General features: G+C 52.5%; 54 protein-coding genes (2 of these 54 cut by a window edge). 19 read left to right on the top strand and 35 right to left on the bottom strand.

Features of this window, described 5'->3' with window-relative positions; all coding sequences use genetic code 11:
* A protein-coding gene (locus LC073_RS02665) for a M20/M25/M40 family metallo-hydrolase (RefSeq protein ID WP_226643102.1) crosses the window boundary here: on the bottom strand, positions 1-1051 show its 5' portion. The gene continues 512 nt to the left of window position 1, outside the view; the window shows 1051 of its 1563 coding nt (coding positions 1-1051); the start codon lies at positions 1049-1051; its stop codon lies beyond the left edge, outside the window.
* A gap of 676 nt (positions 1052-1727) precedes the next feature.
* On the opposite strand from LC073_RS02665, the gene LC073_RS02660 reads away from it, so the two are divergent.
* Complete coding sequence (locus tag LC073_RS02660; RefSeq protein WP_226643100.1) at positions 1728-2354, top strand: DUF2799 domain-containing protein; 627 nt, start codon at positions 1728-1730, stop codon at positions 2352-2354.
* Positions 2355-2609: 255 nt separating this feature from the next.
* Here the strand turns inward: LC073_RS02660 and arfB are convergent, their stop codons facing one another.
* Positions 2610-3017: an alternative ribosome rescue aminoacyl-tRNA hydrolase ArfB gene (gene arfB / locus LC073_RS02655; RefSeq protein WP_226643097.1), complete on the bottom strand. Its 408-nt coding sequence runs from the start codon at positions 3015-3017 to the stop codon at positions 2610-2612.
* 436 nt (positions 3018-3453) lie between these two features.
* Between arfB and LC073_RS02650 the strand changes: the two genes are divergently transcribed.
* The 3 genes from LC073_RS02650 to LC073_RS02640 all read left to right on the top strand — a co-directional run bounded on the left by LC073_RS02650 (position 3454) and on the right by LC073_RS02640 (position 6964).
* Positions 3454-5811, top strand: coding sequence for an autotransporter outer membrane beta-barrel domain-containing protein (locus tag LC073_RS02650; protein ID WP_226643095.1), 2358 nt, complete (start codon positions 3454-3456; stop codon positions 5809-5811).
* 130 nt (positions 5812-5941) lie between these two features.
* Entirely contained in the window at positions 5942-6460 is a 519-nt protein-coding gene (locus tag LC073_RS02645; protein ID WP_226643093.1) for a GNAT family N-acetyltransferase, read from the top strand.
* 213 nt (positions 6461-6673) lie between these two features.
* The gene (locus LC073_RS02640) at positions 6674-6964 is read left to right on the top strand and encodes a DUF1540 domain-containing protein (RefSeq protein ID WP_226643092.1); all 291 of its coding nucleotides are present in this window, start codon (positions 6674-6676) and stop codon (positions 6962-6964) included.
* An 82-nt stretch (positions 6965-7046) separates the two neighbouring features.
* Here the strand turns inward: LC073_RS02640 and LC073_RS02635 are convergent, their stop codons facing one another.
* The 14 genes from LC073_RS02635 to LC073_RS02570 form a co-directional block, all read right to left on the bottom strand.
* Positions 7047-8762 (bottom strand): AMP-binding protein, encoded by a 1716-nt coding sequence (locus tag LC073_RS02635; protein ID WP_226643090.1) that lies wholly within the window; start codon positions 8760-8762, stop codon positions 7047-7049.
* 943 nt (positions 8763-9705) lie between these two features.
* On the bottom strand, positions 9706-10689 hold the full coding sequence (lipA, locus tag LC073_RS02630; protein WP_226643088.1) for a lipoyl synthase: 984 nt from the start codon (positions 10687-10689) through the stop codon (positions 9706-9708).
* Positions 10682-11383, bottom strand: a complete 702-nt coding sequence (gene lipB / locus LC073_RS02625) for a lipoyl(octanoyl) transferase LipB (RefSeq protein WP_226643087.1) — start codon at positions 11381-11383, stop codon at positions 10682-10684. Before lipB ends, lipA begins: the two co-directional genes overlap by 8 nt.
* Positions 11383-11664, bottom strand: coding sequence for a YbeD family protein (locus LC073_RS02620; protein WP_226643086.1), 282 nt, complete (start codon positions 11662-11664; stop codon positions 11383-11385). Before LC073_RS02620 ends, lipB begins: the two co-directional genes overlap by 1 nt.
* A 179-nt stretch (positions 11665-11843) precedes the next feature.
* Positions 11844-12989, bottom strand: a complete 1146-nt coding sequence (locus LC073_RS02615) for a D-alanyl-D-alanine carboxypeptidase family protein (RefSeq protein WP_226643085.1) — start codon at positions 12987-12989, stop codon at positions 11844-11846.
* Positions 12990-13366: 377 nt separating this feature from the next.
* Positions 13367-14233: a septal ring lytic transglycosylase RlpA family protein gene (locus LC073_RS21775; RefSeq protein ID WP_319004701.1), complete on the bottom strand. Its 867-nt coding sequence runs from the start codon at positions 14231-14233 to the stop codon at positions 13367-13369.
* A 148-nt stretch (positions 14234-14381) separates the two neighbouring features.
* Complete coding sequence (mltB, locus tag LC073_RS02605) at positions 14382-15392, bottom strand: lytic murein transglycosylase B (RefSeq protein ID WP_226643084.1); 1011 nt, start codon at positions 15390-15392, stop codon at positions 14382-14384.
* Positions 15393-15435: 43 nt separating this feature from the next.
* A complete protein-coding gene (rodA, locus tag LC073_RS02600) occupies positions 15436-16581 on the bottom strand; it encodes a rod shape-determining protein RodA (RefSeq protein ID WP_226643083.1) in 1146 nt (381 codons plus the stop codon).
* A complete protein-coding gene (gene mrdA / locus LC073_RS02595) occupies positions 16574-18466 on the bottom strand; it encodes a penicillin-binding protein 2 (RefSeq protein WP_226643081.1) in 1893 nt (630 codons plus the stop codon). The genes rodA and mrdA overlap by 8 nt, the downstream gene beginning before the upstream one ends.
* Positions 18467-18588: 122 nt before the next feature.
* A complete protein-coding gene (gene rlmH / locus LC073_RS02590; RefSeq protein WP_226643079.1) occupies positions 18589-19065 on the bottom strand; it encodes a 23S rRNA (pseudouridine(1915)-N(3))-methyltransferase RlmH in 477 nt (158 codons plus the stop codon).
* Between the two features lie 5 nt (positions 19066-19070).
* The gene (gene rsfS, locus LC073_RS02585; RefSeq protein WP_226643077.1) at positions 19071-19448 is read right to left on the bottom strand and encodes a ribosome silencing factor; all 378 of its coding nucleotides are present in this window, start codon (positions 19446-19448) and stop codon (positions 19071-19073) included.
* Positions 19448-20134 carry a nicotinate-nucleotide adenylyltransferase gene (nadD, locus tag LC073_RS02580; protein WP_226643070.1) on the bottom strand — a complete coding sequence of 229 codons (687 nt, stop codon included), beginning with the start codon at positions 20132-20134 and terminating at the stop codon, positions 19448-19450. Before nadD ends, rsfS begins: the two co-directional genes overlap by 1 nt.
* Before the next feature lie 34 nt (positions 20135-20168).
* Positions 20169-21464 carry a glutamate-5-semialdehyde dehydrogenase gene (locus tag LC073_RS02575; protein ID WP_226643068.1) on the bottom strand — a complete coding sequence of 432 codons (1296 nt, stop codon included), beginning with the start codon at positions 21462-21464 and terminating at the stop codon, positions 20169-20171.
* Between the two features lie 90 nt (positions 21465-21554).
* Positions 21555-22160, bottom strand: coding sequence for an LON peptidase substrate-binding domain-containing protein (locus tag LC073_RS02570; RefSeq protein WP_226643066.1), 606 nt, complete (start codon positions 22158-22160; stop codon positions 21555-21557).
* 165 nt (positions 22161-22325) lie between these two features.
* On the opposite strand from LC073_RS02570, the gene LC073_RS02565 reads away from it, so the two are divergent.
* Positions 22326-22607 (top strand): peptidylprolyl isomerase, encoded by a 282-nt coding sequence (locus LC073_RS02565; RefSeq protein ID WP_152454689.1) that lies wholly within the window; start codon positions 22326-22328, stop codon positions 22605-22607.
* 79 nt (positions 22608-22686) lie between these two features.
* Here LC073_RS02565 and LC073_RS02560 read toward each other — a convergent pair whose 3' ends face one another.
* The 4 genes from LC073_RS02560 to mpl all read right to left on the bottom strand — a co-directional run bounded on the left by LC073_RS02560 (position 22687) and on the right by mpl (position 27746).
* Complete coding sequence (locus tag LC073_RS02560) at positions 22687-25269, bottom strand: efflux RND transporter permease subunit (RefSeq protein ID WP_226643064.1); 2583 nt, start codon at positions 25267-25269, stop codon at positions 22687-22689.
* A gap of 118 nt (positions 25270-25387) precedes the next feature.
* Positions 25388-25663, bottom strand: coding sequence for a SelT/SelW/SelH family protein (locus LC073_RS02555; RefSeq protein WP_226643062.1), 276 nt, complete (start codon positions 25661-25663; stop codon positions 25388-25390).
* A 20-nt stretch (positions 25664-25683) separates the two neighbouring features.
* Positions 25684-26304 carry a flavin prenyltransferase UbiX gene (locus LC073_RS02550; RefSeq protein WP_226643060.1) on the bottom strand — a complete coding sequence of 207 codons (621 nt, stop codon included), beginning with the start codon at positions 26302-26304 and terminating at the stop codon, positions 25684-25686.
* Positions 26305-26357: 53 nt separating this feature from the next.
* A complete protein-coding gene (gene mpl / locus LC073_RS02545) occupies positions 26358-27746 on the bottom strand; it encodes a UDP-N-acetylmuramate:L-alanyl-gamma-D-glutamyl-meso-diaminopimelate ligase (protein ID WP_226643058.1) in 1389 nt (462 codons plus the stop codon).
* A 281-nt stretch (positions 27747-28027) separates the two neighbouring features.
* Here mpl and LC073_RS02540 point away from each other — a divergent pair, with 281 nt between their 5' ends.
* Positions 28028-29290 carry a 6-phosphofructokinase gene (locus LC073_RS02540; RefSeq protein WP_226643056.1) on the top strand — a complete coding sequence of 421 codons (1263 nt, stop codon included), beginning with the start codon at positions 28028-28030 and terminating at the stop codon, positions 29288-29290.
* An 86-nt stretch (positions 29291-29376) separates the two neighbouring features.
* Here LC073_RS02540 and LC073_RS02535 read toward each other — a convergent pair whose 3' ends face one another.
* From LC073_RS02535 to LC073_RS02525, 3 genes are all read right to left on the bottom strand, one after another.
* Complete coding sequence (locus tag LC073_RS02535) at positions 29377-29733, bottom strand: VOC family protein (RefSeq protein WP_226643054.1); 357 nt, start codon at positions 29731-29733, stop codon at positions 29377-29379.
* A gap of 38 nt (positions 29734-29771) precedes the next feature.
* Positions 29772-30143, bottom strand: a complete 372-nt coding sequence (locus LC073_RS02530; protein ID WP_226643052.1) for a hypothetical protein — start codon at positions 30141-30143, stop codon at positions 29772-29774.
* A gap of 258 nt (positions 30144-30401) precedes the next feature.
* On the bottom strand, positions 30402-33260 hold the full coding sequence (locus tag LC073_RS02525; protein ID WP_226643050.1) for an ExeM/NucH family extracellular endonuclease: 2859 nt from the start codon (positions 33258-33260) through the stop codon (positions 30402-30404).
* Positions 33261-33955: 695 nt separating this feature from the next.
* Here LC073_RS02525 and LC073_RS02520 point away from each other — a divergent pair.
* Positions 33956-34480: a GNAT family N-acetyltransferase gene (locus LC073_RS02520; RefSeq protein ID WP_226643048.1), complete on the top strand. Its 525-nt coding sequence runs from the start codon at positions 33956-33958 to the stop codon at positions 34478-34480.
* Here the strand turns inward: LC073_RS02520 and LC073_RS02515 are convergent.
* A complete protein-coding gene (locus tag LC073_RS02515) occupies positions 34473-35072 on the bottom strand; it encodes a pyridoxamine 5'-phosphate oxidase family protein (RefSeq protein WP_226643046.1) in 600 nt (199 codons plus the stop codon). The genes LC073_RS02520 and LC073_RS02515 overlap by 8 nt on opposite strands.
* Positions 35073-35175: 103 nt before the next feature.
* Here LC073_RS02515 and LC073_RS02510 point away from each other — a divergent pair, with 103 nt between their 5' ends.
* Together LC073_RS02510 and LC073_RS02505 are read left to right on the top strand one after the other, a co-directional pair.
* Positions 35176-36639 (top strand): PLP-dependent aminotransferase family protein, encoded by a 1464-nt coding sequence (locus tag LC073_RS02510; protein ID WP_226643043.1) that lies wholly within the window; start codon positions 35176-35178, stop codon positions 36637-36639.
* A gap of 273 nt (positions 36640-36912) precedes the next feature.
* Positions 36913-38298, top strand: coding sequence for a hypothetical protein (locus LC073_RS02505; protein WP_226643041.1), 1386 nt, complete (start codon positions 36913-36915; stop codon positions 38296-38298).
* A 263-nt stretch (positions 38299-38561) separates the two neighbouring features.
* On the opposite strand, the gene LC073_RS02500 is transcribed toward LC073_RS02505, so the two are convergent.
* The 7 genes from LC073_RS02500 to LC073_RS02470 form a co-directional block, all read right to left on the bottom strand.
* A complete protein-coding gene (locus LC073_RS02500) occupies positions 38562-38765 on the bottom strand; it encodes a hypothetical protein (protein ID WP_226643039.1) in 204 nt (67 codons plus the stop codon).
* Between the two features lie 159 nt (positions 38766-38924).
* On the bottom strand, positions 38925-39089 hold the full coding sequence (locus tag LC073_RS02495; RefSeq protein ID WP_226643037.1) for a hypothetical protein: 165 nt from the start codon (positions 39087-39089) through the stop codon (positions 38925-38927).
* 135 nt (positions 39090-39224) lie between these two features.
* Positions 39225-39815 (bottom strand): peptide-methionine (S)-S-oxide reductase MsrA, encoded by a 591-nt coding sequence (gene msrA, locus LC073_RS02490; RefSeq protein ID WP_226643035.1) that lies wholly within the window; start codon positions 39813-39815, stop codon positions 39225-39227.
* 63 nt (positions 39816-39878) lie between these two features.
* Positions 39879-41063: an iron-containing alcohol dehydrogenase gene (locus LC073_RS02485; RefSeq protein WP_226643033.1), complete on the bottom strand. Its 1185-nt coding sequence runs from the start codon at positions 41061-41063 to the stop codon at positions 39879-39881.
* 231 nt (positions 41064-41294) lie between these two features.
* Positions 41295-41759, bottom strand: a complete 465-nt coding sequence (locus tag LC073_RS02480) for a hypothetical protein (protein ID WP_226643031.1) — start codon at positions 41757-41759, stop codon at positions 41295-41297.
* A 24-nt stretch (positions 41760-41783) separates the two neighbouring features.
* Positions 41784-43172 (bottom strand): aldehyde dehydrogenase family protein, encoded by a 1389-nt coding sequence (locus LC073_RS02475; RefSeq protein ID WP_226643029.1) that lies wholly within the window; start codon positions 43170-43172, stop codon positions 41784-41786.
* A gap of 85 nt (positions 43173-43257) precedes the next feature.
* Positions 43258-44631 (bottom strand): glutamine synthetase family protein, encoded by a 1374-nt coding sequence (locus tag LC073_RS02470; RefSeq protein ID WP_226643027.1) that lies wholly within the window; start codon positions 44629-44631, stop codon positions 43258-43260.
* Between the two features lie 163 nt (positions 44632-44794).
* Between LC073_RS02470 and ppa the strand changes: the two genes are divergently transcribed.
* A complete protein-coding gene (gene ppa / locus LC073_RS02465) occupies positions 44795-45331 on the top strand; it encodes an inorganic diphosphatase (RefSeq protein ID WP_226643025.1) in 537 nt (178 codons plus the stop codon).
* Between the two features lie 120 nt (positions 45332-45451).
* Here the strand turns inward: ppa and LC073_RS02460 are convergent, their stop codons facing one another.
* The 3 genes from LC073_RS02460 to LC073_RS02450 all read right to left on the bottom strand — a co-directional run bounded on the left by LC073_RS02460 (position 45452) and on the right by LC073_RS02450 (position 47707).
* Complete coding sequence (locus LC073_RS02460) at positions 45452-45955, bottom strand: hypothetical protein (RefSeq protein ID WP_226643023.1); 504 nt, start codon at positions 45953-45955, stop codon at positions 45452-45454.
* 51 nt (positions 45956-46006) lie between these two features.
* The gene (gene cysE / locus LC073_RS02455) at positions 46007-46831 is read right to left on the bottom strand and encodes a serine O-acetyltransferase (protein WP_226643021.1); all 825 of its coding nucleotides are present in this window, start codon (positions 46829-46831) and stop codon (positions 46007-46009) included.
* A 159-nt stretch (positions 46832-46990) separates the two neighbouring features.
* On the bottom strand, positions 46991-47707 hold the full coding sequence (locus tag LC073_RS02450) for a M15 family metallopeptidase (RefSeq protein WP_226643019.1): 717 nt from the start codon (positions 47705-47707) through the stop codon (positions 46991-46993).
* A 246-nt stretch (positions 47708-47953) separates the two neighbouring features.
* On the opposite strand from LC073_RS02450, the gene LC073_RS02445 reads away from it, so the two are divergent.
* The 4 genes from LC073_RS02445 (at position 47954) to LC073_RS02430 (ending at position 50962) form a co-directional block, all read left to right on the top strand.
* A complete protein-coding gene (locus LC073_RS02445) occupies positions 47954-48238 on the top strand; it encodes a TfoX/Sxy family protein (RefSeq protein WP_152454716.1) in 285 nt (94 codons plus the stop codon).
* Between the two features lie 216 nt (positions 48239-48454).
* Entirely contained in the window at positions 48455-49339 is an 885-nt protein-coding gene (gene htpX / locus LC073_RS02440) for a protease HtpX (RefSeq protein ID WP_226643017.1), read from the top strand.
* A 125-nt stretch (positions 49340-49464) separates the two neighbouring features.
* Positions 49465-50520, top strand: coding sequence for a S1C family serine protease (locus LC073_RS02435; protein ID WP_226643015.1), 1056 nt, complete (start codon positions 49465-49467; stop codon positions 50518-50520).
* Between the two features lie 97 nt (positions 50521-50617).
* Complete coding sequence (locus LC073_RS02430) at positions 50618-50962, top strand: Rieske (2Fe-2S) protein (protein WP_226643013.1); 345 nt, start codon at positions 50618-50620, stop codon at positions 50960-50962.
* 48 nt (positions 50963-51010) lie between these two features.
* Here LC073_RS02430 and sfsA read toward each other — a convergent pair whose 3' ends face one another.
* Positions 51011-51709 (bottom strand): DNA/RNA nuclease SfsA, encoded by a 699-nt coding sequence (gene sfsA / locus LC073_RS02425; protein ID WP_226643011.1) that lies wholly within the window; start codon positions 51707-51709, stop codon positions 51011-51013.
* Between the two features lie 255 nt (positions 51710-51964).
* On the opposite strand from sfsA, the gene dksA reads away from it, so the two are divergent.
* The 5 genes from dksA to LC073_RS02400 all read left to right on the top strand — a co-directional run.
* A complete protein-coding gene (gene dksA / locus LC073_RS02420) occupies positions 51965-52402 on the top strand; it encodes an RNA polymerase-binding protein DksA (RefSeq protein ID WP_152454721.1) in 438 nt (145 codons plus the stop codon).
* 78 nt (positions 52403-52480) lie between these two features.
* Positions 52481-53362 carry a tRNA glutamyl-Q(34) synthetase GluQRS gene (gene gluQRS, locus LC073_RS02415; RefSeq protein WP_226643009.1) on the top strand — a complete coding sequence of 294 codons (882 nt, stop codon included), beginning with the start codon at positions 52481-52483 and terminating at the stop codon, positions 53360-53362.
* A gap of 89 nt (positions 53363-53451) precedes the next feature.
* Positions 53452-53628 (top strand): hypothetical protein, encoded by a 177-nt coding sequence (locus LC073_RS02410; protein WP_226643008.1) that lies wholly within the window; start codon positions 53452-53454, stop codon positions 53626-53628.
* Entirely contained in the window at positions 53618-56578 is a 2961-nt protein-coding gene (locus tag LC073_RS02405; protein ID WP_226643006.1) for an ATP-binding protein, read from the top strand. The genes LC073_RS02410 and LC073_RS02405 overlap by 11 nt, the downstream gene beginning before the upstream one ends.
* 127 nt (positions 56579-56705) lie before the next feature.
* A protein-coding gene (locus LC073_RS02400; protein WP_226643004.1) for a sigma-54-dependent transcriptional regulator crosses the window boundary here: on the top strand, positions 56706-57671 show its 5' portion. 426 nt of this gene lie beyond the right edge of the window; only the first 966 of its 1392 coding nucleotides appear in the window; its start codon is at positions 56706-56708; the stop codon falls past the right edge of the window.

The raw sequence follows: 57671 nt of genomic DNA, 5'->3' as shown, positions 1-57671 counted from the left end.
GGAAGGAGGCCGCAAAGCCCTGGTCATGCCATGAGGCATGATCGGAACATGCATAGCCACAGGTAGTCGTGCCAACACTAAGGTTGCCCTGGTAAGTCTGTACAAGATCTTTCAGGAATGCATTCTGTGAGCTGTTTGTATAATCACCAATAATATAGATATCACTATTGGAGCCATAATAGTTGGTCATATCTAACTGCATAACACCGACCACATTTTTATTTTGGCTCTTATAGTCTGCAGCAATATCATCGGAACCACGTAGGCCAACTTCTTCAGCCGCATACCCCATAAATGCAAGTGTTTTTGCCGGTTTATAACCAGTTGCCACAATGGCATTCACCACATCCGTCAGAGTCGCGATGCCCGAAGCGTCATCATCAGCACCCGGCGCTCTGGTGCCCTCTCCTGTACTCCAGCCAACGGTAGAATCCAGGTGTGCTCCCAACACCACAATTTCATCGGGGTTTGTTTGCCCCTGGATCGTGAGAATAACCGAGGGTTGCGCCCAGCTATGGCTATAGAGCTGCACCGAAGCATCGCTGCGAGAATTCGTCAAGGCCTGCCACTTGTCCCGAATCCACTCGGCCCCATCAACACCAGTAGAAGTGGTGTAATAGCGATTGGTAAAATTGGAAAGGCTGGTAATTGTTGAACGAATATTTGCCTCAGAGATTTCTGCCTGTAGGGCGTTCACAACATCCGCATTATCGATGGTATAGCTGGCAATACTCGATACAGTATTAGCCAGTGGTGAAAGCTGTGCATTTTGTGCCTCAGCGAAAGAATCATGCACCATAAAACCACCACAACGATTGTGGCTGTTATGCATTATCGCAGAAATATCGGATAGATTATCCTCATTTACCTTCAATATGGTTATACCGTTGCGCTCTCCTTGTGCAGCCAGAGGCTCTTTAGCCATTAATGCACTATTTTTTTTCAGAGTTTGATAACCATCACTGCCGATCGTTATCCACAACTCCTCCGCCAAAGTTGTACCGGGTACAGCCAACAACCCTAGTAGCGATGTACAAATCATTTTTTTCATTATCTTCTCCACATTGATTGATTCTCCCTGCGCAAGCCGGTAATTCCCCAAGAAAAACAGGAAGACACCAAAGACTCATGCAAAATCCTTGCACAAACTGCAAGATCAAATACCGGCAATATTAAAAAAACCCATAAAAACCGACCTTAAAGACGCAACCTGACTCAAGAAGATATGCTGCAAGACATATGGATTTATTTTTATTATTTAAATTTTGAAAAGCGCAGTGATTAACGAGCATGAAAATTCAAAAAAAATCAAAAAAATCAGCACCAACCAGCGAATGGTACTTGAACAATTTAGCACCATTCTCAAAAAAACAAATAATAATTTTTAAGACTTAAGAGAAGTTAAAAATCACTGGATAGACAACTATTGCGACTGGAAATGCACAAAGACACAACCTAAGAGAAATAAACTCCAATAAGTAAGTATCAGAGAAGACTCTAGCCCAACAACCATAATAAACACAATTGGAATAGGTGAACTTTACTTACCCCACGGAGCACCCTAGATTCTCCCTCCACATTCATACCTATGTAATCTAGGTACCCGACGGCTACTAAATTGTTTTCTGGCATTAGTTGATACAGATTGGTCTCTTATCGGCTTTCTTCAGCTTGCAGTCAGGTTGATTCCTGTAAACTACTCTTTTTCCCGATCACAGGAAGTAGCAGTGAAGCTAAGATTTGGAACCCTCTCTCTGATCACCCTTATCCTCTTGAGCGCCGGGTGCGCCACCATGAGTGAAGATGAGTGTCATATGGCTGACTGGCAGGCACTGGGTTATGAAGACGGGGCCGAGGGAAGAGAGCTGAGTTACATGGGTAAGCGGCGTGAATCTTGCGCAAAGTATGGTGTTCAGCTCAATGCCAGCACCTATCGTATTGGGCGGGATGAGGGCCTGGAACTATTTTGCACGGAGCTACGCGGCTTCTCTGAAGGGCGCTCAGGGGAAAACTACGCCGGCGTCTGCCCAGCAGGCCTGGAAGGGCTCTTCTTGAAGGGCTATGGAACTGGCAGGGATCTTTTTGTTGCCAAAAGTGCAGTGGAAGAAATAGAGGCGGCTATTCATGATCGGGAACTTGAGCGCGAGCATCTATTAGATGATATGACTGAATTAGGTGCCCTGCTGGTGGGCGATGAAGCAACTCGTGATGAGCGAGTTACAATGCTGGCCGACATTGCACGTTTTAAAGTACGCCACACCGAATTAGAGTTAGAGATTGACGACCTGAGGTTCGAGCTGACGCAAAGGCGTATGGAGTACCAACATTTGCTGGCTAGCTCCCCCTATCCTTAATAAAAAACTGTATACAAGTGGGTGGAAGCAACGAGTATCTAGTCTCCAAGCACTCTGTGAATATTTCCCGGCTCACCTGAAACGGGGGCCAAGTATCACAGAGTTTTGAGTACACTATCTACCCTTCTTTCCCTCATCATATAAATAATCGATGTACAGCCGTATATGAGTGATTTATCAATTCACAATGCTTGCGAAAGCGCTTTTTCACATCACAAATTGATACCGACTCCCTGATACAAATTTTCTTCCGATTTAGTCCCTCACCTTTCCTCGCATGGCCTTTACTAGCGAACGACGATTTTTACTTTGCAACCGCCGCTCCTTTGATCCACGGCTGGGCTTTGTCGCTATACGCGGCTTATGCACTCTAGACACCTGTTCAATCAACTGTTGCAAGCGCTCCAAGGCATCCGTTCGATTCTTCTCTTGAGTGCGGAAACGCTGCGCTTTAATAATCACAATGCCATCGGTAGAAACTCTCTGGTCCCGCAATTGGAGCAGTCGGGATTTTATTTCCTCGGGAAGTGAAGAGTTTTTGATATCAAAGCGCAAGTGAATCGCACTGGAGACTTTATTTACATTCTGGCCACCCGCCCCCTGAGCTCTGACAGCACTAATCTGCACATCAGCCGGATCGACCTTTAACCGGGCATTTAACATATTTTCAGATCCAAGATTCAGTCAATAACTACCAAGGAGAATACCCATATTTTACCGAAACTCTCGATTCGCTGGAGGGGAATACCTTGCGGTACTCGGGTACCTGTCACTCAAGTAAAAACACTTGCCCTCCCTCGAAATAAGTCGCACCATGCAGCGAGCAATTAAAGAGCAGTAGCGCATTTACCTAAAAACCATCATTCAGTACTATTGCGCCACTTTGTAGCGTGCCTCAAGGCCATCTCAACACAGAGGTGACCAAGCAGCCAGCCACTTTACCCGTGACTTATTTTATTGTTCGGGTCAATCCGCTAGTATTGCCGAGTTTCCTTGAGGTACAGGAACAAAAACAATAAAAGATGCACGCCCAGTTGTTTCCTCTGGATTCCTCCCGATGTCTCCGCGGGTGTGCGATTACCGCGACTAGGAGAAAACCATGCCCAACGCCAAACGCAGCCTTGCGGCGGCTATTGCACTTGCATCCCTCACCAGCGTTTCTGCAATTGCAGAAGAATCGGCCTTCAGCCAGGTTATTGCTTTTGGTGACAGCCTCACCGACGTAGGCAACTACGATGTATTCACTAATGGTGGCGATGCAAACGATATCGCTATTAATATCCTGTCTCAAAATTTGGGACTGGGTTCTTTAACAGCATCCTGTGCTGGTATGCAATCTTCTCTTTGCCTTCCCAGTATTAATCCAGAACTGATGACTGACCCCGCTAAGCTTGAAGCAGATGTTTCACTGCAGGTTATGGACGGAGTCAACAAAGCAGGGTCCGTTTGGGCTGTTGGTGGCCACAAAGCTGCTGACGTACTGATGAATATTATTGGTACCGAAAGCTACATGGCTTTTCTTCAAGCTAATGGCTTAGATGCTGATGTCAACCGACATAACCTTCTTAACGCTTTTATGCCAAAAGTAGGTGCCGATGGAAAACCGGCCTACCCAGACATGCAATTGGCTAACCTACTAAAACAGAAGTTAACAGAAGCTGGGACCTACGCTGCTATGGCAAAAGCAGCGGCTGCACAAGGTGATTTCGCCACCGCTGCAGGATATCAACAACAAGCATTAGATGCCAAAGTTGAAGCTGATCAAGCTCTGGAAGATTTAGGCACCTATGGCAACCCACACCCTCTGGGTAGAGGTTACTTGGAAACCACTTTTGGAGCCGCCGATGCTAACGCCCTTTACTGGGTAAATGGTGGCGGCAACGATCTGCTCACAGGCTTCAAGAAAGTCTCTTCTGGCGATATGACCATGGAAGAGGCCACCACAGAAATTGGCATCGCCACAGCAATGATGGCAACGGCAGCTGGCGCACTCTCTGGTGCCGGTGCCAACTATATATTGGTATCTAATGTTCCCGATATCAGCAAAACCCCTGCTGTTTATGCAGCCGTTTATAAGGAAGTTTTCACTGAGCTGACCCAAGCAGTTGCTGCGGGCCAGATGACCCAGGAGCAAGCCGATGCAGCTTTGCCTGCCGCTATCGATGAAGTACTAATAGAGGCCAGCAAAGCCTCTGAAGCCTTTAACGCCAGCCTGCTAGCCCAAGCTAAAGATATCGACGGCGTGCTGATGGTGGATCAAGCTGGCCTGCTGAAAGTCGCTCTGAATAATGCCGGCCAATTGGGCCTGTCTGCCGAATTTGATCAAAGCCAATTCTGCTATGACGGCAGTGGCGGTGAATGCATCGAGCATCCTGTCTACGGCATTAGCCAGGACACTGCAGACGCTTCCAAGCTCATCTTCAACGATACCGTACACCCCACCCAGGTTGGCCAGCAGGTTCTTGCCGACTACTACACCGCTATTGTGAATGCCGCCCAAGTGGCCGGCCAGCTTCCGGACATTGGCGCCCAAGCTGCCCGCACTCATATCAACACGTTGGATGAAAATCTGGTTGGTGTTCGCTACAGCCAGGCTCAAACTGCGGTGTTCGCTGGCAGCGTTTTCGGTGATATCGACTACGACAACAGCTTTGCTGCGGATATGAGCGGCGATAGTAACGCCAACCTGATCGGTATGACCTACGCTCTGCGTGACAACCTGGAACTGGGCTTCGCGGTTAGCCGCTCCGACATCGATGTGGACAATGCCCGTTCCGATATCGAGTCCACCTCCACCAACTACAGCCTGTTTGGCCGCTTCCATCACGATGTTTTCTTCGTGGAAGGTAGCATGACTCTGACCGATGTAGACTACGACCAGGTAAACCGCGCTCTGACCCTTGGCAACAGTTTTGCTTCCGAGCTGGAAGGTGATACCTCCGGTGAAAACACCACTCTGAGTCTGACTGTAGGTGCCAATCTGTTCAGCGAATCCAGCTACCAGCTTGGTCCCTTCATCGGTGTAACCCGAGCTACCATGGAAGTTGACGGCTATACCGAGAAGGCTATCGAAGGCTTCACATATACCGATACCCAAGGCAATGAGTTTGACCCTCTGGGTATGAACTATGGCGACCAGGAGCGCGACTACAACACACTGCGCTTTGGGGCCTTCGCCAACAAGAGCTGGAACACCGTCAATGCTTACGCCCAGGTTTGGTATGAAGATACCAACGGAACTGACGACGACACCCTTGAGGTCGGCGTTAAGTCCATGGCTGGCAACTTGAATGCTATGCCTAGCTACTCCAGCGTCGATCAGGGCCTCTTTGATGACGGCATGGGTCTCATTGCCGGTATTCGCTGGCAGGCGGCTGATTCCCTCGCTTTGAGTGCTAATGTGACCTCACGCCCATCGGCTGAGCAAGCATCCGTCAATGTGACCTACCGTTTCTAATCCGGCTAGTGCTTCACAGCGTGCCCCCGAAAGGGGGCACAACTTCCCAGATACTTTTCCCTGTACCCTCCCGATACCCTAGCCAAACATAGCTCTCATAGGCAAAATAAACGCCTCCAGATCTCTCTGCATGACAAAATTCATGTTCCAACTAAATACGCCTAATTTAATACTACGTGAACTCTGCGAAGACGATGCTGAATTTATCCTTCAGCTTCTGAATGATGCCGATTTTTTGCGAAACATTGGCGATCGAAGAGTGCGCAACCTGAAGCAAGCACGCCAATATATCCAAAGTGGCCCCATGGCGATGTACCGAGAGCATCAATTCGGCCTTTATAAAGTCTCACTTCCAGACGGTACCAGCGTTGGCACCTGTGGATTGATCAAACGGGTAGGACTCGAAGATGTGGATATTGGCTTTGCTTTCCTGCCAGAGTATCGGGGAAGAGGGTATGCACAGGAAGCCGCGCGAGCGATTATGGTTTATGCCCGCGAGCAACTGGCACTGAAACGCATCGTTGCTATAGCGCGCCCTGATAATACCGCCTCGGTAAAACTTCTGGAAAAAATAGGCTTAAAAGCGGAGGGAAGAATTACCCTGCCGGGAGAAACCATTGAGTTGTTATTAATGGCCTGGGAAGCCTGAGATATCAGTAACTAGTAAAACCTATAAAAAAACTTATTTATAGTTTCAAAGGTAATTTAACCCATCCACCACACTAACAACAGTAAGAGCTAGTATTTTTTATCACCATACTGGCTTATACCAATACAAAATACCTTATAAAATCTATGGTTTCTCATTGACAGAGGGTGGGGCTGAACTAGTCTCCAACTTACTAACCAGGAGAAGACAGCCATGATTATCGCGACAGATATGCCTGAAGTGAGCAGATGTGCCGCAACTCAATGCGCATACAATGCCAACGACGCCTGCCATGCAAGAGCTATTACCATTGGTGAAGGCGCGGACCCAGATTGCGACACTTTCTTCACTAATTCCAAACACACCCGCAGTTCCCGCACCGCCGGTGTCGGAGCCTGTAAAATGGAAGACTGCAAGTTTAATGATGACTTCGAGTGCTCGGCAGACCGCATAGAGGTCGGACGTAATGGCAACTCAACAAATTGCCTGAGCTATACCCACTGAGCAGACTTAAATAGTAAACCTCAATAAAAAAGCCCGATAGTAGCTTACTATTGGGCTTTTTAACTTTAGAAATTAAGCCGTCTTAATCGACTGCCTGCAGATCTGGCTGAATTTTTTGCGAAGCTTGAACATCTCGAGACTCCCAAACCACTCCCTTGGTATCAGCATATTGCTTAAACAATGGTTGATAATGGGATTCCAGCACTTTTCGCTTAATTTTAAGGGTCGGAGTCAGGAATTCATTGAGTGGGGTCCACTCCTCTTTACAGATAAAGATTGCCCGAATGCGCTCATGGTGTGGCAGGCGTTCATTAACTGATTCGAGCACACGCCGAAGCTGTTCATTGACGTCAGCTCTCGGCAGCTTTTCTGCAGACTCTGATAAAGTTGCCAGCATCACCGGCTGATCCATACCGTGCCCCAGCACACAAAGTTGTGCCAGAAGGGTCTCATTACCGAAATGTCCTTCCAACAAGCTGGGCTGGATAAACTTACCTTTACTGGTTTTAAAGGTTTCTGAGATACGGCCGGTAATATGTAGCAGACCCTTCTCATCGATAAAACCTGAATCCCCTGTGTGGTAATAACCATCACGAATGGCTTCAGCGGTTTTCTCCGGCTCTAAATAGTAGCCTTTCATCAGAGAGCCACTCTTGAAGAGAATTTCGCCCTCATCAGAAATTTTTACCTCGCAGCCATGATAAGGCTTGCCTACAGTGCCTGGTACCGGGTCCTCGCCTGGCATAACAAAGCAGCCATAAATAAAGTTTTCCGTCATCCCATAGCCATCGGCTATCTGCATGCCCATACGCTCATACCAGCGCAGCAACTCAATGGAAATAGGCGAGGCCCCACTTACTAGCATTCGTGCCTGATCCAATCCGAGCCCGGCACGCACCTTATTTTTCAACCAGCTATTCAGACCAGGGATACGCAGCAGTACATTTTGCAGTGCAGGTGGAATCTTCTCATCGATCCCCTCCTTAAACTTGGTCCACAGCCTGGGAACCGAGAAAAACATAGTCGGTTTGGTACGCTGCAAGTCTTCCAGGAATGTATCCAAGGATTCAGGGAAATGTACCGGCGTACCCGAGTAGAGGCAGTGGAATTCCACTAGGATTCGCTCTGCGGCATGGGCCAACGGTAAATAAGAGAACACACGGTCGCTCTCATTAAAGCCATAACCACGGATCATATTAGGCACAACAAACACCACCGACGACCAAGTGTGCATCACACCCTTGGGGTTACCGGTAGTGCCAGAGGTGTACATAATGGTGAAGAGGTCATCTTCAGAAAAAACAGGACTCTCTTCATAACGCTCGCTGGAGGCGATAACGGCTTCCAACTCTTCATTACAATGAATTTCACAGCGCTGTATCGCTACAGAAGGTAGGGTGTCCGCGACCTCCTGCAGGGCCACATTGTTATCAGTCGCTCCACAAAATAGCAGTTTCGACTCGGAGTGTTGCAAAACATAAGACATGGAAGAGGCGGATTGCCCCGGGTACAAAGGTACGCTGACCATACCGGCGAGCATGATACCCACATCGACAATAATCCAGTCAGCACAGTTCTTACCGTGAATTGCAATACGGTCACCTGGCTCGAAACGGCTACGCAGGTAACCAGCGATACGCCTGGCCCTGTCCATTACTTCACGCCAGGTATAGTCCTGCCACTGCCGACACTGCATCTGGCGAAGGAATACTGTTTCCGGCTCTTCGGACTCTCTCTTATAGAGAAGCTCCAATGGCTGCAGGCCCTTCACCTTCTCGTATCGCTCTTCCGGGGTCATCGCTTTCTCTCTCATTATTGTGTTTATTGTGGTCTTATGCTGAACAGCGCTGAAAGGACCTGCACCCAGGTACTAGCAACGGCTGAATTCCAGCTAGCCGGCTCATTAAAACGAAAAACCAAATCATCATTTTAGGGCGCTCTGATCAGCTTCTATATTCAAGATAGAGTCGATACGGAAATAAAGGTTTGCATCGGCTTATCGTAATTATTCGGCCTAAAGTTACTGAATATGCCCCTCCAGTGCAATTCCAAAACTACAGCACAACAAATACTAGCCACGTAGAAGTGTAGACTACCTAGTCTATTGACAAGATAAGTTATATTAATCCGTCATTTCAATAAAAAAGGGGAAAAACTATCTACCGAATCCTGATTGAAAGGTATAAGCAGAATCTGGGTGAATTTAAGGTATAGCTAACTACCAATGTTTTGAAAAATGAAGACTGTTTTTATCCAAAAACATTCACGTTCATTAGAAACCTCCTCAATACCACCTAATTATTTCACCAAGCCTCTCTGTAAAATCCTTCAAATTACGAAAAATCTCCTTTTCAGCCTAAAGATTTAGACATACCTCCAAAAAGACAAAGGGAAAACATAGTTTTTCTTAAGATTGATTAAGATAGGGATATCTGCTCAAGAACATAGAGGCATGCCTTTACCTCACAACCTTCACAGAGAGCCTCTTTATTTTTTTACCCAAAAAAAACAAGTAGAAAATTATGGGTAGATAAACCAAAAAATAATTTGAAAAATTTCTCAGACATTCTCAAAAGCAAAAAAGTTTTTACTTGAAGCAAAGATAATTATAAAAACCTTCAATAGGAAAAAACTGTAGGCAATGGAATTAGGAAAGATAATACGGAGGAGACAATTAGATAAACATATGAGAATTCATAAAAAAAGGGGAAAGCGCGATGCCCTCCCCTTTAATTTAACTCTTAACTTACCTTCTCTCCATGAGCCTGCTTATCCGCATGGTAAGAGGAACGCACCAGCGGGCCGCAAGCGGCGTGCTTGAATCCGATTTGCTCGGCGTATCGACGGTATTCTTCAAATTCATCGGGATGGACATAGCGCTGCACTGGTAAATGTTCTTTACTCGGCTGTAGATACTGGCCAATGGTGAGCATGTCGATATCGTGCTCGCGCATATCGTCCATTACCTGGAAAATTTCTTCCTTCTCCTCACCCAGGCCTACCATCAAACCAGACTTAGTCAGCACATCCGGGCGGCGTTTTTTGTATTCCTGCAACAGCTTAAGGGACCAGTTGTAATTGGCACCGGGGCGGGACTCGCGGTACAAGCGCGGCACGGTTTCCAAATTATGGTTGAAAACATCCGGTGCCTGCTGCTCGAGGATATCCAGAGCTATGTCCATACGTCCGCGGAAATCCGGAGTCAGGATTTCCACTTGTAGGTTCGGGGAAAGCTGGCGTGCTTCGCGAATACATTCGGCAAAATGCTGGGCACCACCATCGCGCAGGTCATCTCGGTCCACCGAAGTAATAACCACGTAACGCAAGCTCATAGCGGCAATGGCCTCAGCCAGGTTCTTGGGCTCTTCCGGGTCCAGAGGGTTCGGCTTACCGTGGCCAACATCACAGAAGGGGCAGCGGCGTGTACAGATTTCCCCCATGATCATAAAGGTGGCAGTACCACCACTAAAGCATTCACCCAGATTCGGACAGCTGGCTTCTTCACATACGGTAGAGAGCTTTTGTGAGCGCAAAATACTCTTGATACGATCCACTTCTTTTGAGGCAGGCACCTTTACCCGAATCCAATCTGGTTTGCGCAATACAGTGTCACTGGCAATCACCTTGACCGGAATACGCTCTACTTTTTCGCCATCACGCAGTTTCTCTCCCTGCTGTAGGCGGCGGGTGCGCTTTACCGGCACCAGATCGGGTTTATCAGCCATTACTCAATTCCTGCTGTTCCGCGCTCAGTTGCGCCAATACGTTTTCTTCTAACGGCTGCCACTCCGCCGGGGACAGCTCCAAAGTGAGCAGTAACTCACGCACAAAATTTTCCGCTACCTGTTGCCAAGTGGGAGCCTGTGGCAACAACTCGGCCATCTGCACCATTTGCATGCCGGCATAACCGCAGGGGTTAATTCGGAGGAAGGGGGCCAGGTCCATATCGATATTGATGGCAATACCGTGAAAACTACAGCCTCGACGTACGCGCAGACCAATGGAGGCAATTTTGTTGCCACTGCGAGGCCCCTCTAACAAGTAAACCCCTGGCGCATCGGCGCGGGGAGCAGCTGCGATGCCAAAGGCTGACAACATCGCTACGGTGGCCTTTTCCAGGGCAGTCACCAGATCGCGCACGCCAATTTTGGCGCGGCGTAAATCCAATAGCGGGTAGACAACCAGCTGGCCGGGGCCGTGATAGGTTACCTGACCACCGCGGTCCACCTGTACCACTGGAATATCGCCGGTATTCAGCAGATGCTCCGCCTTGCCGGCCTGCCCCTGGGTAAATACCGGTTGATGCTCTACACACCAAACTTCATCCGCACTGTTTTCATCGCGAAGATCGGTGTATCGAGACATAGCGCGCCAGACGGTCTCGTAATCCCGCCGGGCAAGATTGCGAACAATGGTCATTAAAGCACCATATGCACCGCGGGATGTACTTTCAGTTCCTCAAAGAGAGCTTTGAGCTGATCCTCACCGGTTGCGAGGATAAAGAAAGTCACAGAAGTAAATTTGCCGGTACTGCTTTCACGCAGGGTAATGCGCTCTTCATCCAGGCCAGGGGCGTGGCGGCGCATGACTTCCAGCACGAACTGGTGCGCTTCATCATTAGCGTCACGCACCACTTTGACCATATAGTCTTCACAAGGGAATTCTATCTTCGGGGGTTTCTGGTTGGGATCTTGACTCATACCACTCTCCGGGACCGGCCTATAGACATTGAGAAAAGCTTAGGTGCAGCAGCCAGGCGGCGATTATACAGCGAGCGCAGAGCAGTGGACAGGGAATGGCGGAGGAACTGGTCAGAGATGTGGGCGAGCCGGCCAAGGGGGCACTATTGCCGCCCCTAGCTAGTCAACATTGAGCAAATTTAATTGAAAAAGCCCATAACAAAACGCTTGATGGAATCCCACATGCGCTTAAAGAAGCCTGCGCGTTCAACCTCTTCTGCAGCGACGGCTTTCACATCAGCGACTGTCTCGCCATCAAGAGTCACTACAACCTTACCAACTGGCTGGCCTTTCTCGACCGGGGCTTCCAACTCGCCATCTACGATTAGATCCGCCTTGATATCCTCTTCACCGCCACGAGGAATAGTGACAAAAATATCTTTCTCAACCGCGATGCCTACGCTGGGCTCCTTACCGCCCCAGACACGCTCATTCTGCAGTACTTCACCCTGGCCATATACTTTGTGAGTCTGGTAGTAGCGGAAACCGTAGGCCAGGAGCTTCTGGGTTTCTGAGGCGCGCTTTTCATCACTGTCAGTACCCACCACAATGGCAATCAGGCGCATGCCGCGCTTCATTGCAGAAGCTACCAGGCAGTAACCGGCCTCTTCAGTATGTCCTGTTTTGATACCATCCACGGCGGAATCACGCCACAGTAGACGATTGCGGTTGGGCTGGTTAATACCTGAGTAACTGAAATATTTCTCCGAGTAGATATCGTAGTGCTCGGGGTGGTTGGCGATCAGGGCGCGCGCCAGGATGCCTAAATCACGAGCGGTAGTCAGGTGACCCTCCGCCGGCCAACCGGTGGCATTGACGAAATGAGTATTCTCCATACCCAGAAGCTCAGCCTGCTGGTTCATCACCTCGGCGAAAACTTCTTCACTACCAGAGACGTGCTCAGCCAAGGCAATACTGGCATCGTTGCCAGACTGGATGATAACGCCGCGCATCAGGTCCATCACCGGCACCTGATCTCCGACCTTAACGAACATCTTCGAGCCGCCCTTGCGCCAGGCCTTCTCGGAGATACGTACCTTGTCATCTTCTTTGATGCTGCCTTTGAGCATTTCTTCGGAGACAACATAGGCCGTCATCATTTTAGTTAGGCTGGCGGGGGGTACCTCTTTATCGGCCTCCTGTTCCACCAACACCTGACCGGTATTGGCATCCACAAGCAGGTATGAGGTGGCTGCCAGCTGGGGCGGAGCCGGAATGAGTGATTGCGCCTGGGCCAGGCCCGCACAAAGCAACAAAAAAGAGCAGGCGATAATCCGTGTGATCATGATGAGAGTCTCGTTAATCCTCGTGTTCGTTGGCTGGCTGTTAACCCATTACTTATTTTAAGCGATTAATTCACGGCAAAGGTTTGTCACCAAATACCGCGAGCCAGTAATACATACAAAATACAAGAAAATTCGCGCCAGTGCGCAGTATTTTGTGAACGACCATTTCTATGACCGTTGAGTCCAGCAGCAGTCATTTGCTTCCGGGTAAAGGCCTTGTACCCCATCTAGAATTAAAGACTGGCTATCCAAAACCCTTCAATATCCTGCGAAAACAGCACAGATGTAGAAATTACAGCTGACTATGGATGACAGTAATGCTTCTCCAAAAACTTAAATATTCGCCACTCATTCCGCTCAGTTTTCGAAGCATGGCCTTATTCATACACTACTTGGGGGTCTCCCAGTTGATTCTTTTGCACAGCTTCCCGCGCATTAGCCAGGGCCCGCTGCTGGGAAATCGGCCCTATGCGCACCCGGTAAAACTGCTTGCCACTACGCTCAACCGGACTGACAGAAACAGGATAGTCAATTGCTGCCGCCAAGCGAGCCCGGACTTTCTCAGCCTGGGCTGGATCGCTGTAAGCCCCAACCTGCAGGAAAGTATTTTCCGGTAGGCGGATACTGGCATCCTGTGGCAGGCCGCCACGGACATCACCGGCCAAAAGAGTTTCAGTGACAGGTGGCAGAGTATTGGGGTCCAGCGCTTCCACCTCGACACGGGCAACGCCTTTATTCACATAGCCCAGTTTCTGTGCGGCGGTATAGCTCAGGTCGATAATTCGGCCCTGGACAAAAGGACCGCGGTCATTGATGCGCACAATTATGCTGCGTCCATTATCCAGATTCGTCACCTTGGCATAACTGGGCAAGGGTAGGGTTTTGTGGGCCGCAGACATGGCATACATATTATAAACTTCACCATTGGCAGTGCGCCGCCCGTGAAACTTGGTGCCATACCAGGACGCCTTGCCCCGCTCTTTGTAGCCTTTGACGGCGGTGCGTACGTGATAAGTAACACCGTTGACCCTATAGGGGGTTTTATTGCCGGCTGGTCCAATTGGCTCCCGCACAGGTGTAGGTTCCGGCGCGGCGAGCATATTCACGGGTGCAGCTGGACCGCTATCCTTAACGCTATCGAAATCTCGCTCGTCCTGTTTAGCCGGCTTGATTTGCGGGCCGCCACAAGCGACCAAAAACAAAGCGGCGAGTAGAAAGACTCGCCGTATATTGCGTTGAAACATACCCCCCCAGCGTGCGGCAACTTCAGGCTACCGTCTCCAAGCTGTTGTTATCTATTACTGCTCAGTGAAACAGAAAAATTTTGATTACGTCTATTGCCATTAGTTCCCCAATGCTGGCAAATTTTCTCAAGGATTATTCGTATAATACTCAGCTTTTTCCGCCGCGCGCTTTGACAACTTCCTGAGCCAACTCATTCACCGCCATAGCGTACAGGCGGCTGCGATTATAGGTAGTAATGGTGGAGAAGTTGTTGAGCCCCAGCCAATATTGTTTGCCCTGTTCAGTCTGCAGAGAGAAAACAATCGCGGGCATCTCCGGCGCAACCTGACTGGTCGCATTGAAACCCTTTTCAGCCAACTCGCCTACAGTCAACTCGGGCTGCAAGGTATCGTTGACAATCGTCATATCCGCATTGGGACGCGGACTGGCCAACACGGTAACCGGTTCACCAGGCTTCCAACCATGCCTGGCCAGGTAATTGGCAACACTGCCAATCGCATCCGAGGTGTCCTCCCAGATATCCACCTTGCCATCGCCACTGAAATCTACTGCATAGGCTCGATAGCTTGAGGGCATAAATTGGCCATAGCCCATGGCGCCCGCATAGGAGCCTTTCAGGGCAAGGGGGTCCATACCCTGGTCACGAGTTAGGAGCAGGTAGTTTTCCAGCTCCTTGGTAAAAAATTCCGAGCGGCGAGGGTAATTGAAGGCCAGGGTGGAGAGCGCATCGAGCACCCGATAGCCGCCCATATTGCCACCATAACGGGTCTCAATACCGATAATTGCGACGATAACCTCAGCCGGCACACCGTACTTTTTCTCGGCCTCCGCCAGGGCTTCGGCATTCTTATCCCAAAAATCCACACCGCCGGCAATGCTCTGTGGTGTCAGGAAAAGCTTCTTATATTCATACCAAGGCTTGGCCTTTTCCGCGGGGCGTTTGATTGCCTTGAGGATGGAGTCTTTACGCTTGGCATTGCGCATCAGCTCCTGCATCTCTTTGCGGTCAAACTGATGCTCTTGCACCATATATTCGACAAACTTTTGCGCTTCGGCATTATCGCCGTGGCCGGGCTCCTGTGCACAGGCTGCCAGCACCAGCCCCACCCCAATCAAAAGTCCCGAGGTCCACTTCAAAACCACCGCTCCTATCTTCATCTCGCGTCTCTACATCCAGTTTTTTACTTGCGCCGCAGTTCCATCAAAAATGCACCCTGCGCCGCTCGGTCCCTACGGCCATGAGAATACCGAATCCCGCCATCAAGGTAATCAGTGAGGTTCCACCATAACTGATGACTGGCAAGGGTACCCCCACCACTGGCAACAATCCCGTAACCATACCAATGTTTACAAACACATAGACAAAAAAAGTGAGCGTTATACTCCCCGCCAGTAAGCGCCCAAACAGATGTTGCGCCATAAAACTAATATAGATACCGCGGGCAATCACCAATACATAGAGCAAAAGCAATAACAGAGCGCCACGCATCCCCCACTCTTCCGCCAGCACCGCGATAATAAAGTCGGTATGGCTCTCCGGCAGGAAGTCCAACTGCGACTGAGTACCCTGTAAATAACCTTTGCCGTAGATACCCCCTGAACCAATAGCCGCTTTGGAATTGAAAATATTCCATCCGGCACCGAAACGATCGTCGTTGGGATTCAGCAACGTCAGAATACGCTGGCGCTGGTAGTCCCTGAGTCCCCATTGCCAGATTGGCCAGGCGGATACCAACACTCCCATGGCCGCTGCTCCAATCAATTTCCAGCTCAACCCGGCCAAATAAAGCGCGAACAGGCCGGAGGCAGCAATCAGGATAGAGGTTCCCAAGTCTGGCTGGCGCACGATCAAGGCGGCCGGCACCGCCACAATGGCCAGAGCCCCTGCGACAGTCATTAGAGATGGGGGTTGAGCGCGCTGGTGTAGGAAGGCGGCCACCATCATTGGCACCCCCAGTTTCATTACCTCCGAGGGCTGGAAGCGGAAACCGGCAACCTCCAACCATCGTTGAGCACCCTTAGCACCGGTGCCAAAGAGCAGCACCCCCACTAACAGGGCGCAGCCCCCCAGGTAAGCCCAGGGAGACCAGCGCCGGTAAAAATCCAGTGGGATCTGCGCGACAATAAACATGCCGGTAAACGCCAGGCACATAAAAATAGACTGGCGCCGTACGTAATTCATATCGCCGCCGGAGGCACTGTAGAGCACCCCCAGCCCTACGGAGGCCAATACCAGTAACAAAACCAGCAGCGGCACATCGATGTGCAGGCGCCGCGCCAAGCTCACCGGCTTTCGGAGGCTGCCGTGGGCATCGGACAGCCGGTGGGAAAAATCTCGGCTAGCCATTATCCGCCCCCTCAATCAATCTAGTTTCCTGTGCCGTTTTCTCCTGGGTATCCGGGCGCGGCACCCATTCGGCAAATACTTCACGAGCCACCGGCGCCGCCACTTTGCCACCGCCCTCGCCGTTTTCCACCAGAACAGCTACTGCAATTCGAGGCTTATCTACAGGCGCAAAAGCTACAAATAGGGCGTGATCCCGATGGCGCTCTGCCAGGGCTTCGGAGTCATAGCGCTCTCCCTGGGCAATACCCACCACCTGGGCGGTACCGGACTTACCGGCAACACGGAAATTCAGCCCCTTACCAGCGCGCTTACCGGTGCCATGGCTGCGGTTCACTACCGCTTCCATCCCCTCAAAGACCAGGTTCCAATTTTCCGGACGGGCCTCCAGGTTGTGTAAAACTTCCGGTGGCTGCTCCACACCGTTGATGCTTTTTACCATCTGCGGACGGTAGTGGGTGCCGCGATTGGCGATAGTGGCAGTCATCACCGCCAGCTGTAATGGCGTCGCCAATACAAAACCCTGCCCCAGTACCGCATTCAGGCTGTCACCGGGGAACCAAGGCATACCTCGAGCGCCACGCTTCCAGTCCCTTGAAGGAAACAGGCCGGCGCGCTCCATAGGCAGATCAATACCAGTCTTGGCACCCAAACCAAAGTGGGTAGCCATATCGTGCATGCCATCAATATCCCAGCGGTGCGCCATATCCCAGAAATAGACATCACAGCTCTGCGCCAAAGCCTGTATCAGATCCACTTTATTACCGTGGCCCCAGCGCAGATGGTCACGATAAATACGCTGGTCGTTGGGCAATTTGTAGAAACCCGGATCCTTGATCTTGGTTTCACGGGAAATTACCCCAGCCTCAAGCCCCCCAAGGCTCATCAGCGGCTTCAGGGTGGAACCTGGTGGGTATTGGCCTTGCACGGCGCGATTAAAAAGGGGCACATCGAGGGAATCGCTGAGGGCGCGATAATCGGCAAAACTGATCCCGGTCACAAATAGGTTGGGATCGAAGGAGGGTTTGCTAACGAAGGCCAGCACACCCCCGGTATTTACATCGATAGCGACAACCGCACCGCGTTGGTCACCCAGGGCATCGGAGGCCACCTGCTGCAAATGGGCATCCAGGTGTAGGGTCAGGTCCGCACCGGGCTTGGGATCCTGGCGTTCCAGCACCCGTAACACTCGGCCGCGTGCATTGATCTCCACATTTTCATAACCCACTTCACCCAGCAGGGTTTTCTCATAGGAGCGTTCCAATCCCACCTTGCCGATGCTGCGGGTACCGCGGTAGAGGCGTACGTCCTCTTTAGTGAAATTACTTAGGTCTCGATCACTAATACGCCCCACATAGCCGACACTGTGGGCAAACAGATCCCCCAAGGCGTAGTAGCGCACCGACTCGGCTTCTACAGAAACCCCCGGCATTCGGAACTGGTTGACACTAACACGCGCAATTTCCTCTTCACTCAGGCGAAATCTCAGGGGTATTGGCTCAAACGGGCGGCGGCGACCCAGGCGCTTGCGAAACTTGACCACGTCACTGTCGTCGAGGCGAATCAGATTACCGATCAATTCAAGGGTCGCATCCAGGTCCTTTACCCGTTCGCGCACAATAGAGAGGTTATAACTGGCGCGGTTATCGGCCAGGAGAATTCCGTTGCGATCATAAATCAGCCCGCGAGTCGGAGCGACAGGGCGCACCTGGATACGGTTCTCATCGGACTGGGTGCGGTAGTTATCGTAATTAACCACTTGCAGGTTATAAAAACGCGCAATTAATACTCCCAGCAGTGCAATTACACCCAGAATGGCCACCAACATACGGTTGCGAAACAGTCGCTGTTCCGTGTGTGGGTCCTTGAGGTGATGTTCGTGAGGCATTGGCGTTTTTTAAACGATTATGACTGGCGCGGGAAAAGTCTAATTCGGACTACATTACCACAGCGAGCGCACGGAGAGAGAATCCCAGTTGGCAAATCTCTCCGCACTTGGTCGCAAATGTCCTATTTGTGATAGGGGTGGCCGGCAAGCAGTGTCCAGGCACGGTAAACTTGCTCAGCCAAAACCACACGCACCAGCGGGTGCGGCAGGGTCAAAGGCGACAGGGACCAGCGCTGGTGTGCCCTGCTCAAGCAGTCTGGAGAGAGCCCATCCGGGCCGCCAATCAGCAGACTGACATTTTCCCCCAGCAGCTGCCAATCGCGCAGCTGATCGGACAGTTGCTCTGTACTCCAGGGCTTGCCCATGACGTCCAGCGCCACCACATGATCTCGCGGACCGAGGGCGGCAAGCATTGCCTCGCCCTCTTTCTTCCGCGCTTTTTCAATCAGCGCCGCGGAGCTTTTCTGCCCACGCTGCCCCAGGGGGATCTCCACCATTTCCAGGGCAATTTCACGGGGTAGACGCTTAGCGTATTCGGCATAACCCTCTTGTACCCAAGTGGGCATTTTGCCTCCGGCTGCCAGGATGCGAACCTTCACCCTATTCAGCCCTGGTGGGGATCGCTGCCATCCGCCTCGTCGCGGGTATTCGGGGTCATAGACCAGAGTTTTTCCAGATCGTAGAAATTCCGTACGTCTGCCAGCATTACGTGCACCACCAGGTCACCGTAATCCACTAATACCCACTCGCCCTGTTCTTTGCCCTCAACACCAATCGGGCGCACGCCCTCTTTTTTGAGTTCCTCTACCACATTATCTGCCAGCGATTTCACTTGGCGGCTGGAAGTACCGGTGCAGATCACCAGGTTGTCCATCACATCGGAGAATTCAGAAACATCCAGAGCAACAATGTCTTTGCCCTTGAGATCTTCCAGAGCGTTCAGCGCGATATCTTTAATATTTGTCATAACACCTTGATTCATTACTGGTCACCAGTGGTAACCGATTCTGTATAGAGTTGATGGTCTTCAATATATTGCAACACAGTTGCTGGCAGCAAAAAACGCGGCGACTGGCCGCTGCCCAGCAGCTGGCGAATCTGTGTAGCGGAAATTGGCAACAGGGTCTGCTCGCGCAAAACCAAGTGGCCGTAAGCGTATTTGTGTAAATCGGCCACAGTGCCGGAATGCTGATGTAGTAATTTCGCCAATTCAGCATTGCCACCCGGTTCACCCACTTCCGGCAAATGCCAACCGGGTCTGGTCACCACGACCAAGTGTGCCAACTCCAACAGCCGATGCCAGCGATGCCAGCGATGCAGAGTCAACAGGGAGTCGGTGCCCATACAAAAACTGATGGACACCTGGGGCCCCAATTCTTCACGCAGAGCCTCGAGAGTATCCACCGTGTAAGTATCACCCCCGCGCTGCAGTTCCCGCTCATCCAACTGCAATTCATCGCAACCATCCAACGCCAGTGCCAGCATTTCACTGCGCTGACGCGAGGAAACCCCGGGACTCTGACGGTGTCGCGGCTGGTGGCTGGGTAGCAGACGCATTTCATCGAAATCCAGGGCCTGGCGCAGCTCCAGCGCCATGCGCAGGTGGCCGAAGTGCACCGGATCGAAAGTGCCGCCGAATAAGGCGATGGTCTGCCGCTTAGTTGCCAAAATTACCTCTTTGTTGGCTGCCGGGCCCGAAAAACTACCGGCGGATATGCCCGTCGCCGAGCACAATCCATTTCTGCGAGGTGAGCCCCTCGAGCCCCACCGGTCCGCGGGCGTGGATTTTATCAGTACTGATACCGATTTCCGCCCCCAGACCGTATTCAAATCCATCCGCAAAGCGCGTGGAGGCATTGACGATCACCGAACTGGCGTCCACTTCGGCGAGAAAGCGGCGGCTGCGGCTGTAGTCTTGGGTCACAATGGCCTCGGTATGACCGGAGCCATAGCAGGCAATATGGTCCATTGCGCCATCCATATCTGCCACGACACGGATGGCGAGAATAGGCGCCAAGTATTCCTCACTCCAGTCGCCGTCACTGGCCGCGTTGATCTGCGGCAGTATCTCGCGAGTGCGCTCACATCCGCGCAGTTCCACCCCCTTTAGCGTATAGGCCTCTGCCAATCGTGGCAGCATTCTCTCGGCAATGGCTTCGGCCACCAGCAGGGTTTCCATGGCGTTGCAAACGCCATAGCGGTGGGTTTTGGCATTTAGAGCGATCTCAAAGGCCTTCTGCTCGTCGGCCAAGTCATCGATATAAACGTGGCAAACGCCGTGCAGGTGTTTGATCACTGGTACCGTGGCCTCTCGGCTGACCCTTTCGATCAAGCCGGTTCCACCACGCGGCACAATGACATCCACAAAATCGGGCATGGTGATCAGGGCGCCCACCGCAGCGCGATCATTGGTATCCACCACCTGTACTGCCGTTTGCGGCAAGCCCGCCTCGCGCAGCCCCGCACTGATGCAGGCGGCAATAGCCCGGTTGGACTGCAACGCCTCACTACCGCCGCGTAAAATGGTCGCGTTGCCAGATTTCAAGCAGAGACTGGCCGCATCAATAGTCACATTGGGGCGAGACTCATAAATGATCCCCACGACACCGAGGGGTACACGCATCTTACCCACCTGAATTCCGCTGGGGCGATAGCATAAATCCTCAATTTCCCCTACAGGGTCCGGCAGATCGGCCACCTGTAACAGGCCTTCGATCATACCGTCGATACGTTCATCATTGAGTTCCAGTCGGTCGAGCAACGCCGCATCCAGACCGCGCTCGCGTCCTGCCTTCATATCAGTCGCATTGGCCTCGGCTAACTGAATGCGCTGGGCCTCAAGCTCAGCGGCAATAGCCTTGAGAGCACGATTCTTGGTCTCGGTATCGGCGCGCGCCATCATACGAGAGGCCTCGCGGGCGGCTCGACCCATTTGTTCGAGCTTGTCGCGGGTGGATTGCTGATCAGAGGTAGCAGTCGTGGTCACTTGGCTCTCCATGCGAAATCCGGTCGGCCGCGCAGTATACCCCAGCGGCCGGGGGTTTAAACGGCATAAATATGGAGCTGTGGCGGGATTGTTACAACCTGGTCACTCCCGACTCCAACGATCCAGGTTCTCGGCGATATTAGCGAGGCGCGCTAGAGGATCTTCAAGGCCCAGCAGATCCACCCTCGCCTTATCTTCAAGGGGTAATAGCTGGGCCAGTTGCCAGGACAACGCATCGGCGGAATCGACATTATCGAACTTGAGTGAAAGATCCTTAGCGCGTTCCTTTAACTCCTCCAGCACTGCCAACAGGCCATCGCAGTCGGCAGGTATCGGTCGGGGTGTGTTGTCCGGCAACCACTCCACATCGCCGAGTAACAGGCCATCCTCAGCCCTCTCGGTGTGACTTATGCGAAAACGCCGCCGCCCCACCACCTGCACATGCAGCAGGCCCTCTTCACCCTGACTCCAATCGACAATATGCACATAGACTCCCAGTGGCCACACTGAGGCATTACCCACCTCACCGCCAGAGCGAATCAACACAACACCAAAACCGCTTTCATTTTTCAGGGACTCGCTGATCAGATGAAGATAGCGCTGCTCAAAGATGCGCAGTGGTAGGGCAACCCCTGGGTATAGGGGCACACTCAGGGGAAAAAGGGGAATCTGTTGCAAAACGCGCTCTCGTCCGCTGTGTTTGAACACTAAAGATACCATTGCCGATAGGTTCACCGAGATGACTGGTGAGGCCTTTTAACGCCAATCCGGCAAACTGAGACCTAAATTCGCCTGAGTCCCGGCAATTGTCGGTGGCAAGAGCGGCTTGCAGCTATTAAGCTGCAGCGGTTTATTAACGAATGGAGATTATTCATGCCCAAAGCAACAGCCCGCCATATCTTGGTTCAGACTGAAGACAAGTGCCTGGAATTGAAAGATCAAATCGAGAATGGCGCCGATTTCGGCAAAATCGCTGAGCAGTTCTCCCAGTGCCCCTCCGGCCGTTCCGGTGGTGACCTGGGCGAATTCAGCAAGGGTATGATGGTACCGGAGTTCGACAAGGTCGTTTTCTCTGAGGAACTGCACAAGGTACACGGCCCGGTGAAAACCCAGTTCGGCTACCACCTGCTGGAAATCACCAGCCGCCAGGATTGATTCCCCGCGAGTTAATCTGCCAATAAAAAAGCCGGGCTGTTGCCCGGCTTTTTTATTGTTAGTTTTGTAGAGAATTCCCTTAGGCCTTGGCCGCACTCTCTGGAATTTCCATCTCACCACTCTCTACAGAACCGGCTCCCAGCGGCTTAAATATCACCAGTAGCAGTGGCAACAAAGTCAGTGAACCCAGCAGTGCCGCAGACATGGCCGAAGCGGTAAGCAGGCCAAAATAGATTGACGGCACAAACTTGGACAACGCCAGTATCGAGAAGCCGGCAATGATCGTGATTGCCGTGTAGAACATGGCACGGCCAATTGTGGCGTGGCTGCGATGCATAGTGGCCAGGTAATCGCCATCTTTCGCAAACTCGGCACGGAAGCGATACAGGTAATGAATCGCGTGGTCCACACCAATTCCCACAGTAATCGCGGCGATGGTGATCGTCATCATATCCAGCGGAATACCTGCGAGACCCATGCCGCCGAGCACTACACAGGCCGCCAACATATTTGGCACCAGCGCAATGATGGCAATCGATAGAGAGCGGAACAACACCAGGAACATCAGCAAGATGCCTACAAACACCGCTCCCAGAGTCAGAATTTGGGATTTGAACAGGCTCTGCAGCATATTGTTATAGAGCACTAGCAGTCCTGTTTGGTGGATATTTTCCGGCGCTATGCCCATTTCGTTATGCGCGTAATCGTAAATGCGCTCGATCAATTCACCACGGCGCAGGTTTGGATCCGTCTCCATCACCCGAAGAGTAATGCGTGCCTGGTTGTGCTCAACCGAGAGATAGGGATCTACCAATACGCCGCGAATTTCCGGCGGCAGGCTGGTATTGGCCACCGCCAGTTCGAAATCATTGAGCTGACCACCTTTGAGGTCCCGCGCCACCTTGTACAAAGTTGCCAAGGACTGCACTTTGCCGATCTCGGGCTGCTCTTCCAGGTAGTCGTGCAGCTGCTCCAATGTGCTGAGCCCGGCCACGGTAAACCAATAACTCTGCTGCGGGGCCGCCTCCTCACCGCCAAAGGGGTCTTCTTCGGAAGCGGCGAAGGGGTCCTCTTCTACCGCAAGCGGGTCTTCTTCCGCCTCCACGGCAAAGGGATCTTCCTCACCCTCGAAGGCCGCCGCCTCTTCTTCGGGTTTATCGAGAATGATATCCAGGGTCACGGTGCCGCCCAGTCGGCGGTCGATCACCAGCATACCCTGATAAATTTCGGTGGAATCATCGAAATAATCAATAAAGCGGTTTTCCACTTTGAGCTGCGACATGCCCACCACACTGACCAGCGCAGCAACCAGGGAGACCCCCAGCACCACAAACTTATGACGCTCGGCAAAGCTGGAGAAGCGCAGGGTAAAGGCATGGGAATTATCCTCGCTGACCTTGCCTTGACGCTTGGGCAGGATCATCAGGAAGCATGGGATAATCAGGAAGGACAACAGCAGGGCCAGGGTGACGCCCATCGTCATCATCCAGCCAAAGTCGATCACCGGGCGAATACCGCTCACCACCAGCGACACAAACGCAACAATGGTGGTCAGGGCCGTATACAGGCAGGGCTTGGCCATAAAGCGCACTGTCTGCAGTACCAGAGTCTCACGGCTCCAATCGGGGTTTTGCACAATATATTCGCGGTAGCGCACCGCCAGGTGGATAGTGATGGCCAGAGTGATAATCAACAGCAGCGCGACGAAGTTTGCGGAGATCACGGTCATGCGCCAGTCGAGCCAGCTGAGCAGGCCCAGGATCATCACCGCGGTGGTGACACAGGTCAGCAGAGGTAACAGCACCCAACGCGGCTGACGGAAGATCAGCAAAAGGGTAAGAATAATGAAGATGAGGATGCCCACACCGAATACCACCAGATCACTCTTGATAAAAGTGATCATGTCCGAGGTAATCATGGTGACACCGCCGAGGAACAGTTCCGCCTCACCTTTATAACCGGCGAGAATCCCGCGTACCTCGTCGACCCGGGCCCGCGCTTCCAACTCCTGAGCTGTGCGATGCTCCAAATAAATAGCACTCACCTCTTCCAGGCGCGCGGCCTCTTCCGGGCTCAGGCCTTCGTCTTTGCGCTTGCGGCGCAGGGCATCGCGCTCACGCACCAGTTCAATACCGCGGCTGTCCAGCGCCAGGTTGGCGAGCAGTGCTGTCGTCTGGCCGTCCGGGCTCAGGATCAATTCGCGATAGATAGGGCTGGAGAGAAACTCCTGGCGAGCCAGGTCCCGATCGGTATCGGACTGGGACAGGGTGCGAATCTCATCGGTAATATCGGTTAGGGACAGTTTTGGGCTGTACAACAGCGGTACATCCAGAATGGACTGCACACTGGAAACGCCATCTACTCCGGCCAACTCATCACGCAGCTTGCCCAGAGTTTGCAGGGACTCATCGCTGAACAGGTCGCCATCTTTATGGCGGTAAGTCACTACCAGGAAATCACCGCTGGCATAGCGCTCGGCGATCTCGCGGAAATAATCCAGCGATTTGTCTGCTTCCAGGGTAAGGGAGTCTGCCGAGGCATCGATTTTGAAGCGGGGCAGACCCATCGCTGCCAGCAGGGTGAGTAGGCCGATAACCACCAACACAGCCAATGGCCGTTTGGTTACCAGGAATTCATAAGAGTTCTTCAGAGCTGACAGCATAGGTTTCCGCTTGTATCCAATAAATCAGTGGGCCGCAGTACGGCGCATATTTTGATCGCCTCGGCAGTGCTGGTGCAAATACAAAATTTGCGTTTACCCGGCACTATTGGAAATATTTTCAGGGAGTATCGATATGTCCCAGATCGCGCTCGGGAAACAACAGGTCCCGCACGCGCCGCTTGAGTTCCTTTGCTCCGGGAAAGCCGCCATCGCGCTTGCGCTCCCAGATCAAATTTTCACCAATTCGGATTTCGAATACTCCTCCAGTTCCGGGTTGTAATGCAACCTGTTGAAGGTCATCCGCAAAAGTGTAAAGCAACTCTTGGGCCATCCAGGTAGCCCGCAACATCCAGTTGCACTGCGAACAGTAGTGAATAGTTATGCTCGGTTTCACTATTTTTTATCTCCCGTGACCTACTCACCCCAGGCCGGCAACAACTTTTGTACCACGCCCAGCTGGTCGAGTAGTCTCGCCACCACAAAGTCGACAATGTCCTCGACCGTGCGCGGCTTCTGATAAAAACCGGGGCTGGCCGGCAGAATCATCGCTCCCATACGGGTGAGTTTGAGCATATTTTCCAGGTGAATCTCCGAGTAAGGTGCTTCTCTCGGAACCAAAATCAGCTGGCGGCGCTCCTTCAGCGCCACATCCGCAGCACGCTCAATCAGATTGTTAGAGGCTCCACAGGCAACCGCCGATAAGGTGCCGCCGCTGGCCGGGCAGATCACCATACTGGCCGGTGCACCAGTGCCGGATGCCACCGGCGAAAACCAGTCGCGCTTGCCAAACAACTGCAACTGGCCCTCTTGAGCGCCGAACCGATCGGCGAGAAAGGCCTGCAGTGTGTCGTCGTCCCCCTCCGGCAGTTGCAGGTCGGTCTCGGTATTAATCACCACCTGAGCCGCCTCGGACATCAACAGCCAGACGCGCACGCCGGAGGCGAGCAGGCACTGCATTAAACGCAGGCCATATTGAGCCCCGGAGGCCCCAGTCATGGCCAGGGTGACGGTTTTATCAAATGTGGGTTGCTGCAAGATTATTCCCCGATTACCCGTCCACAACCCAGAGGCTGTAGCCGTTGACGCTTTTAGGTCGAGCGGTTGTATTTTTGTTCCAGGGCGCCGATCAGGCGCTGGTGTATGCCACCGAAACCACCATTACTCATCACCACGATATGGGAGCCCTTGCCCGCGAGCTGCAGCGCCGACGCCACTCCATCCTCTATGGTGTCAAAAACCTTGGCTGGCACCGGGGAGTGATGAGTCACATCATCCAAAGACCAATTCATACCCTGGGGCTGATACCACAAGACCATATCCGCGCCGCTACAGGCATTGGCCAACTGGCCCTGGTGCACGCCCATACGCATGGTGTTGGAGCGGGGTTCAATCAAGGCGATGATCTTGTCCTTACCCACCTTGGCCCTGAGACCACTGAGGGTGGATTCGATTGCCGTCGGGTGATGAGCGAAATCGTCATAAACACGAATACCGGCCACTTCACCTAGGCATTCCATACGACGCTTCACGCCTTCAAATCGACCCAAGGCGGCGGCACTCAACTGGGGCACCACACCCACATGGCGGGCTGCGGCCATGGCGGCGAGGCCGTTGCGCACATTGTGCATACCGGTGAGATCCCACTCCACACGCGCCACTTCGGCACCCTCGAATAGCACGGTAAAGCTGCTGCCATCCGTAGCAATATCCACCGCACGCCAATCGCCTGCACTAATCCCCGGCTGGTCTTCACTGGCAAAGCGCTGTACTTCACTCCAACATCCCTGCTCCAGCACCTGCTCTACATTATCTTCCGCGGCGGCGACGATCAGGCCATTGCCGGGCACCGTGCGCACCAAGTGGTGGAATTGGCGCTGGATCGCTACCAAATCGTCGAAGATATCCGCGTGATCGAATTCCAGATTGTTGATAATCACTGTGCGTGGGCGGTAGTGCACAAATTTGGAGCGTTTGTCGAAGAAAGCCGTATCGTATTCGTCCGCCTCCACCACAAAGAAAGGGGATTCCCCCAAGCGCGCCGATACCCCAAAGTTGCCCGGCACACCGCCGATCAGGAAGCCCGGCTGCATATCCGCCGCTTCCAGAATCCAGGCCAACATGCTGGCGGTTGTCGTCTTGCCGTGAGTGCCCGCTACTGCCAGCACCCAGCGCCCACCGAGGAAATGATCGCAGAGCCATTGGGCACCGGAGGTATAGGGCAAACCTTGTTCAAGTACCGCTTCCACGGCTGGATTACCGCGGGACATGGCATTACCGATGATCACCAGGTCCGGGGCCGGTTCCAGCTGGGACGGGTCGTAACCCTCGGTAATCTGGATTCCCGCCTGCTGCAGTTGAGTGCTCATGGGGGGATAGACATTGGCATCACTGCCGGTTACCCGGTGGCCCTCGGCCACCGCCAATTGGGCCAGACTGCCCATAAAGGTGCCGCAAATACCGAGAATGTGGATATGCATGGCGAAAATCTGTACTCCTGAGGGTTGCGGCGCAAGCTTAACACGGCCAAACAGACCAGTAATTGCCAAATACCTTGTTTGCCATGCAATTTACTCGCTATTCCATTAAACTCCGCCCCCGCACAAATCGGCCTCACCCCCGGTAGGGTGGTAGGAGTTTTCCAGCTAAGGCCGACACCCGATACGAGCTCCCGGAGTTCCCCAATGGCGCCGCCAAAGAGCGCCCAACAGACAACCGGATCGGGTCACTTCCCAAGATCGCTATGAAATACAGGATAACCATGTCGAAGAAGAATGCCTTTTACGCGCAGTCCGGTGGTGTGACTGCCGTAATCAATGCCTCCGCCTGCGGCGTAATAGAAGCCGCCCGTGAAAACCAGGACAAAATTGGCAAAGTCTACGCGGGGCTGAACGGCATCCTCGGCGCACTGCGCGAGGAGCTGATCGACGTGAGCCAGGAAAGTGTGGAAGATATCGCCGCACTGCGTCACACCCCCTCCGGCGCCTTCGGCTCCTGCCGCTACAAGCTGAAGAGCCTGGAAGAGAATCGCGCCGAGTACGAGCGACTGATCGAAGTGTTCAAGGCCCACGATATCGGCTACTTCTTCTATAACGGCGGCGGCGACTCCGCTGACACCTGCCTGAAAGTCTCCCAGCTGTCTGAGACCATGGGTTACCCAATCCAGGCCATCCACATTCCCAAAACGGTGGACAACGACCTGCCCCTGACCGACAACTGCCCCGGCTTCGGTTCCGTAGCCAAATATGTTGCGGTTTCCACCAAGGAAGCGGCCATGGACGTCGCCTCCATGTGCGCCACCTCCACCAAGGTCTTTATCCTCGAAGTGATGGGTCGCCACGCGGGCTGGATTGCCGCCGCCGGTGCCCTGGCCCAGGAAGAGGAAGGCGATGCACCGCATATTATCCTGTTCCCGGAAGTGGCCTTCGATAAAGAGAAGTTCCTGGCCAAGGTGCAAAAGACCGTGGACGAGAAAGGCTACTGTGTGATTGTCGCCTCCGAGGGCGCCCAGTACGAAGACGGCACCTTCCTCGCCGACGCTGGCACCACCGATGCCTTCGGTCACAAGCAATTAGGCGGTGTGGCACCGACCCTCGCCAATATGATCAAAAGTGAGCTGGGCCTGAAATACCACTGGGCACTGGCCGACTACCTGCAACGCGCCGCCCGCCATATCGCCTCTGCCACCGATGTGGAGCAGGCCTACGCCGTCGGTCGCGCCGCCGTGGAAATGGCGGCAGCCGGCAAGAACGCCATTATGCCGGCGATTATTCGTGCGGAAGGTGAAGAGTACAGCTGGTCTATCGCCGAAGCTCCGCTGTCTGAAGTGGCCAACATCGAAAAATTTATGCCGACAGAATATATCAGTGAAGACGGCTTCGGAATTACCAAAGCGGGACGTGAGTACCTGTTACCGTTAATTCAGGGTGAAGACTACCCCCCCTACAGAAACGGCGTACCCCAGTATGCCAAGCTGAAAAAACAGCTGGTGGAAAAGAAGCTGGACACTAAGTTTAAAGCATAAGCGAAGAACTTATCGACCAGAATAAAAAAGCCCCCAACTAACAACGGGGGCTTTTTTATTGAGTCCAGTTTACAAACTTACTTTTACTATTCCATATCCGACCAAACCGCGAATTCATTACCACTAGGCTCGGTAAAATGAAAACGACGGCCGCCGGGAAAAGAAAAAATTGGCTTCACCACGGTACCGCCGCAGCGCTCAACTTTTTGTAAGGTATCTTCTAGGTCAGAGCTATACAAAACTACCAGCGCTGCACCGTTTGCGGTTTTACTCTGCTGCTCGGCGAAAAAAAATCCACCATCAAGTCCCGCATTAGAGAATGCTGTATATTCCGGGCCGTAATCGGTAAAACCCCAGGCAAAAGCCTCGGCAAAAAAATCCTTGGTTTTCTGTAAATCTTTGGATGGAAATTCTACATAATTAATTTTTTCATGAGCGTGCATCTTAGCTTCCCTTCCATTTATTGTGTGAGTTGTGGGATTTAGGTGGCCGGTTTAGCTGGAGTCTCCACCACCCGAAAACTGCCATTAGCTATTGCCAGTGGCCTGTCATTATGCACTATGACTGCGCGATCCAACATCAGGTCAAAATCCAACATCGCATACAGTACAACACCACGCCGCCCCTGGTAGACCTCAGGCCAGTAGATCAGTGTCGCCATACGCACCCCCATGGGTTCGTAACAATAACGCGCCGCTCCTACCAGCTTTCCCAAAGCAGTGATAGAACAGCTGGAATCTGTGTCATAACTGACGATATGGGTGGACAGTTCGGGGAAATCACCCTGCTTGGAATAATGCGTGCCAGTCCACTCCAGGCTCAGCCCGGCAAGACTTTCGAAGGTGCGCGACATAAAGGCTGCTGCCCTGCATTTCTATGTCTCATCATTATGGCTTCTCTGCCCAACTACAGAGGAGTGGGGAAGCTTTTTTTCGGGCAACCAATAGACTGTGTCGAAAAAATAAAAAAGACCGCACCACCAGGGTGCGGCCATTCGCTTCTAGGGAAAAGCTATCAACTCAAAGAATCCTGGTGAAGCGACGACAGGGAATGCAAAACCCTAACGCCAGGGCAACCAGAATATTTATTATTAATCAAAAATTGACATATATCAGCGTGGCCAGGAAATTTTTACTAATTGGGAGGCGCTGTCTTCAGCACCCTCGCGATCGCTTACTGTGAGAGTAATTTCGTAATTGCCTGTTTGTGCGTAGCGGTGTAACGCCCAGCGACCGTAACCCTGCTCTCCATCCCCAAAACTCCAGTGGTATTGCAGTTTATTATCGCCACTGTATTGGCTGCGGTCTTCCACCCATACCCAACGGAAAAAGCGATGTAGTTTAAAGTCGGCTTGCAGTGAAACGGCATCAACTTTCACTTCAACGATCTGCTCCTGGGTGGAAACCGCACCTCGATCGTCTTCCACTTGCAGGCGCACTAAATAATCACCCGGAGTATTAAAGTTGTGGCTGGGGTTTTGCTCAGTGCTGGTTACACCGTCACCGAATTCCCAGAACCAGCTCAGCAGTTCACCATCCGCATCGCTGCTGCTGTCGATAAAGTCAACCAACAGCCCTTCAGATTCCCAGCTGAATTCTGCCGTGGGTGCCAGGTTATCCGCACCCAGATCCAGCTCGACGATTAACGGATCGTGATCAGATGCGCGGAATGGTCCCGTCGAATACAGATTTTCCTGCTGTTCTGCGCTCTTGTTCTCGGTGTTGTAATCCAGCACACGGGGTTCGTCCGCATTGATATGCCAATCCACCGCGGCGGTCACCAGGGGGGCCAAGGATGGGCTGGCGAGCGCGTGGTCCAAATAGCCAGACTGGCCGTCGTAGACATAGGAATAGGCCTCACCCGCGCCATACCATTCCAGCAGGTCGGTATAACCCGTCCCCTTGAAAGTGGTAATGGGGTTTTCCATGGCGTAACTGTTGAGGTCACCCAGCACCAGCACGCGATCAATTCCGGTTCCGGTGGGATCATTGTTGACCCAGCTCACCAGAGCATCTGCAGCTTGAGTCCGCAAGGCATTCCAACAGCCTTGGCCATCGCCCTGATCGCTATTCAGGCTGCCATCATTTGGGCAGCTACCCTTGGATTTAAAGTGGTTCACCACCACGGCGAGCTCCTCGCCGGAGGAGAGTTCGGCAAAAGCCTGCAACAGCGGTTGACGATTGCCATCGTCAAAGGGGTAGTCCTGCAAGGTAATGGCGCTGCCAATAGGCGCAACGCGATCACTGCGGTAGATCATTCCCACGGCGATTTCATCACTGCCCAGCTGCGTGAGGTCCGGCTGCACAAACTGGTAGCTCTGCCCTGATGCGGCAGCGTTGAGCCCATTAACCAGATCCTGGATAGCGCTATCGGCACCATAGCCGTCATTTTCCAGTTCCATCAGGCCGACGATATCGGCTTCCATACGCAGGATTGCAGAAATAATTTTCTCTCTCTGGCGCCCAAACTCTTCCAGAGTATCTGCACCGCGCGAAGTGGGGAATCCGCCCCCGTTGCCGTCACCATTGAAATAATTCAGCACATTGAAGCTGGCAACGCGCAGGCTGCCATCGCCCGGTAGAATCGGCGCTTCATCGCGGAAATTAACTGGGTTAAATTGAGGCACTTCCACTGGGTGTACACGGTAAGCACCAAAGCCAAAACCCATCACGCCAGTGAGCCCTTCTAAGGTATCGCCACTGCGCAGGGTGTTAGAAGCGCTGAGTCCGGAGGCCGGATAGGGCATTTCCTCAGGATTTTGCACGGTGGAACCATCGTCCAGAATAATCTGGTTAAGCCTGTTGGCTTCCACCTGAGCCGCTGCCGCTGCGCCGGGCATATTGTTATGGGTGGGGATATACAGGCGACCGTTGGACAGGATTACTTCACCATAACGACCTAGGTTGTAATGGCCATTGACGGTGAGGCTCTGCGGGAATTCAACCAACATCCCTTCGAGTTGCTCCTGCTCTGCTACTGAGCTAAATGGCATCAGCACATTAGCGGGCGTTACCTGATAGCCGCTTCCACAAATGCTGACATCGTCGATTTGGTTCAACTCAGTGAAATCAAAGAACTCATCGACGATACCGCCGACACGCACTAAGTCGCCAACCTGTACGTTCACACCAAAGGCATTATCGTGCACAAACAGCCCTTCGGAGGTCGCATCCACACCATCCTGATCGCTGTCCTCTTCCTGCAGGAAGAAGCCGGCCAGGCCGGTATTGGGGTCTTGGAAGTTGCCGACGACCACCGCCTCAATTTCGTGGCGCTCACCTTTGAGTGCACTTGCAGCACCATCACCCTGTATCTGGCTGATTAAGGTCGCAGCATCGCCACAGGCTCCCAGCTCAACGCCTCCATTGCCATTTCCATCGCTATCTCCATTGTCATTGCCACCATCGGCACCATGCCAACCGAGATGATCGAAACTATTCAGGCCGGCGCTGGACCACTCCAGGGAGGGATCGAAGGCACTGCTGCCATCGGTGCGGCCGGTCTGTATATCCAGGTTACGGATCAGTGTCTGATTCTGTGTTCCAAGGCTGCTATTGCCCCACTGGCTACCGGGATCTGTGCCAATTTGGCCGATCACATCGACAAAACCATTGGGGCCTACCAGCGCTACAGCATCATCGCCATTAAACAGGCTGCTGGTATAAATCTGGTCGGCCTGATCCAGCAAGGCTGCATCGGCACTGCCGTGGGCCAGAACAAATACTGCACCGCTCTGCAAGGTGCCACTCAAAGCGATATTTGTTGAGGCGCTATCAGAGCCGTTGAAAAAAAGCTGGATTGAGTAATCGCTCAGATCAATCGCAGTTTCGCTGCCGTTAAAAATTTCCAGCGCTTTATTGTTACCACTGCCCTCAATGTACTCCGAGATAATGAGGTCGCTGGCTTGGACCTCTGCAGCCATCAGTGGAAGACCCAGGGCTGCCAGAGCAGCCAAGCCAAATTGTTTCATCGTTGTTATTCCCAATTACCTGATACGGATTAGCGGCGCACAGAGTGGCGGGGAATTCCTAAATTTCGATGAAACAAATGTTAAATTTCGGTTTCAATTTTGTGTTATTTGAAGTGCTTGGCATTTGCTGACAGCGTAAAATTGTGAGATCCAAATCGAATAAAAAGTTAACGGGTTCACAGGATTCGTGGAGAATTCCACAATTCAGCCAGGCCCTATCTCACACCCTATCTATGGCGCTGTCTGCAATGACCAGTGCGCCTGAGACTATGCCGCTTTGCCAAAACTCCGGAAATTTTGCCATGCTAATCACAGTGAAAATACGAACATTAACCGGTGACAAACATTTCTATTTTGAAGCCGGTAAGCCCTAAAGGAGATTCCATCAACTGGCTAGCAAAGTGGCATACCAAGGCCACCGAGAACAACAATGGAGTAAAGAAAATAGAGTGAATGCCCAGCAATTGAGCAGGTCAAGCATTATCGGTAGTGCCTGCACCGGTGAATCCCATATGATCGATGCACCTCAGTCTCTGCCATTTAGCTTGGAAATTGGAATACCCTCTAGTCTAGTCGCCCAGTTTCCACTTTATCTAAAGGCTCAGTTAACAGGGAGGACCAAGGGGTGAGACCGGAAATTGAAACCAGTGAAGAAGAGATTTTACAGGTAGCATGAAAAATTTTAAAAAAATAAAATGAGCTATAAAGCACACTCAAATATCAAAGTAATGGAATTACAGAAACAAACAATGCCCCTTTCCTTACAGCCAATAGCCAAAAATAACTATGAGGCGGTCTGCGACCTCGATGTTGCCAAAGAGCAGGAGGAATACGTCGCCTGTAATATGTGGTCACTGGTGGAGGCACAGTTCAATTCTGGATATGAAACTCGTGCGATTTATACGGAAGAAAATCCCGTTGGTTTTCTTATGTGGGTGAGGGAGAGCCATGAAAAAATTTCTATTTGGAGATTTATGGTTGACCAGAAGCACCAGGGGAAAGGGATAGGTAGGGCTGCGCTTCAGCTAGCCCTGCAAGAAATCCGGCAAACGCCCGATATCGAGCAAATTGAAATCTGCTACAACCCCAAAAATCCTGTGGCTAAAGACTTTTACTCCAGTTTTGGTTTTACTGAAGTGGGCATAGATAAGGACAACGAAGATATGCTTGCCATCATCAATCTCACCAATAAAAATCCTAAAGAAACTGATACTATTTAAACGGGCAGGCGGGCTTAGTACCACTCCAAACCGGTAGATCTAGATCTTCTTTATTGTCTGATGGTGCCCCTGTGCGACTCTTAAAAGAACCTTCCTCTATGGTCAGGCGCATCAGGGCCGTACCCTTGCGCTCCTGTGGATTTGGAGAGCGTACCTGATTCCAGCGATCGGGTTCGATATCTTCGATGATGGATTTGAAAACTTCGTCAAACTCCTGAGAGTCCTGCACTCGTTCACCACGACAAAATAGAACTGACGAGCGATAATTTGCGCTGTGGTGATAAGCGGATTTAGCCAGTACCCATTCATCATAGCGGGCAAAGGAGATACAAACCTGCTGCCCCGAATCCAGTAATTTCTGCAGACGGCTTTTATTGGCCACATGAAAATACAAAAAGTCCCCATGGCGCCATACCGTCATGGGAATAACAATCGCCTCCCCATTCTGGATAAAACCGATATGCCCCAGCTTCAGTTCATCGACCAAACGATAAATATCCTCGCGGCGATAACTGGCCCTCTTAGCGGCACGGCGCACCCGGCTCTTTTGAGTAACAGACAATTCACTCTTTGCGGAACCTGAAATTGCCATTCTAAAAAACTCCCACAACGACTTATCAACAACGGATATCGCCAATATAGGAAGTTACTGGTACTCTGGTTAGCTCCAGTTTTATCCAGTTGATGGTGCCAGTTTGAGCAGCCCCGATTTAGCCGACTTAACCCTGGACCCCAGGCAACCGTTACAGGCCCAGCTATACCGCTGCCTGGTGGAGTGGATTTGCAACGGCCGGCTGACTGCTGGCTGCAAGCTACCCTCCTCGCGCAGACTATCCTCCACTTTGAATATCAGCCGCAATACGGTCACACTGGTTTTGGAGCAACTGAAGGCCGAGGGTTTTCTTACCAGTCGCGCTGGACAGGGCGTTTTTGTAACCAACGCCCTACCCGCCTACGTGAATAAACCGAAGCATCTGGCGTGGCGTGCCCAGGACCCTGCGAGCGCATCTCCCATGCCAAGGCTCTCAGCCCTCGGCCAACGGTTGCAGGCTTCCACAGCATTTAAAGCCGATAGCGGAGACTCTTTTCCTTTTTCACCAGGCATACCGGATCTCAAAGCTTTTCCCTTAGCCATTTGGTCCAGACTTTACCGGCGCCATAAAGATAGGACTTCCCTGCTTGGTTATGGGCACAGCCAGGGCCACCCATCCTTACGCCAAGCACTGGCAGAGTACCTGCGCAACTGCCGCGGAGTACTCTGTGATGAAGACCAGATCATCATTACCAATGGCGCCCAGGAAGCCTTGAGCCTGTGCGCGCAAGTGCTACTGGAGCCCGGAGATACCGCCATCATAGAAAATCCAGGCTACCGCCGCGCCCGCGGGGCATTTCAAACCTGCGGCGCCAAATTAGCATTGGCCGAATTGAAAAATGGCTATTTAGATGTGGATGCACTGATCAAAAGCCAACTGCACGGCAAAGTTCTCTACACCACACCAACCCATCAGTACCCTATGGGCGGAGTCATGCCGGCCAGCGAACGGTTAAAGCTGCTGGACTGGGCCACCAAGACGCAATGCTGGCTTTTGGAAGATGATTACGACAGTGAATTTTCCTTTGAACACAAACCCGTCGCAGCCCTTCAGGGAATGGCAGAGCATACCCCTGTTCTCTATATGGGCAGTTTCAGTAAAAGCCTGCAGCCCGGCCTGCGGTTAGGCTACCTGGTAGTCCCTAAACCCATCGTACAGGCATTTGCTCGCGCCAAGGAAATGCTCTCTGGTCACTCCCCACTACTTACCCAGGCGGTAGTTGCCGACTTTATTGAGGAGGGACATTTCGTACGACACCTGCGCAAAATGCGCCTTAACTATCGAGAAAAATGGTTGCATTTTTGTGATTTGATACGGGAAAAACTGGAACCACAGGCACAACTCATTGCAAGGAGTGCCGGAATGCATATCGTACTCTCAACTCCAAACAGGGATGACATTGACCTATCGAGAAAACTGGCCAAACATAACTTCGGCAGCACACCGCTCTCGTTTTTCTATCCCGACAATCCATCGAATATGGGCTTGGTCCTGGGGTTTGCCAATACCAGCAAACAACAGCGAGAAGATTGTATTGATCTTCTAAAAGATTACTTAATAAGCTGACGCAACCAACTCATTACTTTCACCTTACTTGTCTTTGGCAATAGCTTTGACAATAAATGAAGGCGATAACAACGATAGATAAACTGCGCTTGCCATCTTATCCAAGTTTCCTAGGCAATTTCTTCCTTTTCCCGTCGAGTCAATCCTAACCTTGACTAATCCAAATCTTTAGCTGTTGGCCATAAGGTATAAGCTGCTCTAATACAACTAATCTACAAATTTTTTGGCATACGTTTTGAGATGTAGTTGTCTGATTCAACTAGGCTAGGGTTTATGCACAATTCCAGCCAAACTTTAGATACAGGCCAAACAAAAACGGAAACCTCGCCAACTGCATGGCTAGGCATGATAAGCCTGTTTTTAGGCGCCGCCTGTATTCAGCTGGTCATCATGCGCTATTTTAATGGCGAGATGGCACCGCAGTCTTTTGCTGCCGGACTGGAGCAGCTTATACAAACTGAAGAAGCCCCCAGCGCCATTAAATCGTTAGCCAGATTTTTTATCTCTCACATCACCAGCTTGACGTACTTACTACATCTGGCAGTTTTTCTTGCCGGAGTGCTCTTACTATTACGCGTATTTATTACTGCTGGCGCCCTACTTATGTTTATCAGCTTCATATTATTGTGGAGCTTCACTTATATGGCAGAAAATAGCTGGTTTTTTGAGTTCTTATCACCTGCGCTATTTGCACTAGTCTTGTCTGTAAGCACCTGTAGTTTCGCCACAAATACCCAGTTACCCTATCACCAGCGTCTATTGGGCAGTATTCTGGCACCGGATATAAGCCTTTTGTCTTGGAGCCTCTGGGTGATTGTGGCATCTATCCTGTTCTTTACGATATTTTTGATGTCGCGCAATGGCGGCAATCACATACTACTAACCAGCCTTTTATCCAGCATCACCATTGCTGCCTTAGCAATATTTTCAAAATTTTTAGACCGACATCGCATGGTCGTACAGACAGAACAATCCAATCTACTGGTAGGGCGCTGGATTAACCTGTTCACCATCACCATTGGTGTTATGTTGATTTTCCAAATTTTTGAAGACAACTTACTGAACTGGTTTACCGTGGAGGGCTACAGGGGGCTGGTAAACTCCTATGTAGAATACGGAAACACACCATTGTGGTTTCGCAATTCGTTAGCCTGGGCTGCAGAACATGCAGATATTTTTATGCCAATTCAAAGGGTATTCGAAGTCTCTGCTGCAATCTGTATGGTCACAATGGTTTTGCGCTTTCCCATCGTTCTATTGGCCACGGGGCTGTTCGCCATTCTCTCCTTTACCGAGTTCGGCGTGACCAATGTTTGGCCTCCTGCGCCAAGCAAACCCCCGGCTTGGGTATTCGAGCTATTACTCACGACCTTAGTGAGCCTGACTTGTGGCCTTTATTATCTTTTCGACGCATTAAAGTATAAATCCTGGCGTTATTGGCTACTAGGGCCCAAGGTGTTCAACACTATATCCAGCCTGGATAAACGTTTATTATTTATCCTATTCGTTATTCTAGAAATAATTGTATTTTCAGTGAGCCCCACCAGTAAAGAAAACGATATACTAGCATTGCATTTTTCAGCGCTAGCACTTATCCCTTTGTTTTACATTTTGATACTTTTAGATGACATCAGGGAATCCAGACCAAATAAACTTTAAAAATTACCTCCAACAGCCTTAAAGCAATATCAGCAATTCGTCACAACATTTGATCAATTCAACTACTCCTTAGAACCAAGATCCACCATTAAGATTAAGCTCTATAACATTAGGAAAAATTAGTTAAAGCGACATCCTGAGAAAAATACGAAATTTGAAATAGAAGATTTTAACCAGGAAAATAAACCTCTAAAAATCACTAACAGGCATATCACATCTTTAAATTAGTACTCTAAAAATCACTTGCCACAAAAAAATAAATTTCACATTTCAACCGCAACCAAACCAAGAACTCTCTCTTGCAGCATAAGAACTTTCTCAACAGTTGCGCGCGCTCCTACATTCCCGACAAAAAAGAATTGATTTACATTCACCATCGCTGAAAAATAATTACCTGAAGACCGGACAAATAACTGCAAACTTTCCCATTGGGAAGATTTAGGATCTTCCGACCCCTCCTTTCTCACCAACATCCTTATTAAGGCTCGATCACGAATAAACACCCAATTGGAATTATTGAGCAGTATATTCTCGGCGTCACATATTGAGCTTCCATGAACAACCTCAGGAAAAGGATAATCTTCATAATTATCAATGGAAAAGGAGATAGCAAAGAAGGGGTGGCCTTAACGATGTACCCAATAACTGATAAAATCTTCTTCCCTGACCTCTGGACAGCCATAAAAGATACGTACCAAGTGAGAATTACCCGGCACAAATACCATTAGAGGTTTCGATTTATCTGCAGCAATATAACGATAAAGAGCAGGGAACCCAGCTGCAATGCTCATTACCTCCCCTTCAAGCAATCTGCCAGATTCGGTTTTTTCCCATGCTATAACCACATCTTAATTACCAGAGTCAGAACACTCTTTAGCGCTAAATAAATCTCTACTTCGGTAATCAACAGAACACTATTCAACGAATTAGCTCTTGGCCTTACCCCAAACTTCCTCAAGCCGCTGATCCCGTCCACAGCGGAAACGGTAATATTTATAGCGTAGAGGATTACGTTGATAATAATCCTGATGGTATGCCTCTGCCGGATAAAAAGGAGCGGCAGGTTTTATCTGGGTGACAACTTTCTTACCCAACTCAGCCTCTACTTTCTTCTTACTCTCCTCAGCCAGCTTCTTCTCTTCGTCATTACCATAAAAAATCTCAGCACGGTACTGGTCGCCCCGATCACAAAACTGGCCACCGGCATCAAAGGGGTCCACGTTATGCCAGAAAATATTGAGTAACTCGGAATAACTCACTTTGTTTGCATCATATTTAACTTGCACCACCTCGGCATGGCCAGTACCACCAGCAGAAACCTGATCATAGGAGGGGTTCTTTACATGGCCACCGCTGTAACCCGAAGTGGTTTCCAGCACACCTTTGACCTTGTCAAACGGTGGCTCCATACACCAGAAACAACCACCGGCAAAAATAGCGGTGCGGATAATAGGCGAATCCTGGGCATATCCGAGAGAGGCTGCAAAAAAAATAAACAGAGCTAAGATGCCGCGCATAACCAATTCCTGTGAAAAATTCTATTGATAGGCTTTCTTCTGTCGGTCCTTAGATGGAATTTCTTACAGTGCAATATTGCCCCGGCAGGCACGTAGGAAAATATCGCGATATTCCAGGGCATTGAAAGAAATAGGGTTGCTACTTGCGGAGGGGTCTTCCGCGGCCATACAACCGATCTTATCGGCATCATCGGTACTAATGCCGATTTCCATTAAGGTATTTGGGATACTCAATTGCTGACGCAGACCAATTATCCAATTCAGCACCGCGTCAAAACCACTTTCGAACCTGTCTTTGCCTGTTAATTGCAGTGAGAGCGCCAACTGCCCCATAGGAATCTCTATAGCGGGCCGGTTGGCTACGAGCACATAGGGCATCAATATGGCGTTGAGTAAACCGTGGTGCTTGTCATAGAGGGCACCAAGCGGATGTGCCAGAGCATGAATGGCTCCCAAACCACGCTGAAATGCGGTGGCCCCCATACAGGAGGCCACCAGCATCTGTTGGCGGGATTTCAACTCAGTGCCAATCATGTAAGCACGGGGTAAATAGTTTTTAATCAGACGCATCCCCTGCAATGCAATGCCCTCAGCCATGGGGTGGTAAATGGGGGAATAATAAGCTTCCAGGTTATGCGAGAGTGCATCCATGCCAGTGGCCGCAGTAATCTGGGGTGGTAGCCCCAGAGTCAGCTCTGCATCCAATATGACGATATCCGGCAATAGTTTGGGGTGAAAAATCAGGCGTTTCAGCTTCGCCTGCTCATCGGTTATTACCGCCACCCGCCCTACTTCCGAGCCGGTGCCTGCGGTAGTAGGCACGGCAATTACCGGGACCATGCCGTCGGAGTCCACCCGTTTATAGTTATCGCCAATATCTTCAAAATCCCAAATGGGACGACGTTGCCCGGCCATTAAAGCGATCGCCTTGCCAGCATCCAAGGCTGAACCACCACCGAAAGCGATTACACCATCACATTTTTTTTCTCGTAATAGCTCGACTCCACAATCAATATTCTCACCGTTGGGGTTGCCCTTGATTGAGGAGAAAATCTCTACCTCCAAGCCATATTCCTTACAAGGCTCTAATGCGCGTTGAAGCAATGGCATGCCTGCAATATCGGGATCGGTTACCAGTAAGGGGTGCTGCATATTGAGATCAGAGCAGGCTTTGGCAATATCTGATACCCGGCCGGGACCAACCCAAATATTGGTAGGGAAATTCCAGTTTACCCGGTATTTATCCACATTAGCCTCCCAGCCTTTACCATTTAAACATTTAAAATTTCTAGTTATCCACAGACTTTATGTATTTTGCCGATCGGATAAGGTTAAAAAAACTGTCTGTTCATAACCTCACTGCTATCTACCTCTCTAACCTGTAAAAGCTCGGCGCTATTATCCATAGGCCAAACTCCAGCTGAAGAAAGCACGATTTTCATTTTAGTAATTGGACCTATAAAATCAGCAGAAGCATCATTAATCGACTACACCCTCAACAGGCTCGATAGATTCAATCACCTTAATCACTGGTGTGAAATCTGCCGAATTACAGTTACCTTGAAAATGCGCAATTAGCAGATCATGCCCATCCCCCAAAAACCAATTTGCCAAACACTTTCCTTCCGATGAAAAAGTGACAAAGTAGCCTGAATATTTGCCAACCTGGATCGAGGAAACTGGATGTTCCACCGGATGGGTTTTTAAAAATGCGCTGGGATCACCTCCACTACTCAATATTCCTTTTCTGAGAATGAAGGCCATCAGGTTACCCGTGTGCTCCTGATGAAAACCAACCCCTACATCATTATTGTAAGGATCTTTGTATTTTGACCAGCCATCAGGGATATCTAAAGTAACATTTTCATAAAGGTAAGGTTCCGCGCTTGATGCCAGAGGATAAATTAAAAACAATCCATAAATACAACAAGTAATCCACCTCACAAACTTTCCCTCTTTACTGGTTTGCTAACCCCTAATTTTAAAGTGAAATGATTTGGGCCTGGTTAGCTGCTCAAATCCAATCCTGGACAAGGTACATCCCCTGCCAGACTGTTTGACTCCGGTCCAGGCCAACTCCGGGTCTAGGTAGTCGCAGCGATTGAGGAAAACGGTGCCCACTCGCAAGTGATCTCCAATTGCCAGGGCAGTTTCTTCATCTCGTGAAAATATGGCTGCGGTAAGGCCAAAGCGGCTGTTATTCATCAATTCTAGAGCCTCACCATCGTCATGGACTTTTTGCACCCCCAAAACCGGGCCAAAAGACTCCTCGCGCATTAGCCGCATTTTGTGGCGCACACCGGTAAGTAATTGCGGTGCCATATACTGAGTGCCGCGTTTGTCCATGGAAAATTTATTACTCTGAAGATGGGGCTGGGCGCCTTGTGCCAGCGCTTCGTCAATTTGAGCACGCACTTTGTCGGCAGCCTCCGCATTGACCAACGGACCCAGAGTTGTTTGAGGATCATCGGGCCGCCCCAACTTAAAATCACCCACTAATGTAGCGGCACGCTCAACAAATTCATCAAACAGATTTTCATGCACATAGGCGCGCTCAATACCACAGCAGGACTGACCGGAATTAAAAAAGGCTCCATCCACAACTGCTTCCACCGCCTGTTCAAGGTCTGCATCTTCCCGCACAAAAGCGGGGTCCTTGCCGCCCAATTCCAGCCCAAGCTGGATAAATCGGCCGGCGATAGTGCGTTCTATATTGGCCCCGGCATCCACAGAACCAGTAAAAGCGATATGTTGAATTTCATCAGCACAGGCTAATCGTTGTGTGTTTGAATGATTGAGATGTAGAAACTGAAAAACTCCGTAAGGCAGGCCCGCCTCCCTAAAAGCCTCCACCATACGCTCCGCACATATAGGCGTTTGAGCAGAGTGTTTTAATATAACCGCATTGCCTGCCAGCAAGGATGGCACCACCGCATTAACCGCAGTTAAATAGGGGTAGTTCCAGGGGGCGATCACCAGGGAAGTCCCCAGCGGCTCTCGGCGTATAAAACGGGAAAACCCCGGCTTGATTGGCAAATGGATATCTTCTAGGGCCTCTTCCGCCAAGTTCGCCATGGCTGTGGCACGCTCAGCAAATCCATCTATTTCTCCCGGCGCATAGCGAATGGGCCTGCCCATCATCCAGCAGATTTCCTCTGCCAATCGATGCTTTCGCTCAGTAAAAAATTCCACCGCACGATGGACTATGGCGATACGCTCTAACATAGGGGTCAAGCGCCAGGCCCTTTGCGAAGACGCCGACCTATCCAGGGCTACACGAATTTCAGCCTCGCCAGCCAAGGCTCGCTCTAGATACACACTGTTATCAACAGGGGAAATACAGCGCAGGTGGTGCATTTTAACTATCCGTTATCGCCGGCATAACCGGCATTGATTTCCCTTCAATGTAAAAAACCACTGAAGCGCACGTTTAGAATGCCATTCAAATAATTTCGAAATACCTGTCTAATTCCCAATCGGTGACATGGCGGCGATACTCGCGCTCCTCCCACTCGCGGCTGGCGGCGAAGTGCTCAATAAATTCACTACCGAATAATTCGTGGGCGGTCTCGGAATTTTTTAGACGCTGGGTTGCATCCCACAAAGTGGTAGGTAACTCCTGCTGTGCTTCTTGTGCCAGGGCATAGGCATTACCTTCAATTGGCGCACTGGGTTGCCACTGTTGCATTATCCCGTAAAGGCCGGAGCCCAGGGCCGCGGCCAGCGCCAGGTAGGGATTGGCGTCGGCAGCTCCCAAGCGGTATTCCACCCGCTGTGATTTTTCACTGCCGGGAATAGCGCGCAGCGCCGTGGTACGATTTTCCACGCCCCAGTTTGCACCAGTGGGCGCCCAGAAGCCGGGTACCAGACGGCGATAACTATTGACAGTAGGGGCAAACAGCGCCAGAAATTCCGGCATCAGGCGTTGCTGGCCGGCAATAAAATGGCGCATAATTTCACTTATCCCCTGGGGCTGGGAGCCATCAAAGAAAGCGGCATCCCCACTATCCAGATCTCGTAGCGATAAATGAATATGGCCACTCTGTCCCGGGTAATCACTGGACCAACGCGACATAAAGGTGGCCATCAGGCCCATACGCTGCGCCAGTACCTTCATAAAAGTTTTAAACAGTGCGGCTTTGTCCCCTGCAGCTTCAGCGTTATCCACGGCAATGGCCGCTTCGAGAACACCGGGGCCGGTTTCGGTATGAAGTCCCTCTAGAGGGAAGTCCATGCACTCACTCATATCGAGAATTTCACGGTAGAGTTCGGCATGGACCGAATTGCGCAGCATTGAGTAACCAAACCAGTCCGGCGTGAAGGGCTTCAGGTTGCGAAAACCCTTTTCCCGCACGGACTCGGGTGTTTCATCAAATAAAAAGAACTCATATTCCAGAGCCGCAAAGGGCTCGAATCCAATGGCCCGACAGCGGTCTACCACCCTTTGTAGAGCCGCGCGCGGACAGACTACCTGGGCCCGCTGATCAAACTCCGCCAGAAACAGCAGCATATTGTCTTCAAAGGGAATATCGCGGCAACTGTGCGGCAAAATGCGTACCGGCGCATCCGGGTAACCAGTGTGCCAGCCGGTATAGCGGGCGTTATCGTAGAGCTGGTCTTTGACATCCCAACCCAGCACCACATCGCAAAACGAAAATCCCTGCTCCAGGGAAGAGAAGAATTTTTCACGGCTCATATATTTGCCGCGCATGACCCCATCCAAATCAAACAGGCCCACTTTGACATGACTGAGGCCACGCCCTTCAACGATGGCACGAGCCTCCTGAACGGTTTTTACCTCCCGCGCTTTGATCATGGCCGTCCCTGCCCCATTGTTGTTATCAATGACCTACAGGATAGACCCGCCAGCCGAGCCTTGACGCCCCATATCCCCTTTAAGGGCGTGACTTTCAGCCATGCCGAACTGCATATATAATCCGCGCTCCAAATTTTTCGTTTTACCCAGTTCAGGAACAGCAATGAGCTTCGACAAGATCCCCGCAGGTAAAGACCTGCCCAGCGATATCAACGTAATCATCGAGATCCCTGCCAACTCCGACCCCATCAAGTACGAGGTGGACAAGGACTCAGACGCCGTATTCGTGGATCGCTTCGTTGCCACTCCCATGTTCTACCCGGCCAACTACGGCTATGTACCCCAGACTCTGTCCGAAGACGGCGACCCCCTGGACGTACTGGTAGTAGCGCCTTACCCGGTAATGATTGGCTCCGTGATCCGTTCCCGTGTGATCGGCGTGCTGAAAATGACCGACGAATCCGGTGTTGATGCCAAGTTGCTGGCCGTACCCCACACCAAATTGACCAAGCTGTACGATCACGTTCAGGAAATCGGCGACCTGCCCGAGCTGCTGATCAAGCAGATCGAACACTACTTCGAAAACTACAAGGCTCTGGAAGCCGGCAAGTGGGTGAAAGTGGAAGGCTGGGCCGACGCTGAAGAAGCGCGCAAAGAAGTACTGGCTTCCCGTGAGCGCTACCTGAAAGAAGAAGGCTAATCGCCACTTCTTTAAAGCCAGGCCCTACTTTGTAGTTTCCAGGCTGACAGACATAAAAAAACCGGCTATCTGCCGGTTTTTTTATGTCTGGAGGTTCCCAACAACCGAACTGCAGGCAATCTAATTGAGATCCCACTGGGGAATACTGACCGGTACAGCGGCTGGCTCGGCCCGCTCGCTCTCATCCAGTAACAACCCCTCCGCCGCACGCAGACTGATATGTTCAGTGGACACCTGCACTTCTGCCACCTCCCTGCGCTCATGGTCTTTCACCAGGTTGCCCTCCATAGGCGCGAGCGTCCAGTTGGGAACACGAAGCCCTTCTGATTGGGGTGCCTGCGTTGGTTCAGCAGTCTTGGATTCAGGCGCCTGCTTGGCGATATCAGAACCGCCCTCATTCTTAAGGGCCGCCTGAGCGCCAACCTTGGCCAGGGTGGCTTGAAATTGCTCCGCCTGGGCGCGGCTAAGTCCCTTGCGAAGTACTAAAGGCCGACCACAAAACAGTTTTTCCACTGCCTGGGGGCTGCTCTTAAACAAACGCGCCAAATTGGCCTTCACATCACCGGCGGTAAAGCCGGCAATCAGGTCGCCGCGAAAAATCAGGCTATAGCTGGCTTGGGTCATCACTCAATCCCTATGTGTAATGCTGGTTAGTTAATACTTGCGACCACAGCTTTATTCTTCAGAATCCAGGGTCTGGTCCATGGTAAAGGCGGGCGCCTTCTCTATCCGGCCACCAACCTGACGCGCGGGGACACCGGCCACCGTGGTGTGGTCGGGCACATCCTGCAGAACCAGGCTACCCGCAGCAATCTTCACATCCTCACCCACCCGCACAGGCCCCAATATCTTGGCTCCGGCGCCAATCATCACGCCGTGTCCAATTTTCGGGTGGCGATCCCCTGAACCGCGACCGCTGCCGCCCAAAGTCACCGAATGCAAAATGGAAACATTGTCGCCCACCACCGAGGTCTCCCCCACTACCAAACCCGTGGCGTGGTCAATCATAATACCGCTGCCAAACTTGGCCGCAGGGTGGATATCCACAGCGAACTGCTCCGACACGCGGCTCTGGAAATACAGTGCCAGGGTAGTGCGGCCCTGATTCCACAGCCAATGGGCGATACGGTGCGACTGCAAAGCGTGAAATCCCTTGAAGTAGAGAAAGGGAGTGAGGTACTGGTCGCAGGCGGGATCCCGGTCGTACCAGGCACAGATATCCGCCAGCATACTGCGGGATATACTTTCATCTCCTTGAAGGGCGGAGGCGATCACTTCCTGCAAGGCGGTGGAAGTGAGCGCATTGTGATCGAGGACCGAGGCTAACTGGTCGGCAATCGCGTGCTCAGGCGACTTGTGGCGCAGCACGGTATTGTGGAAATAACTCGCCAGAATCGGCTCATCCCTGGCGGCTGCGGCAGCCTCTGCGCGCATAGCACTCCACACATCTCTGGGCTCAGTTTGGCTGTCGATAATCTGTTCCTCACCGTTCTTACTCATATTCCCAGCGCTTTCCTTCCCATCGCTTTCCTATTGTATCTAATCTGCTTGAATCCAATCCGAGCCCCTGAGCTCGCGCAGCTTCGCAGGAATATTAGGGGCTTTCAAGCGCCACCCACCGCGGGAAACCACTGCAGAATCCGGTGGCACAGATCTTCCTCAGAGCGGCATTTCTGCCGGATAACAGTGATCTGGAATCCACACAAAGCGCGTATAGATGTGCTCCAGTTGATTGCAAATCGTGTCGCACAGCGCCAGGTCACTAGAGCGCAACTGCGCTTCCAGGCGCTCGAGCGTCAACAGATGCTGTAGCTCCAGGGCTCGCGGTGCATAACTCAAGTGCCAGCGTTCCGGCGCCACGCCACCGCGGTCCTCGGCATAGGGGCGAAACAGGCCGTAACTCTGCCCCGCAGCTATGCGCTGGTCCAGCCACTGGTGAAAGGCACCGAAAACCCCATCATCAGCCACTTCCTGTGGGGTTAGCTGTACTTGGTAATCCTCTGCTACAGCAGCGGCATCGATAATATCGAAATCGGTACCCCAATGATGGCGCGAGGCACCGGGTAAGGCCGACCAACGGAGTATGGCCAGCACCAGCTCCTCCTGCGGCAGCCCGGAGATTTCAAGCGCTTCGCCCTCGTTGTTAAGCACCGGGCGCTGCCCCTGGGCTTTGCCATTCCAGATGGTGCGCTGGCGCTCAAAACTGCGAAAGCCAGAGACAACCTTGGGGTCAAAGCCGGCATCGCGCGCATCGCGCCGCAGGCGTTGAAAAGCAACCAGGGCCTCGGGGTGCAGCAACTGCCCAGAGGGAGGATCGAGAATAACGTGATAATCGGTGAGCCCGAAGAGCATGCTCTTTAGCGGTGTGGATAACATTTGACTCCTATCGGCAGGCGATTCTTGTAGGGCGGGCTAAAGTGAGTAAACACCCGGCTATTACTCTACCAAAGAGCGTAGAGGAATAAGTAAGGCCGCCGAAATTTGCTAGAAAAAGTAATAGGCGCTGTCTTAAAGCCCGCGGCGGTAATCTTTGTTGGCAGTTTGTTAATTTATGTTAAGTTCAGTCCCGCGATCGAGGATTGATCGCAGCCACCGGACGGAAAACCTTGCAGGGAAAACTGAATGCACCCAAGTCAATCAGAACTACTCAAGCTGAAAAATTTGGGGCTCGCCTCCGTCAATATCCTTCACTCCATTGGTATTCGCACCTACGAAGATCTCCACCGCATCGGCCCCGTTGAAGCCTTTATCAGTATTCGCAACCGCGGCATCAACGCCTCGCGTGTCATGCTCTATGCACTTCAAGGTGCCCTCCTAGACGTCCACTGGAACGACCTGGACCCGGATCTCAAGCAGCAGCTGGTCACTGAAGCCGATCGCCTGTTAGCCACACAGAATTCTGATTAAGACCTGCCACTAAAAGACAGGGGGAATACACCGCTTACCGGGCTGTAGGAAGCTTGCGGTATGAGTACCCATTAAGCGCTCAAAGGGAACTGTTCCCGGCGTATCGCCTTAACAAGACACTCTTTAGTTTCGACCCGGCAGTAACACTAAATTTTGTCACACAAACCACCACACCCTATCTAAACTTGTCTAAGGGCAAAGAGACGGAGAGAGCCGATGTTGCGCATTGGGCTATTCCTGCTGACTAACCTGGCAGTATTGGTTTTAGTCGGCATTATTTTCAATATTTTTGGCATTGGCGGCATCCTCCAGGCCAATGGTGTCGACCTGAATCTGGGCGCATTGCTGCTCCTTTGCGCTTTATTTGGTTTTGGCGGTTCTTTTATCTCCCTATTTCTCTCCAAGACCATCGCCCGAATGAGCACCCGCACCCAGGTTATCACCGAGCCGCGCAGTGCCGATGAGCAGTGGTTGGTAGAAACGGTGCGAGAGCTATCACGCAAGGCCAATATCGGCATGCCAGATGTGGGTATTTTCCCCATGCCCCAGGCCAATGCTTTCGCCACCGGCTGGAATCGCAACAATGCCCTGGTTTCTGTGAGCGCTGGGCTATTGCAGCGCTTCAGCCGCGAAGAGGCACGCGCGGTCATCGGCCACGAGATTGGACACGTGGCCAACGGAGATATGGTGACCCTGGCTCTGATCCAGGGAGTGGTAAACACCTTTGTGATGTTCTTCGCTCGGCTGGTCGGCTTCTTTGTCGACCGGGTGATACTGCGCAATGAACAGGGCCTGGGTATCGGCTATTACATTACTTCTATCGTGATGGATATCGTCTTTGGCTTCTTTGCCATGTTTATCGTCGCCTGGTTTAGCCGCCGCCGGGAATACCGTGCGGATCATGCCGGCGCCACCCTGGCCAGCCCCAATTCTATGATCGCCGCATTGCAACGGCTCAAGGTGGAGTCCGAACGGGGCCACGAAGAGCCCCTGCCGGGCAACATGAAAGCCTTCGGTATATTCGGCAATATGGGGGCTCTGTTGGCCACCCATCCGCCCTTGGATGATCGCATCCTCGCCCTGCAAAATTTCCGCAAATAAATCCCGGATTGCTGTTAACCCTTTTCTGGGGCGGGTTTTAATTCATTGCCGCGCCCCCATCTTCACTCCCTCACAACAAGCACAGTAAACTTTCCAGTACAGTGATAAAGCGAAGACGGCAACCCATGACACCGTTTAAAACTCTGCCCATTATTCTGTCCGCCCTTTTGTTCTTGTTCACGGCTCCCCTGTACGCACAGGTTCCTGAATTCGCCACAGATGACGAGCGCAACACCATGCAGGTGTTTAATTTTGCCAGTCCATCTGTGGTGTATGTCATCAATGAAACTCTGGTTCGCGATAGTAGAACCCTACGCCTGCACGCAGTCCCCAAAGGCGCCGGTAGTGGATTCATCTGGGATGAGCAGGGACACATAGTCACCAATTTCCATGTTATTGAAGGCGCGCGCCAAGTCACCATTACCCTGCAGGACCGCAGCGAATGGCCCGCCACTCTGGTGGGTTCGGCACCGGAAAAAGATCTGGCCGTTTTGAAAATCGAGGCGCCGAAAGAATCACTCAAACCCTTGGTAGCAGGTACTTCAAGCAATCTGTCAGTGGGGCGCAAGGTACTCGCCATCGGCAACCCTTTTGGCCTAGATACCACCCTGACCACCGGGGTGGTCAGCGCATTGGGACGAGAAATCGAGGCCGCTAACAATCGCACCATCCGCAATGTGATTCAAACCGACGCCGCTATTAACCCAGGAAATTCCGGCGGCCCTCTGCTGGATTCCCTCGGCCGCTTGATCGGAGTAAATACAGCCATCTATAGCCCCAGCGGCGCCAGTGTGGGTATCGGCTTTGCCATACCTGTGGATACGGTAAAGAAAATAGTGCCGCAGCTCATCAGCTACGGCCGCCTGGTTCGGCCAATTCTCGGTATTGAATCCGCGCCGGACCAGTGGAGTAGCCGCTACGGATTTGAAGGCGTTGCGGTGCTACGCACAGCACCAGGCCTGCCGGCGGAAAAAGCCGGACTACAGGGCATCTACCGCACACGCCAGGGAGGCTGGCAGTTGGGGGACGTTATCGTGGAAATTGAGCAACAGCCCGTTCGCAGCTACGACGACCTGCTCAATGCACTGGAGAAGTACCGCGCCGGGGACCAGATTACCTTGGGGATAATGCGCGACGGGACAATCCGCTACACCTCTATTACACTCGCCGCTCCCCAATAAGCAGGGGCAGAATTCAGCGCGTTTCTCCCCAAATCAACATATCTGGGAGGGCGCGCCTTATTAACCAATAAATAATTGCGCCTAAGGCCGACCAGTTATGCAGAAATACTTCCTGTGTCGTTACGATGAGTTAACGGAAGGACAATCTAAAGGCTTTGCCCTCGGCGATACCGCCGCCGGCACCGACAATGTGTTTGCGGTAATGAAAGGGGGCGAGGTATTCGCCTATAAAAACACCTGCCCCCATCGCGGTATCAATCTCGACTGGCAGGAAGACCAGTTTCTCGATCCCGATGGCGCATTGATCCAATGTGCATCCCACGGAGCGCTGTTCACCATCGAAACCGGCGAATGTATTGCCGGTCCCTGCACCGGGGATTCTCTCACGCCTGTGCCAGTGGAATACGCTCAAGACGGTCTTTATGCCCTACTGCCGGAATAAAATTTATTGGCTGGGAGAATTCCGCCCAGCCAATAAAATTAACTTCTCTCAGCGAAATGGCAAAGCCTCACTGAGCACGATTTCAGCGGCGCTCATCTGTGCTTTGTAAGCAAGCACCTGCACACCGGCAGATAAAGCACTATCAAGTGCATCTGCATAAGCCCGGTCAATTTCTCTGGCCGCCTCCACGCTCTCAATGCCGCTGTGCTGCACACAGTAAAAAAGCACCGCGCGCACGCCACATTCAGCCAGCTTCTGCAACTCGCGCAGGTGCTTAGCACCGCGGGAGCTCACCGCATCGGGAAAATAACCGCGCGCTCCATCTGCCAAAGTGACATTCTTGACCTCCACATAGCAGTCGCCAGCATCACCGGACAATAGAAAATCGATACGGCTGTTTTCGTCGCCGTAACGCACTTCACGGCGCAGAGATTCATACCCTTGCAGTTCACTGACCACACCGGAGTGGATCGCCTCTTCTACTAGGGCATTGGCACGCCCGGTATTGACCCCGGCCAGAGCACCATCTGGAGTTGTGCAGATTTCCAGCGTGTGGCGGTACTTGCGCTTGGGATTACCCGAGTCCGAGTACCAGCAGGCGCCCCCTTCAACCCAACAGTTTTTCATAGAGCCGGTATTTGGGCAGTGAATGGTAAACATCTCGCCATCCACCGTCTCCACATCGGCAAGGAAACGCTTGTATCGGCGCAGCAGGGTGGCCTTTTGTAGCTGTGGGGAAAACTTCACTGGCTGGCACTCTTGTACATTTTGGCGCCACAAAATAGCAGACAACTATTTGTGGCGCGAATCGCGCAGATTTGATAGCTTCCTCGCTCTCGGTCGCCGGGGGTCTCGGTAACCGAGGCAAGGATTAGCCTGTCACCGCAACTGCTTTAATAGGTGAAAAAAACATCACCCAAAAAGATTACGGTCTAGGCTAGATTGAATTTGGTGGTATCGCCCCCATTATCGGGGGTCCGTAAAGAAAGAGAGGCAACGACTATGCCCAAAACTGCTGCGAGCACCGATTCTCTGCACGGCTTTGAGCCCTACAAGGAGACTAAGGGCGAAGAGTACATGAATGAGAAGCAGCAGGAGCATTTCCGCAACTTGCTGTTGGCCTGGAAGGCCGAACTAATGGCGGAAGTGGACCGCACCGTTTCCCATATGAAAGACGAGGCCGCAAATTTTCCCGATCCCGCCGATCGCGCGAGTCAGGAAGAGGAGTTCAGTCTTGAATTGCGCACCCGCGACCGCGAGCGCAAGCTGATTAAGAAAATCGACGCCACCCTGGAACTGATTGACCAGGATGACTACGGTTTCTGTGAAGCTTGTGGGGTTGATATTGGTATCCGCCGCCTTGAAGCGCGCCCCACTGCAACCCTGTGCGTGGACTGCAAAACCCTGGCTGAGATCAAGGAAAAACAGCTTTCCGGCTGATTTTTTCCCTTTGCATTGCGGCGATCACCCCAGATCGCCCAGCTGGACAGGGCGGTCGACGGGACCGCCTCTACCACCTTGAATAGTAAAACTCCCTATACCGGTCGCTTCGCTCCCTCGCCGAGCGGTCCCCTGCATTTCGGCTCGCTGGTGTGCGCACTCGGCAGCTATCTGGACGCCCTCGCTCACGGTGGACATTGGCTCGTGCGTATGGAGGACTTAGACCCCCCTCGCGAGGAACCCGGCGCAGCCGCTCGCATCCTGAAAACCCTGGAATCTCATGGGTTGCACTGGCACGGCGCGGTTGAATGGCAGAGCAAACGCCACGCACACTACGAAGAAATCCTCTCTCAATTGCGCCAGCGAGAACTCTTGTACGCCTGCTACTGTTCACGTAGCCAGATCCGCCAAAACGGTGGTCACAATAACTTGGTTTGCCGCACTAGGGATGCAGAGGATAAAAACGATGGGGCCTGCGCGCTTCGCCTGAACTGCGCAGGTGGAGAGGAACGCTTCGAGGATATCTGGCGCGGAACAAAAATCCAGTCAGTACACGAAGACACCATCCTCAAGCGCCGCGATGGCCTCTATGCCTATCAATTGGCCGTAGTGGTCGATGATATTGCCCAGGGCATCACCCATATCGTGCGCGGTGCCGACCTACTCGACACCACCGCCGCTCAAATCCGCCTCTTTCACCTACTCGGCAGCGAAGCGCCGATCTTTGGCCACCTGCCATTGGTCATGGGGCCGGGGGGGATGCAAAAACTCAGCAAACAAAATCATGCACCGGCAATTGACGACAGCAAAGCCGCCAGCAACCTTTGCACCGCATTGGATTTTCTCGGCTTCCATATTGCGGATGGCCTGGAGCAAGAGGCACCGGAACATATTCTCAAGTGGGCTGCAGCGCGCTGGCAGCGCCATCAGGTCGATAAACGCGACCGACAATTGCACTGATCGTTGGTGGCAATTAACATTTTTGCGCCAGCCGGCACTCGGCCAGCCATTTATTTTTTCACCCTCCACGCGGATTTACATAACAAACTATGAGCAACCGCACCCTGCTAATTCTGCTCGTGCTGGTGGGCTATGTGTTCTCCCCCACCATATTTACCTGGATGATCAATCCCATTGGCGCCTGGTATCGGCCCTTTATTCTCTGGTTCGTTCTGATCCTGCTGGCGGTTTTTATCCAGTGGAGGCGCAAATCGAATGAGCTTTGAGATAGCCCATATCGCCCTGATCGGGGTCGCCTATATTGCCACCCTGTTCTTTGTCGCTTTCGCCACTTCCAAGGGGTGGCTGCCCTCGCGCTGGGTGCGCCATCCGCTGGTGTATGTACTCTCGCTAGGGGTCTCCCTGTCTGCCTGGACCTTCTACGGCATTGTCGACCTCGCCTGGCAATACGGTTACGGAGTGCTCGCCTACTACCTGGGCACCGGTGCCATGTTCCTGTTCGCGCCGGTGGCGCTGGAACCCCTGGCTCGCCTGGCCCAACGCTACCAGCTTTACTCCCCCGCTGATCTCTTGGTATTTCGCTATCACAGCCGCCAGGTGGGCACCCTGGCCACCCTGTTTATGCTGCTGGCACTATTGCCGCTGGTGGCTCTGCAGATCCAAGCGGTGTCGGAGACCCTGGCACTGTTGTCGCGGGACAGTGTCGCCGCCCTGGGCCTACCGGATAGCGGTGTCTCCAGCAAAAACCTGATCGCCTTCTTCTACTGCGTATTGTTGGCAGTTTTTACCAGTATGTATGGCGCCACCCGCGAGCGCGGTGAGGGCCTGGCCAGCGCCATGGCACTGGAATCCCTGGTTAAGCTGGTGGCGCTGACCGCGGTAGGAGGCTATGCGGTTTACGGTGTATTCGGTGGCTTTTCGGGGCTCGACCAGTGGTTGCTGGAAAACAACGATATGCAACAGCTGCTCTACACCCCCATTGAGCAGGGCTCCTCGCATACGCTACTGCTGGTCTTTATCGCCACCGCCGTGGCCATGCCACACATCTTTTATTTGAGTATTGCCGAGCGGCCCACCGGCCAGGCCCTGCGCACCGCCAGCTGGGGATTTCCGCTATTTCTGTTGCTGATGGCGCTGCCGATCTTTCCAATTATGTGGGCGGGTTTCGCCCTGGATGTAGCCGAGCCTGTGCAGTACTTCTCGCTGGCAGTGCCGCGAGCCAGCGGTTCGGCACTGTTGACCACCCTCGCCTTTATCGGCGGTCTCTCCGCCGCCACCGGCGCACTGATAATGATGACCCTGGCACTGTCCACCATGGTCATGAACCACTGGCTGCTGCCGGGCACCCGCTGGCACTCAGAGGACAATATGTACCGCCAGCTGGTATGGCTGCGCCGCGCATTAATAGCCGCGCTGTTTATCGCCGGCTTTGCCTTTTACCTGCTGCTGGACAATCGTTTACCCCTCTCGGACCTGGCCTTGCTGGCCTTTATCGGCTCCCTGCAATTCCTGCCGGGTATCTTCGCCGTTATTCACTGGCCAAGGGGCAATCGACGCGGCCTGATTGGTGGGCTTCTAGCGGGGATGCTGATCTGGGGTTGTGGTCTACTGCTGCCATCGGTATTTGAGATTACCGGCATCACCCTGCCGGGTACTTCTCTTCAAATCCCTTTGGGAATGTCCATCTGGACCCAGATCACCACCCTGTCGCTCGGCGTCAACATACTGCTGTTCGTCAGTCTGTCGCTGTTCACCTCGACGAGCAGCCTGGAACAATACGCTGCTGACCTGTGCAGTGACGACACCATCGCCCAGGCCCTGCGTCTGGGTCTCGATGTGCAGTCCGCAGCAGACTTTCGCCTGCGCCTGGCGGAGAGCCTGGGAGCGGCCACTGCCAACACCGAGGTGAAGCGCGCCCTCAGCCAGCTCAACCTGCCCGATGACGAACGCCGTCCCTACGCCTTGCGCCAACTGCGTAACCGTATCGAATCCAACCTGTCGGGACTGCTGGGGCGGGTGCTGGCCGGCCAGATTATCGATCGCCACTTTCCCTTCCAGAACAGCGATCAGCCGGCCAATAAGGATATTCACCTCATCGAGACCCGCCTTGGACGTTACAAACACCAGCTCACCGGGCTCGCCGCAGAGTTGAACAACCTGCGCCTATACCATCGGCAAATGCTCGAGGAGCTGCCCATGGCCGCTTGCTCCCTGGGACGCGATGGCGAGATACTGCTGTGGAATTACGCCATGCAGGATCTCACCGGCATTGCCGCTGTAGAGGTGATCGGCTCCAAACTGGAATATCTGGCTGAGCCCTGGCGCAGTCTGCTGGCGGAGTTCGCCGAGTCTACCGATGCCAGCCGCTTCAAGCAGCAGGTCAGTCTCGATGGCAACAGTCACTGGCTCAACCTGCACAAAACCCGACAGAAACGCAGCCGTAGCGGCCGGACCCGCAACCAGCGCGGCGATGGACAGATGTTGCTGCTTGAGGACATCACCGAGACCCAGATACTGGAACAGGAGCTGATTCATAGCGAACGCCTGGCCTCGGTGGGACGCCTCGCCGCCGGTGTCGCCCACGAAGTAGGCAACCCGGTGACCGGCATCGCCTGCCTGGCACAGAACCTCCAGTTTGATTGCGACAACCCGGAAGTACTGGAAACCGCCGACCAGATTCTCAGCCAGACCCAGCGCATCAGCCGCATAGTGCACTCGCTGGTGAATTTCTCCCACAGTGGCAGCCAGGAAAGTGAACGTGCGCCCGTGGACCTCTATGCCTGCGTGCAGGAAGCCGTACATCTATTGTCCCTGCAGCGGGATAAAACCGAAGTGCGTTTCGAAAATGCGGTGCCCGCAGATCTGATCGCCCCCGGCGACAACCAGCGCCTGATTCAAGTATTTATCAACCTGCTCAGTAATGCCCGTGACGCCAGTCCCGATGGCGGCCTCATCCTCATCGAAGGCCGCGAAGCCAGGGGGTGCGCCTGCGTTTCTGTCACCGATGACGGCCCAGGCATCTCAGCCCAACACCGCGAGCGCATCCTGGAACCCTTCTTCACCACCAAGGAACCCGGAGAGGGTACAGGCCTTGGCCTGGCCATGGTGTACAGCATTGTCGAGGAGCACGGCGGGCAGCTGGAACTGGAGAGCCCGGCCAACCCCGAGACCGGCCGCGGCGCTAGATTTACTGTGCAGCTGCCCCTTGCAGGTTGAGAATCCAGCCGGCAAACCGGCCGGGAACTGGGCAAAAATAACCCGATTCTCCGTTTTTGAGTTGCATAGAAACGGCGACCGGGTAAAACTAGGCGTTTATTGAGCATTTTGTAACCAGGCGTAACATATGAGCCACATCCTGATCGTCGAAGATGAAGCCATTATTCGAACGGCGCTGCGCAAACTGTTAGAGCGGCACCGATACAAGGTCAGTGAAGCAGGCTCAGTTCGGGAGGCCCTCAGTAAGTACCGAATCAACGAGGTCGACTTGGTAATCTCAGATCTGCGCCTTCCCGGTGCGCCCGGCACCGACTTGCTCAAACACGCCGGTGAAGTGCCGGTATTGATCATGACCAGCTACGCCAGCCTGCGCTCCGCGGTGGACTCCATGCGCATGGGCGCTGCGGACTATATCGCCAAGCCGTTCGATCACGATGAGATGCTCGCCACCGTTCGCCGTGTCATCGGCAAGGCCGAGCAGAGCCGTGCTCTGGCTCCTGTGGATAAAGGTAACCCGGGCACCATCGCCGGGATGATCGGCGACAGCCAGGTTATGCGCGAACTCTACAGGCGCATCCACAAGGTGGCCCCCACAGATGCCACCGTGCTGGTACACGGTGAGACGGGCACCGGTAAAGAACTGGTGGCCAAGGCTATCCACGAGGAGAGCCGCCGCGCCGGCAAGCCACTCATCTCCGTCAACTGTGCCGCCATTCCAGAGACACTGATCGAATCTGAACTGTTTGGCTATGAAAAAGGCGCCTTTACCGGCGCCCAGAGTGCCCGTGAGGGGCTGGTTGCCGCCGCTGATGGCGGTACACTTTTTCTGGATGAAATCGGTGAACTCCCCCTGGAAGCCCAAGCCCGCCTACTTCGTGTGATACAAGAGGGTGAAGTGCGCCCGATCGGCTCTATTGAGTCCCGCAAGGTGGATGTGCGCCTGGTTACCGCCACCCACCGCAACCTGCGCCAACTCGCTGCTGAACGCAAATTTCGTGAGGACCTTTACTACCGTATCAACGTGGTTCAAATGACCCTGGCCCCACTGCGCGAACGCGGCCGCGATGTCCTTGCACTAGCAGAGCACCTTCTG

The organism is Microbulbifer variabilis, assembly GCF_020524905.1.
GTDB classification, from domain to species: Bacteria; Pseudomonadota; Gammaproteobacteria; order Pseudomonadales; family Cellvibrionaceae; genus Microbulbifer; species Microbulbifer variabilis_A.
The sequence above is the reverse complement of the archived record's forward strand: the minus strand, read 5'-3'. Positions and strand labels throughout refer to the sequence as shown.

Excerpts from the sequence above, each read along its gene's own strand:
- LC073_RS02525 (WP_226643050.1), bottom strand. The coding sequence starts at position 33,260 with ATGAAACAATTTGGCTTGGCTGCTCTGGCAGCCCTGGGTCTTCCACTG.
- LC073_RS02405 (WP_226643006.1), top strand. The coding sequence starts at position 53,618 with ATGAGCTTTGAGATAGCCCATATCGCCCTGATCGGGGTCGCCTATATT.
- LC073_RS02575 (WP_226643068.1), bottom strand. The coding sequence starts at position 21,464 with ATGGAGAGCCAAGTGACCACGACTGCTACCTCTGATCAGCAATCCACC.
- ppa (WP_226643025.1), top strand. The coding sequence starts at position 44,795 with ATGAGCTTCGACAAGATCCCCGCAGGTAAAGACCTGCCCAGCGATATC.
- htpX (WP_226643017.1), top strand. The coding sequence starts at position 48,455 with ATGTTGCGCATTGGGCTATTCCTGCTGACTAACCTGGCAGTATTGGTT.
- LC073_RS21775 (WP_319004701.1), bottom strand. The coding sequence starts at position 14,233 with ATGTTTCAACGCAATATACGGCGAGTCTTTCTACTCGCCGCTTTGTTT.
- rsfS (WP_226643077.1), bottom strand. The coding sequence starts at position 19,448 with ATGAATCAAGGTGTTATGACAAATATTAAAGATATCGCGCTGAACGCT.
- rodA (WP_226643083.1), bottom strand. The coding sequence starts at position 16,581 with ATGGCTAGCCGAGATTTTTCCCACCGGCTGTCCGATGCCCACGGCAGC.
- LC073_RS02515 (WP_226643046.1), bottom strand. The coding sequence starts at position 35,072 with ATGGCAATTTCAGGTTCCGCAAAGAGTGAATTGTCTGTTACTCAAAAG.
- LC073_RS02430 (WP_226643013.1), top strand. The coding sequence starts at position 50,618 with ATGCAGAAATACTTCCTGTGTCGTTACGATGAGTTAACGGAAGGACAA.
- LC073_RS02520 (WP_226643048.1), top strand. The coding sequence starts at position 33,956 with ATGAGCTATAAAGCACACTCAAATATCAAAGTAATGGAATTACAGAAA.
- LC073_RS02650 (WP_226643095.1), top strand. The coding sequence starts at position 3,454 with ATGCCCAACGCCAAACGCAGCCTTGCGGCGGCTATTGCACTTGCATCC.
- LC073_RS02530 (WP_226643052.1), bottom strand. The coding sequence starts at position 30,143 with ATGTCGCGCACCTTCGAAAGTCTTGCCGGGCTGAGCCTGGAGTGGACT.
- LC073_RS02435 (WP_226643015.1), top strand. The coding sequence starts at position 49,465 with ATGACACCGTTTAAAACTCTGCCCATTATTCTGTCCGCCCTTTTGTTC.
- LC073_RS02445 (WP_152454716.1), top strand. The coding sequence starts at position 47,954 with ATGCACCCAAGTCAATCAGAACTACTCAAGCTGAAAAATTTGGGGCTC.
- cysE (WP_226643021.1), bottom strand. The coding sequence starts at position 46,831 with ATGAGTAAGAACGGTGAGGAACAGATTATCGACAGCCAAACTGAGCCC.
- LC073_RS02450 (WP_226643019.1), bottom strand. The coding sequence starts at position 47,707 with ATGTTATCCACACCGCTAAAGAGCATGCTCTTCGGGCTCACCGATTAT.
- LC073_RS02410 (WP_226643008.1), top strand. The coding sequence starts at position 53,452 with ATGAGCAACCGCACCCTGCTAATTCTGCTCGTGCTGGTGGGCTATGTG.
- LC073_RS02620 (WP_226643086.1), bottom strand. The coding sequence starts at position 11,664 with ATGAGTCAAGATCCCAACCAGAAACCCCCGAAGATAGAATTCCCTTGT.
- LC073_RS02640 (WP_226643092.1), top strand. The coding sequence starts at position 6,674 with ATGATTATCGCGACAGATATGCCTGAAGTGAGCAGATGTGCCGCAACT.
- lipB (WP_226643087.1), bottom strand. The coding sequence starts at position 11,383 with ATGACCATTGTTCGCAATCTTGCCCGGCGGGATTACGAGACCGTCTGG.
- LC073_RS02460 (WP_226643023.1), bottom strand. The coding sequence starts at position 45,955 with ATGACCCAAGCCAGCTATAGCCTGATTTTTCGCGGCGACCTGATTGCC.
- LC073_RS02495 (WP_226643037.1), bottom strand. The coding sequence starts at position 39,089 with ATGAGCATTGCAGCTGGGTTCCCTGCTCTTTATCGTTATATTGCTGCA.
- LC073_RS02535 (WP_226643054.1), bottom strand. The coding sequence starts at position 29,733 with ATGCACGCTCATGAAAAAATTAATTATGTAGAATTTCCATCCAAAGAT.
- msrA (WP_226643035.1), bottom strand. The coding sequence starts at position 39,815 with ATGCGCGGCATCTTAGCTCTGTTTATTTTTTTTGCAGCCTCTCTCGGA.
- mltB (WP_226643084.1), bottom strand. The coding sequence starts at position 15,392 with ATGAAGATAGGAGCGGTGGTTTTGAAGTGGACCTCGGGACTTTTGATT.
- arfB (WP_226643097.1), bottom strand. The coding sequence starts at position 3,017 with ATGTTAAATGCCCGGTTAAAGGTCGATCCGGCTGATGTGCAGATTAGT.
- LC073_RS02615 (WP_226643085.1), bottom strand. The coding sequence starts at position 12,989 with ATGATCACACGGATTATCGCCTGCTCTTTTTTGTTGCTTTGTGCGGGC.
- mrdA (WP_226643081.1), bottom strand. The coding sequence starts at position 18,466 with ATGCCTCACGAACATCACCTCAAGGACCCACACACGGAACAGCGACTG.
- LC073_RS02505 (WP_226643041.1), top strand. The coding sequence starts at position 36,913 with ATGCACAATTCCAGCCAAACTTTAGATACAGGCCAAACAAAAACGGAA.
- lipA (WP_226643088.1), bottom strand. The coding sequence starts at position 10,689 with ATGGCTGATAAACCCGATCTGGTGCCGGTAAAGCGCACCCGCCGCCTA.
- LC073_RS02635 (WP_226643090.1), bottom strand. The coding sequence starts at position 8,762 with ATGACCCCGGAAGAGCGATACGAGAAGGTGAAGGGCCTGCAGCCATTG.
- LC073_RS02560 (WP_226643064.1), bottom strand. The coding sequence starts at position 25,269 with ATGCTGTCAGCTCTGAAGAACTCTTATGAATTCCTGGTAACCAAACGG.
- LC073_RS02475 (WP_226643029.1), bottom strand. The coding sequence starts at position 43,172 with ATGCACCACCTGCGCTGTATTTCCCCTGTTGATAACAGTGTGTATCTA.
- LC073_RS02540 (WP_226643056.1), top strand. The coding sequence starts at position 28,028 with ATGTCGAAGAAGAATGCCTTTTACGCGCAGTCCGGTGGTGTGACTGCC.
- LC073_RS02470 (WP_226643027.1), bottom strand. The coding sequence starts at position 44,631 with ATGATCAAAGCGCGGGAGGTAAAAACCGTTCAGGAGGCTCGTGCCATC.
- mpl (WP_226643058.1), bottom strand. The coding sequence starts at position 27,746 with ATGCATATCCACATTCTCGGTATTTGCGGCACCTTTATGGGCAGTCTG.
- LC073_RS02645 (WP_226643093.1), top strand. The coding sequence starts at position 5,942 with ATGACAAAATTCATGTTCCAACTAAATACGCCTAATTTAATACTACGT.
- LC073_RS02565 (WP_152454689.1), top strand. The coding sequence starts at position 22,326 with ATGCCCAAAGCAACAGCCCGCCATATCTTGGTTCAGACTGAAGACAAG.
- dksA (WP_152454721.1), top strand. The coding sequence starts at position 51,965 with ATGCCCAAAACTGCTGCGAGCACCGATTCTCTGCACGGCTTTGAGCCC.